Annotated in this window: 37 protein-coding genes; 16 read left to right on the top strand and 21 right to left on the bottom strand. The window is 70.9% G+C overall.

Annotated elements, in window-relative coordinates; genetic code table 11:
• On the top strand, positions 1 to 361 hold a 361-nt coding region (locus JAO81_RS29150), incomplete at its 5' end, for an endonuclease/exonuclease/phosphatase family protein (protein ID WP_199550945.1).
• Here the strand turns inward: JAO81_RS29150 and JAO81_RS29145 are convergent.
• Positions 351 to 893 carry a hypothetical protein gene (locus JAO81_RS29145; protein WP_199550944.1) on the bottom strand — a complete coding sequence of 181 codons (543 nt, stop codon included), beginning with the start codon at positions 891 to 893 and terminating at the stop codon, positions 351 to 353. The two genes, JAO81_RS29150 and JAO81_RS29145, sit on opposite strands and share 11 nt — an antisense overlap.
• A 167-nt stretch (positions 894 to 1060) precedes the next feature.
• Here JAO81_RS29145 and JAO81_RS29140 point away from each other — a divergent pair, with 167 nt between their 5' ends.
• Together JAO81_RS29140 and JAO81_RS43755 are read left to right on the top strand one after the other, a co-directional pair.
• Complete coding sequence (locus JAO81_RS29140; RefSeq protein ID WP_199550943.1) at positions 1061 to 2221, top strand: BTAD domain-containing putative transcriptional regulator; 1161 nt, start codon at positions 1061 to 1063, stop codon at positions 2219 to 2221.
• 72 nt (positions 2222 to 2293) lie between these two features.
• Entirely contained in the window at positions 2294 to 3928 is a 1635-nt protein-coding gene (locus JAO81_RS43755; RefSeq protein WP_199550942.1) for a tetratricopeptide repeat protein, read from the top strand.
• A 17-nt stretch (positions 3929 to 3945) separates the two neighbouring features.
• Here the strand turns inward: JAO81_RS43755 and JAO81_RS29130 are convergent, their stop codons facing one another.
• Together JAO81_RS29130 and JAO81_RS29125 are read right to left on the bottom strand one after the other, a co-directional pair.
• Positions 3946 to 5187, bottom strand: a complete 1242-nt coding sequence (locus tag JAO81_RS29130; protein WP_199550941.1) for a DegT/DnrJ/EryC1/StrS family aminotransferase — start codon at positions 5185 to 5187, stop codon at positions 3946 to 3948.
• A 125-nt stretch (positions 5188 to 5312) separates the two neighbouring features.
• Entirely contained in the window at positions 5313 to 6401 is a 1089-nt protein-coding gene (locus JAO81_RS29125) for a GNAT family N-acetyltransferase (protein WP_199550940.1), read from the bottom strand.
• A gap of 462 nt (positions 6402 to 6863) precedes the next feature.
• Between JAO81_RS29125 and JAO81_RS29120 the strand changes: the two genes are divergently transcribed.
• Positions 6864 to 8510 carry a TlrC/CarA/OleB/SrmB family ABC-F type ribosomal protection protein gene (locus JAO81_RS29120; protein WP_199550939.1) on the top strand — a complete coding sequence of 549 codons (1647 nt, stop codon included), beginning with the start codon at positions 6864 to 6866 and terminating at the stop codon, positions 8508 to 8510.
• A 98-nt stretch (positions 8511 to 8608) separates the two neighbouring features.
• Here the strand turns inward: JAO81_RS29120 and JAO81_RS29115 are convergent, their stop codons facing one another.
• Both JAO81_RS29115 and JAO81_RS29110 read right to left on the bottom strand, forming a co-directional pair.
• Positions 8609 to 9031 carry a protein phosphatase gene (locus JAO81_RS29115; protein WP_199550938.1) on the bottom strand — a complete coding sequence of 141 codons (423 nt, stop codon included), beginning with the start codon at positions 9029 to 9031 and terminating at the stop codon, positions 8609 to 8611.
• 205 nt (positions 9032 to 9236) lie between these two features.
• The gene (locus JAO81_RS29110; protein ID WP_199550937.1) at positions 9237 to 11822 is read right to left on the bottom strand and encodes a D-alanyl-D-alanine carboxypeptidase; all 2586 of its coding nucleotides are present in this window, start codon (positions 11820 to 11822) and stop codon (positions 9237 to 9239) included.
• Positions 11823 to 12083: 261 nt separating this feature from the next.
• Here JAO81_RS29110 and JAO81_RS29105 point away from each other — a divergent pair, with 261 nt between their 5' ends.
• The 3 genes from JAO81_RS29105 to JAO81_RS29095 all read left to right on the top strand — a co-directional run bounded on the left by JAO81_RS29105 (position 12084) and on the right by JAO81_RS29095 (position 14514).
• On the top strand, positions 12084 to 12839 hold the full coding sequence (locus JAO81_RS29105) for a GPP34 family phosphoprotein (protein ID WP_199550936.1): 756 nt from the start codon (positions 12084 to 12086) through the stop codon (positions 12837 to 12839).
• Between the two features lie 332 nt (positions 12840 to 13171).
• Positions 13172 to 14029: a helix-turn-helix transcriptional regulator gene (locus JAO81_RS29100; RefSeq protein WP_199550935.1), complete on the top strand. Its 858-nt coding sequence runs from the start codon at positions 13172 to 13174 to the stop codon at positions 14027 to 14029.
• A gap of 275 nt (positions 14030 to 14304) precedes the next feature.
• The gene (locus tag JAO81_RS29095; protein WP_165334870.1) at positions 14305 to 14514 is read left to right on the top strand and encodes a DUF397 domain-containing protein; all 210 of its coding nucleotides are present in this window, start codon (positions 14305 to 14307) and stop codon (positions 14512 to 14514) included.
• Between the two features lie 172 nt (positions 14515 to 14686).
• Here JAO81_RS29095 and JAO81_RS29090 read toward each other — a convergent pair whose 3' ends face one another.
• The gene (locus JAO81_RS29090) at positions 14687 to 15529 is read right to left on the bottom strand and encodes a hypothetical protein (RefSeq protein ID WP_199550934.1); all 843 of its coding nucleotides are present in this window, start codon (positions 15527 to 15529) and stop codon (positions 14687 to 14689) included.
• An 80-nt stretch (positions 15530 to 15609) separates the two neighbouring features.
• Here JAO81_RS29090 and JAO81_RS29085 point away from each other — a divergent pair, with 80 nt between their 5' ends.
• From JAO81_RS29085 to JAO81_RS29075, 3 genes are all read left to right on the top strand, one after another.
• Positions 15610 to 16392 carry an SDR family oxidoreductase gene (locus JAO81_RS29085; RefSeq protein WP_199550933.1) on the top strand — a complete coding sequence of 261 codons (783 nt, stop codon included), beginning with the start codon at positions 15610 to 15612 and terminating at the stop codon, positions 16390 to 16392.
• A gap of 227 nt (positions 16393 to 16619) precedes the next feature.
• Positions 16620 to 18248, top strand: a complete 1629-nt coding sequence (locus JAO81_RS29080) for a sodium:solute symporter family protein (protein WP_199550932.1) — start codon at positions 16620 to 16622, stop codon at positions 18246 to 18248.
• Between the two features lie 131 nt (positions 18249 to 18379).
• Entirely contained in the window at positions 18380 to 18952 is a 573-nt protein-coding gene (locus tag JAO81_RS29075; protein WP_199550931.1) for a hypothetical protein, read from the top strand.
• A 105-nt stretch (positions 18953 to 19057) separates the two neighbouring features.
• Here the strand turns inward: JAO81_RS29075 and JAO81_RS29070 are convergent, their stop codons facing one another.
• Positions 19058 to 20170, bottom strand: coding sequence for an ADP-ribosylglycohydrolase family protein (locus JAO81_RS29070; RefSeq protein ID WP_307813821.1), 1113 nt, complete (start codon positions 20168 to 20170; stop codon positions 19058 to 19060).
• A gap of 149 nt (positions 20171 to 20319) precedes the next feature.
• On the opposite strand from JAO81_RS29070, the gene JAO81_RS29065 reads away from it, so the two are divergent.
• The gene (locus tag JAO81_RS29065; RefSeq protein ID WP_199550930.1) at positions 20320 to 21378 is read left to right on the top strand and encodes a tyrosine-protein phosphatase; all 1059 of its coding nucleotides are present in this window, start codon (positions 20320 to 20322) and stop codon (positions 21376 to 21378) included.
• Positions 21379 to 21388: 10 nt separating this feature from the next.
• Here the strand turns inward: JAO81_RS29065 and JAO81_RS29060 are convergent, their stop codons facing one another.
• Entirely contained in the window at positions 21389 to 22276 is an 888-nt protein-coding gene (locus JAO81_RS29060) for a LysR family transcriptional regulator (protein WP_199550929.1), read from the bottom strand.
• Positions 22277 to 22411: 135 nt separating this feature from the next.
• On the opposite strand from JAO81_RS29060, the gene JAO81_RS29055 reads away from it, so the two are divergent.
• The gene (locus tag JAO81_RS29055) at positions 22412 to 22921 is read left to right on the top strand and encodes a nuclear transport factor 2 family protein (RefSeq protein WP_199550928.1); all 510 of its coding nucleotides are present in this window, start codon (positions 22412 to 22414) and stop codon (positions 22919 to 22921) included.
• 74 nt (positions 22922 to 22995) lie between these two features.
• Here the strand turns inward: JAO81_RS29055 and JAO81_RS29050 are convergent, their stop codons facing one another.
• The 4 genes from JAO81_RS29050 to JAO81_RS29035 form a co-directional block, all read right to left on the bottom strand.
• Positions 22996 to 23316 (bottom strand): hypothetical protein, encoded by a 321-nt coding sequence (locus tag JAO81_RS29050; RefSeq protein ID WP_199550927.1) that lies wholly within the window; start codon positions 23314 to 23316, stop codon positions 22996 to 22998.
• A gap of 90 nt (positions 23317 to 23406) precedes the next feature.
• A complete protein-coding gene (locus JAO81_RS29045; RefSeq protein ID WP_307813818.1) occupies positions 23407 to 25509 on the bottom strand; it encodes a LamG domain-containing protein in 2103 nt (700 codons plus the stop codon).
• Positions 25510 to 25649: 140 nt separating this feature from the next.
• Positions 25650 to 28241, bottom strand: coding sequence for a bifunctional FO biosynthesis protein CofGH (locus tag JAO81_RS29040; RefSeq protein ID WP_199550925.1), 2592 nt, complete (start codon positions 28239 to 28241; stop codon positions 25650 to 25652).
• Between the two features lie 174 nt (positions 28242 to 28415).
• Positions 28416 to 29273 carry an LLM class F420-dependent oxidoreductase gene (locus JAO81_RS29035; RefSeq protein ID WP_199550924.1) on the bottom strand — a complete coding sequence of 286 codons (858 nt, stop codon included), beginning with the start codon at positions 29271 to 29273 and terminating at the stop codon, positions 28416 to 28418.
• A gap of 256 nt (positions 29274 to 29529) precedes the next feature.
• Here JAO81_RS29035 and JAO81_RS29030 point away from each other — a divergent pair, with 256 nt between their 5' ends.
• Positions 29530 to 31104 carry a CehA/McbA family metallohydrolase gene (locus JAO81_RS29030; protein WP_199550923.1) on the top strand — a complete coding sequence of 525 codons (1575 nt, stop codon included), beginning with the start codon at positions 29530 to 29532 and terminating at the stop codon, positions 31102 to 31104.
• A gap of 128 nt (positions 31105 to 31232) precedes the next feature.
• Here the strand turns inward: JAO81_RS29030 and JAO81_RS29025 are convergent, their stop codons facing one another.
• Both JAO81_RS29025 and JAO81_RS29020 read right to left on the bottom strand, forming a co-directional pair.
• Entirely contained in the window at positions 31233 to 32390 is a 1158-nt protein-coding gene (locus JAO81_RS29025; protein WP_199550922.1) for a mannosyltransferase family protein, read from the bottom strand.
• A 48-nt stretch (positions 32391 to 32438) separates the two neighbouring features.
• Entirely contained in the window at positions 32439 to 33719 is a 1281-nt protein-coding gene (locus JAO81_RS29020; RefSeq protein ID WP_199550921.1) for an MFS transporter, read from the bottom strand.
• A gap of 70 nt (positions 33720 to 33789) precedes the next feature.
• Between JAO81_RS29020 and JAO81_RS29015 the strand changes: the two genes are divergently transcribed.
• Positions 33790 to 34752, top strand: coding sequence for a helix-turn-helix domain-containing protein (locus tag JAO81_RS29015; RefSeq protein ID WP_233416066.1), 963 nt, complete (start codon positions 33790 to 33792; stop codon positions 34750 to 34752).
• A gap of 60 nt (positions 34753 to 34812) precedes the next feature.
• Here the strand turns inward: JAO81_RS29015 and JAO81_RS29010 are convergent, their stop codons facing one another.
• The 7 genes from JAO81_RS29010 to JAO81_RS28980 all read right to left on the bottom strand — a co-directional run bounded on the left by JAO81_RS29010 (position 34813) and on the right by JAO81_RS28980 (position 44462).
• Positions 34813 to 36363: an APC family permease gene (locus JAO81_RS29010; RefSeq protein WP_199550920.1), complete on the bottom strand. Its 1551-nt coding sequence runs from the start codon at positions 36361 to 36363 to the stop codon at positions 34813 to 34815.
• A gap of 211 nt (positions 36364 to 36574) precedes the next feature.
• A complete protein-coding gene (locus JAO81_RS29005; protein ID WP_199550919.1) occupies positions 36575 to 38032 on the bottom strand; it encodes an aldehyde dehydrogenase family protein in 1458 nt (485 codons plus the stop codon).
• On the bottom strand, positions 38029 to 39768 hold the full coding sequence (locus JAO81_RS29000) for an amidohydrolase family protein (RefSeq protein WP_199550918.1): 1740 nt from the start codon (positions 39766 to 39768) through the stop codon (positions 38029 to 38031). The genes JAO81_RS29005 and JAO81_RS29000 overlap by 4 nt, the downstream gene beginning before the upstream one ends.
• A gap of 246 nt (positions 39769 to 40014) precedes the next feature.
• Positions 40015 to 41136 (bottom strand): LLM class flavin-dependent oxidoreductase, encoded by a 1122-nt coding sequence (locus JAO81_RS28995; protein WP_199550917.1) that lies wholly within the window; start codon positions 41134 to 41136, stop codon positions 40015 to 40017.
• A gap of 285 nt (positions 41137 to 41421) precedes the next feature.
• Positions 41422 to 42204, bottom strand: a complete 783-nt coding sequence (locus JAO81_RS28990) for an SDR family NAD(P)-dependent oxidoreductase (RefSeq protein WP_199550916.1) — start codon at positions 42202 to 42204, stop codon at positions 41422 to 41424.
• Between the two features lie 204 nt (positions 42205 to 42408).
• Positions 42409 to 43350, bottom strand: a complete 942-nt coding sequence (locus tag JAO81_RS28985; RefSeq protein WP_199550915.1) for an LLM class F420-dependent oxidoreductase — start codon at positions 43348 to 43350, stop codon at positions 42409 to 42411.
• Positions 43351 to 43466: 116 nt separating this feature from the next.
• Complete coding sequence (locus JAO81_RS28980) at positions 43467 to 44462, bottom strand: helix-turn-helix transcriptional regulator (protein WP_199550914.1); 996 nt, start codon at positions 44460 to 44462, stop codon at positions 43467 to 43469.
• 134 nt (positions 44463 to 44596) lie between these two features.
• On the opposite strand from JAO81_RS28980, the gene JAO81_RS28975 reads away from it, so the two are divergent.
• Both JAO81_RS28975 and JAO81_RS28970 read left to right on the top strand, forming a co-directional pair.
• The gene (locus tag JAO81_RS28975; protein ID WP_199550913.1) at positions 44597 to 45508 is read left to right on the top strand and encodes an alpha/beta hydrolase; all 912 of its coding nucleotides are present in this window, start codon (positions 44597 to 44599) and stop codon (positions 45506 to 45508) included.
• The gene (locus JAO81_RS28970; protein ID WP_199550912.1) at positions 45505 to 46305 is read left to right on the top strand and encodes a DUF1579 family protein; all 801 of its coding nucleotides are present in this window, start codon (positions 45505 to 45507) and stop codon (positions 46303 to 46305) included. Before JAO81_RS28975 ends, JAO81_RS28970 begins: the two co-directional genes overlap by 4 nt.
• Positions 46306 to 46352: the final 47 nt, after the last annotated feature.

The following is a 46352-nucleotide window of genomic DNA, read 5'->3' as shown; positions in this document are numbered from 1 at the left end:
GGTGTACGTGGCGCACCTGGGCGCGGTCCGGGTGATGCCCCGGGGCGGCTTCTGGACCGCCTCGCGCGACGCCGGTGCGGCCAAGCTCGCCGAGGCCGTCGCGGCCGAGAGGAGCGAACGGGTCGTGGTGCTCGGCGACATGAACGGCACCACGGACGACCGCGCGCTCGCGGGCCTCACCTCCCGGCTCGACTCGGCCCAGACCGAGGCGGGCGACGGCCTCGGCCTCAGCTGGCCTGCCTCGTTCCCGATGGCACGGATCGACCAGATCCTGCTCAAGGGCGTGGCGGCGCGGAGCTCCTGGGTCCTGCCGGAGACGGGCAGCGACCATCTGCCGGTGGGGGCCTGGATCAGCTGGTGAGGTCCCGCCCCTCGCGTCGCAGCTCGTACGCCGTCCCCTCCAGCCACAGCCGGCCCGCCGAGTCCGCGTAGCAGCCGTCCCGTTCGGGCCGGCCGCGCAGGAGGGCGACGGCCGGGGACGTGAGGTGGAGGGTGCGGCCGGTGGCCGTGATGCCGGGCAGGTCCGCCAGGCGGGCGGCCCAGGAGCGTGGCACCTTCACCACGTATGTGACGTCCGTGCCCGTGGCCTGTTCCAGGGCGTAGAGGACGTCGCCGTAGCGGGCGTGGGAGAGCACCGCGCGCAGGGCCGACTCCAGGCTCCACAGTCCCGCGTCCACCTGGTCGCACGCGAAGATGCGGCCGGGGCGCGAGCGCGCGTACGCGAACCACGTGCCCGTACGGGACGGCAGGGCGTAGCCGATCGGGTAGCCGCCCGGCAGTCCGTCCCGTACGCAGACGTAGAGGGCGCCGGTCGCGTCGCCGGCGTCCTGGGTGAGGAAGAGGCCGCGTTCGGACAGGGGGTCCGTCAAAGAGGTGCCGCCGGTGAGCGCCAACTGGCTCCGCCCTCCCCCTGGAGGGGCCGGGGCGCGGCGCCCGTTTCCCCCGGTGCGGCCGCCGCGCTTGCAAACCGTCGCGGAAGGCGTTGCAATGCCGATGAAATTCTGATGATGCGGCCCGCCCGGTGCGGCTCGCATGACGCGCGACGGGACGGGGGTGGCTCGTGGGTCTGCGTCTTGCGGTGCTCGGACCCGTGCGGGCCGGTCGCGGCGCCGTGCCCGTGAGTCTGGGGCCCGCGCGGCAGCAGGCCGTCTTCGTGGCGCTGGCGCTGCGGGCGGGCCGGGTCGTCAGCCGTGAGCAGCTCCTGGACGGTGTGTGGGGCGAGCGGCCGCCGCCGACCGGTGTGAAGGTGCTGCCCAGTTATGTGTACGGGCTGCGCAAGGGGCTCGATCCGCCCGGGACCCGGCCCGGGGAGTCGCTGATACGGGGCGAGGCGGGCGGCTACCGGCTGGCGGAGCGGCAACTGATCCTGGACAGCGACGAGTTGGAGCTTCACGCCCGCGAAGCCCGCGAAGCCCGTGACACCGCGAGCCCTGCCGACGCCCTCGCCCGCCTCGACCGCGCGCTGACCCTCGTCCACGGCGACCCGCTCGCCGGCCTTCCGGGTCCGTTCGCCGAGACCGAGCGCACCCGGCTGCGGCTGAGGATCCAGGCGATACGCGTGCAGCGGCTCGAATGCCTCCTGGGGGCAGGGAAGTTCGCCGAGGTCCTCGATCAGCTCACCGGGCTCGCCGCCGACCCCTGCGACGAGCCGCTCGCCGCCCTGCGCGTCCGCGCCCTGCACGGCGCCGGCCGGCGGGCCGAGGCACTGAAGGCGTTCGAGGAGATACGCAGACGGCTGCGGGACGAGCTCGGCGTCGATCCCGGCACCGAGCTGCGGCGGGCCCATGAGGCTGTGCTGCGGCAAAGCGGAGCGCGGGAGACGCCCGCCTCCGCCAAGGCTCCCCCTGCCTCCGTCAAGGCTCCCCCCGTCAACACCCTCCCCGGCGACGGCGGCCACCTCATCGGCCGTGACACCGAACTCACCGCGCTCACCGCCCCGTCCGCCCCCGGCGGCGTCTCGGTGACAACCGTCCACGGCCCGGCGGGTGTCGGCAACAGCGCCCTGGTCGTGCGGGCCGCGCGGGAACTGAGCGGCCGCTACCCCGACGGCTGCCTGTTCGTGGATCTGCGCGGACACAGCACCCAGCGGCGCCAGACCCCCGAGCAGGCGCTGCAGCGGCTGCTCAGATCGCTCGGCGCCGCGAAGGGCGAACTCCCCAGTGATCTGGAGGAGTTGACCGCGGCATGGCGCGCCGCGACGAGTGGGATTGGGGGGAGTTGACCGCGCCAGGACGCGCCGGACGCCGAACGGGTACGCCCCCTGCCCCCGGCGGGCGCCGCCAGCGGGGTCCTGGTGGCCGGGCGCCGCCGGCTCGCGGAGCTCGACGCCGAGCGGCGGGTCGAACTGGAGCCCCTCGACCGTATGCAGGCCGTCTCGCTGCTCACGCACCTCATCGGCGCGGAGCGGGCCGCCGAGGAGCCCGCGGCGGCCGAGCGGCTCGCCCGGCTCTGCGACGGGCTGCCGCTCGCGCTGCGGATCGCCGGCTCACGGCTGCAGAACCGCACCGCGTGGAGCGTGGAGTACCTGGTCGGGCGGATGGCCGGGGACGAGCGGCTGCTCGGGGAGCTGAGCGTCGGGGACCGCAGTGTGGAGGCGGCATTCCGGCTCTCCTACGACCAGCTCGGAGCGGAACAGCGGCGCGGTTTCCGGGCGTTGGGGCTCGCTCCGACGGTGGAGTTCGATGTGCGCACGGCCGCGGTGATGCTCGGCTCGCCCCCTTACGACAGCGAAGATCTCCTGGAGAGTCTGGTCGACGCGAGCCTCGTGCAGCAGCCGCGCCCCGGCCGCTACCGGCTGCATGATCTCGTACGGGTGCATGCGCGCCGGGTCGCCCGGACGGCGCCGGACGAGGCCGCCGGGGTGCGGACGCGGGCGCTGCGGCTGCATCTTGCGGCCGCGCGGACGGCGAGCGACTGGGGGGCGGCCGGGTTTCCCAGCGGGCCTTCGCATGAAGACGAGGACCCCGGGCACGCCCCTTTCGATGGCCGCTTCGACGACTGGCGCGAGGCCGAGAGCTGGCTGGACTCCTTCGGCGGTGACCTGCCCGATGTCGTCGGACATGCCGTCGCGTTCGGGGAGTACGGCCTGGCGTGCTGGATCGCGGAGGCGTACACCGACTACTTCGTACGGCAAGGGCGCTACCACGAGAGCCAGACCGCGCTCGAGCTGGCGCTCCCCCACGCCGACCGGTCCGGCGACCCGCGGATGCCGCTCGCCCTGCGCGCCTGCCTCGGCTACACCGCCATCCACCAGCGCCGCTACACCGAGGCCCGGGCGCTGTGCACGGAGGCGCTCGCTCGCGCCCGCCGGCCGGGCTTCCCCGGCGAGGAGGCCCGCGCGCGGACCGGCCTCGGCGCCACCGCGCTGAGCGTCGGCGGGGGCGCACGGGCGCTCGTCCATGTCACCGAGGCGGCGGCGCTGTGCCGGGTCCGGCAGGACCACTGGCTCGGTTCGATGGCGCTGCTGATCCAGGGCCTCTCGCACCAGTTCGAAGGGCGCGGCGAGGCGGCGCTCACCAGCTTCGCCGAGGCCCGCCGCCACGCCGAGGCCGACGGCCGCCCGCGCATGCTCGGCCGCATCCTCAGCTCCAGCGCCGACATCCACCTGCGCCAGGGCCGGTACGCCGAGGCCGCCCGGCTCCTGACGGAGGCGGTGCGTCTGGCGGAACAGGGCGGCGAGGTGTTCCTGGGCGCCCGGAGCCTGACCCGGCTCGGCACGGCGGTGCACGGACAGGGCGACCCCGAAGCGGCAATCCCGCTGCACCGACAGGCCTTGCGCCAACTGCAGTTGCTCTCCCCGCTGACCGAACCGAGTTACGCCTGGCTCGAGATGGACATCCGCACCCGTCTCGGCGGTGCGTTCATGGCCACGGGCCGCATCGCCGAAGCCCGGCGGCAGTACGACGGGGTGGTGCGGGCGCGGGGGTGAGAGGACCGCCCCCTCCCCTACGAAGCCCGCTCGTCCGGTGACACCCCCAGAGTGTGCGGGTGGCCGTCCGACGGGGGTGGGGTGAAGCGGGACGGTTGGGCGCCCTCTCGGTGCAGGGCTCGGATGATGCGGGCCGACTGCAGCGGGTCCGCCGGCAGGACGTGGGCCGCGAACCAGCGCGCGGCCGCGGGCGACGGGGACGGGTCGGTGAACTCCATGCCCGCGTAGTCGTCCAGGGGCGGGTCGTAGAGATAGCCCACCACGAGGCCGTGGCCGACCAGCCGGTCGACCAGGACGTCGCGGTCGCGAACCAGGAGCGGGGCCCGGAACAGCGCGACCGGACCGTCGTGGGCGAGGCGTTCGCGCAGCGCCGGGGAGGCCCAGGTGGTGCCGGTCAGCTCGGTGACGCCCGCGCGGCGCCGGGCCAGGTTCCCGTCCAGGGCGGCGAGCCGCAGCGCCAACTGGCCGCGCACCAGCGGCCCGTGGCGCTGTCGCCAGCTGTGCAGATCGACGCGTAACCAGGAGTCGTACGCGGGCAGGTTCGGCGCCCGGGTCCCGGACACGGCAAGGCGGGGGGCCTCGAGCGGCATCCGGTAGCCCTCGCGCTCCAGGAGGCCGAGGCGTTGGGCCGCCCGCCAGACCGGACGCACCAGGTGCAGGGTGCGCACGGCCGAGCGGGCCAGCGGGAGCAGCGCCGTCGCCACGTCCGCGCGCAGTCGCGCGGGCAGCAGCAAGTCGTCCCGCAGCCGCTCCAGTTCACGCCGGGTGCGCACGTCGCCGACCGCGAGGAAACCGCCCGCCTTGCCCGCCACGTGCTTGCCGAGGCTGAACGCGCCCGCCGTACCGAAGGTGCCGACCGCCTGGCCCTCGACATGGGTGCCGATGGCATGCGCGGCGTCCTCGAAGAGCGGGATCCCCAACTCCTCGCACCGTCCCCGCAGTTCACGGACGCGGTCCGGCATCCCGTACAGATTCGTCGTCAGGACCGCGTCCACGCTCCGCCAGAGCGACTCCGGCACGGCGTCGGGGTCGATGTTCCCGTCCGCCGCCGAAACCGGCGCCTGCACGGGACGCAGTCCGGCCGCGAGCACCACGAACAGGATCACGTCGTCGTTCACCGGCGACATCAGCACCCGGGCGCCCGGCCGGCACCAGCGGCGCAGCGCCAGATAGAGCGCGAGCCGGGCCGAGGGCGTGAACAGGCACTCCCGCCCGATACGCCGCGTCATCGCGGCGGCGAGTCTCGCTCCGTACGGCATGGGCCACTTCCTTCCGTACAACCTGCTGCGTATACGGGGTCGTGCAGCCGCGCTCGGGGGCAGAGGGCCGGCGAGGGCAGAGGGCCAGCGGAGCAGAGGGGCAGAGGGGCAGAGGGGCAGAGGGCTCAGCTTGCGCCGCGGCCCGTCCTGAGCGAGCCCGCCGCTTTCAGGAGGCGGTCCGCCGGCTCGCGCAGCCGGGGGTGGGCGTTGACCGTGTTGCGCAGGCCGCGGACCGGGCGGCGCCACGTCCGAAGAGCGGCGGCGACGGGGTGGGGGCGGGTCGCGAAGCCTTCGGCGACGCGCAGTTCGCGGGTCTTCAGCCAGTCCTTGTACGTCTTGTCGCCGCGCCCGAAGTCCATGAGCCGCACCCCCTGGCGGCCCGCCGACTCGGCCATCCGCAGATGCATCATCAAGCCCGGTGAGTAGTAGTGCAGTTCGGGGTCGTACGTCGTGAACCAGGCCGCGAACACAGTGCGCGACGTCGGCCCGAAGTGCACCGCGACCGGCCGCTCCCCCGCGTAGAGGACGGACATGACACCCGTGAAGTGCTCCTCGCGCACCGCGAAGAGGTCCTCGACGAGGGCCACGATCCAGGGTTTGGCGAAACGGTCCATCCGGCCCGTCCTGCGGTACTGCGCCGACTTCCAGTCCATCAGCTGCCGCAGCATGGCCGGATCGCGCTCGTCGTACACGAAGCGCAGCTCACCGTGGTCGCGCGCGAGCCGCCGCTCCTTCTTCAGGGTGGTCTTGGCGAGGCCTGGGTAGGTGGCGCGCAGCCACTCGGCATACGTGCCGTCGCCGGCCTCGAGGTCGACGACGGGCGAGGCGAAGGTGCCGGTGACGAAGGGGGCGAACGGCTGCTGTCCGGCGACGAGATGGTCGAACTCGAAGACGGCGAGCCCGCAGGCGCGCAGCAGCTGCCGGGTGTTCCAGGTGATGCCGGGCCGGTGGACGAGGGCCTGGCTGTCGGAGAGCCCGAGCCCGATGGCCCGGCCGACCCCCAGAGCGCCGCGTTCGTACGGCAGGAAGCCGACGGCCTCGTTCTTCTGGCGCAGCACCGCGACCCGGGCGGAGGGTCGGTGGCGGCCGACACCGGCGGCGAACTCCGGTGCCAGGAAGGGGTTCGCGTAGAGCGGCGACTCGTCCATCGCCTGGTGCCAGGCCTTGCGGAGCTCGTCGTTCAGCTCCTGCGGTCTGTGGATCGATATGTCCACGCGGTCCGCCCTCCACGGGTGAGACCGGGGGCGGGCCCATGGACATGCTGAGCAGCGGCGGCCGCCCCCCAGTTCCCCCGGCCCCTGCCGGGCTCAAACGTCGCGAAACCGCATGCAGCCTGTCAAGGCTCTTCAACGCAATGGTTTGCTCATGAATGGGCAACGCCGGGCGAAAGCGACAGGTAGGGCGGGTGCGAGGGGGTGGAGCGGGCGCGAGGGGTCAGGGTGGGCGGGCCACCCGATCAAGCCTTGGGCGAACCAAACAAGCCCTTGAACGAGACGAGACGAACCGTCTTGTCAAATCGGAAACCGTCCCGTACCTTCATACGCATGGGTTCCCTGTGATCACCGCCGACGCCGCCGCGTAGAGCCTCGCTCCGCGGCCGGCGTGCCGTGCCGTCATCCCACCCGCCGCGAGCAGAGGTCATCCCCTCGCGGTCCGATCCCGAAGGGGGCCCGCGCATGCGTGCGCCAACAGCCCAGCTCTCCGTCCACGACGTCACCCACCGCTACGAGACCGGCACCCGGCCCGTCCTCGACAAGGTCACGTTCACCGTCAAGCCCGGCGAGAAGGTCGGCATCATCGGTGACAACGGGTCCGGGAAGTCGACCCTGCTCAAGCTGCTCGCCGGCGAACTCGCCCCCACCACGGGCGAGCTGACCGTCACCGCTCCCGGCGGTGCCGGCTATCTGGCACAGAGCCTGGACCTGCCGCCCGAGGCCACCGTGCGGGACGCCGTCGACATGGCGCTCGCCGACATCCGGGCCATGGAAAGGGAGTTGAGGACCGCCGAGGAGGCCCTCGAAGGTCTCCAGGGGCCGGAACTCGACACCGCACTCCACTCGTACGCCGAGATCCTCACCCGCTTCGAGGCGCGCGACGGATACCAGGCGGACGCCCGCGTCGACCTCGCCCTGCACGGCCTCGGCCTGCCGGGACTCGCACGCGAGCGCCCCCTCGGCACCCTGTCCGGCGGTGAACGCTCCCGGCTCGCACTCGGCGCGACCCTGGCCGCCGAACCGGAGCTGCTGCTGCTCGACGAACCCACCAACGACCTCGACGACCGCGCCCTCACCTGGCTGGAAGACCATCTGCGCCGCCGGCGCGGCACGGTCGTCGCGGTCACCCACGACCGGGTGTTCCTGGAGAACCTGACCAGCACGATCCTGGAGGTCGATGAGGCGAACGTGACCCGCTACGGGGACGGCTACCGCGGCTACGTCACGGCGAAGGCCGCCGAACGCCGCCGCCGTATCCAGGAGTACGAGCACTGGCGCGACGAACTCGCCCGCAACCGGAAGCTCGCCGAGTCCAACGTCGCGCGCCTGGACGCCATCCCGCGCAAGGTCCCGCTCGCGGTCTTCGGACACGGCGGGTTCCGGGCGCGGGGACGCGGGCACGGCGCGATGGTACGGATCCGCAACGCCAAGGAGCGGGTGGCACGGCTGTCGGCGGCTCCGGCCCAACTGCCGCCGGACCGGCTGCGGTTGACTGCCGACATCACGCGTGCGGGCGGCCCGCCGGCCGAGGCGGCGGCCGAGCTGACCGCTATCCGCGTACCGGACCGTCTCGACCTGCCGTATCTGCGTCTGGGGCCGGCCGAGCGGCTGCTGATCACGGGGCCGAACGGGGCGGGCAAGTCCACCCTGCTGGCCGTCCTGGCGACTGAGCTCGCACCGTCGTCCGGCACCGTCCGCGTGCCCGGCCGGGTCGGTCATCTGCGCCAGCAGGAGACCCCGTGGCCCGCCGGGATGCCGCTCCTTCGGGCGTTCGCGTACGGCCGCAGCGGAACGGTCGACGAGCACCGTGAACTGTTCCTGTCCCTGGGCCTGTTCAAGCCGTCCGATCTGCGGCTGCGCGTCGGCGAACTCTCGTACGGCCAGCGGCGCCGTATCGAACTGGCCCGCCTGATCACCGAGGAGGTCGACCTGCTGCTGCTCGACGAACCGACCAACCACCTCTCCCCCGCTCTCGTCGAGGAGCTGGAGGAGGCCCTGGACTCCTACGAGGGCGCGCTGATCGTGGTCACGCACGACCGGCGGATGCGGGACCGGTTCGTGGGCCGCCGCCTGGAACTCGCGGACGGCAGCCCGGCGCTCAACCGGTGAACGGCAGTGCGCGGCCGGGCGCGGCGCTCAGCCGGTGAACGGCAGTGCGCGGCCGGGCGCGGCACTCAGCCGGTGAACGGCAGTGCGCGCCACGGCACTCACCCGCCGAACCGCTGGACGTACCGCTTCTGCCAGGGCGTCTCCACGGCCCGGCGGTCATAGTTCCGGCGTACGAAGGCCACGGCCTCGTGCGCCGGGACGCCGTCGAGCACGGCGATGCAGGCGAGCGCGGTGCCGGTCCGTCCCCGGCCGCCACCGCACGCGAGCTCGACGCGTTCACCGTCCGCGCGCTCCCACGCCGTACGCAGCTTCGCGGGCGCGTCCGTGGCGGGCAGCCAGAAGTCCGGCCACTTCAACCAGTCGTGCGCCCAGGCGACTTGGGGCCCCGGCTTGCCGAGCAGATAGAGGCCGTACGTGGGCTCGAGCCCGTCGGGCATCGGATGGCGCAGCCCCCGGCCGCGGATCAGTCGCCCCGAAGGCAAGGTCAGCACCCCGGGCGTACCGGGCTCCCAAGATTCCATGACGCCACGCTAGAGGCTGCCTCTTGACCTTGTCCCTGGGCCGGACGGCAGGGCCCGGCGGTGACGGTGCGCACAGAGCCGGCCCGGACGACGAGGCCTGCGACGTGGCGTACCCGTCCGTTGAGTGAGAGGGGGACCATTTGTCCCGCAGCGCGCCCGAATTGCCCGGGTCGCTCAGCACGAATGGTCCCCCTCTCGGGGTGCCTCAGAAGAGGCGCGTCAGCTTTGCGCCGAAGCTCGGTTCCTTCAGGTCGGACTGGAGCGCTACCGGTACGCTCACCGCCTCGCCCTTGCCGTCGCCGACCGTGAGGACGCCCACCTGGGTGCCGGCCTTCGCCGCGTTCGGGATCTTCTTGCCCTGGTCCTCGACGAGGTCGAGCTCGACCGTGAGCCCGGACCAGCCGACCGCCTTGACATCCTTGGTCGCCACGACCGGGGTCGTGCCGCCGAAGCCGTCGTCCACCTGTCCGACGACGTCGCCCTTCTTGACGATCGTCTTCGAGGTCAGCGCGGCCTCGGCGGCCTCCATCAGCTTGCGGCTGTTGGCGTTCACCTCGTCGATGTTCGCCCCCGTGTGCTTGGCGAACTGCGCGAGTGCCGCGCCGATCACGATCTGCTCCTTGCCGTCGACCGTCTTCTTCGAGGAGAAGAGCAGATTGCCGCCGGCCGCGGTGGTGGTACCCGTCTTGATGCCGACGGCGACCGTCGGGACCAGGCTGTTGAAGTTGTACCAAGTCGTGCCGTCACGGCCGTTGCTCGTGTCTCCGCGACCGTTGGCCGGCTTGTACGACGGCTGCCTGACGATCTCCTTGAACACCGGGATCTCCATCGCGGCCCGGCCCAGCTTCACCAGGTCCTCGGCGGTCGACACGGTCGTCTTGTCGAGACCGGAGGCGTCGGTGAACGTGGTGTTCTTCATGCCGAGTTTCTTGGCGGTGTCGTTCATCTTCTGCACGAACGCCTTCTCGTCACCGCCGGAGTCCCAGCGCGCGAGCAACTTTGCGACGTTGTTCGCGGACGGCAACATCAAGGACTGGATGGCCTCGTACTCGGAGAGCTTCTCGCCCTCCTTGACGTCGACCACGGACTCCTTCTCGGCCTGCCCGGAGACCCAGTGCTCCTCGGCCTTCTTGTCGACGGGGATGGTCACGCCCTTGCCGTCACCCTTGATCGGGTGCTCCTTCAGAACCACGTACGCCGTCATGACCTTGGCGATCGACGCGATCGGCACCGGCTTCTGCTTCCCGTACGTACCGAAGGAGCCGATGCCCTCGACATCGAGAGCGGCCTGGCCCTGGTCCGGCCACGGGATCTGCGGCTTGTCACCCTCGAACGTGACCGTCTCCTGCGCGGTGAGGCTCAACTTAGGGGTGGGCAGCGGACGTACGGCCTGTGCGACCGCAAAGACGACCGCGAGCAGAAGGACCAGCGGGGTCCAGATCTTGATCCGTCGCCCGACCGTGCGCATCGGGGTCTCCGGCGGCGGCGGACGGTTGGTCAGCTCGGCGAGCAGATCGAGCGGCGCCTTGGGCGGCAGCGGCTGCTGCGCGGTCCGCTCGGGACCGGCGTTCACCGCGGAGGGCGCGCTCGCGGCGGCGGGCTCGGAGGCGGCGGGCGCCGGGGCGGCCCCGGGGTCCGGCGCGCGGGTCGGGTCGGCCTTGGGCGCGGCGGGGCGCTCGTGCCCCCGGGCGGGCGCGTCGAGCGGCTTCAGCGCGATGAACTTGCTGGTGCGCTCGGCGGGGGCCTCGGGCCGGACGTCCTTGCCGGGCTCCGCGTCCGCCTCGGCGTCGGGCTTGGCGTCGGGCTTGGCGTCGGGCTTGGCGTCCGTCTTGGCGTCGGCGGGCTCGGGCTTCGCGTCGGCGGGCTTCGCGTCGGCGGGCTTCGCGTCGGCGGGCTTCGCGTCGGCGGGTGCGTCGCTCTTGGCGTCCGGCCGTACGGTCCGGACCACCCCCGTCGGCAGGCCCCCCGCCGGCGGCAGGGCCTTGACCACGGCGGCCGCCTGGTCGAGGGGCGGTCCGGCGCCCGCACCCGAGTCCTCGGCGTCCGCACCCGAGTCCTCGGCGTCGGCCTCGCGCTTGTCGTCGGCGTCGGCGTCGGAACCTTCCGGCTCGGACTCGGGCTCGGGCTCGGGCTCGTTCGCAGCTTCGGGCTCGGCATCAGTGTCGGCGGCGGCTTCCGGCTCAGGCTCAGCCTGGGCCTGGGCCTGGGTCTCGGCTTCCGGCTCAGCCTCGTCGGCCCCGTCGGCCTCGTCCCGCTCAGCCCCGGTTACGTCACCGTCCTCGACCTCGACCTCGACCTCGGCGACCTCAGCACCCTCCGCCGCGTCGCCCTCTCCCGAGGACTCCGAGGACTCCGCAGACTCCCCGGGCTCCCCGGAGTCCCCGGCCACCCAAGCCGCCACAGCAGCCCGCAGTCGCGCGTCCTCCGCGCCACCGCCGGCCTCGTCGCCGGTCTCGCCACCCTCGGCGTCACCCGGCGCGCCCTGACCATCCTCGGCCTCCGCGGCCGTACCGGCCTCGGGCTCGACCTCAGGCGCACGCTCCGGCTCGCTCTCGGCCCGAGCCTCGGCCTCAGGCTCCGGCTCCGGCTCCGGCTCCCGCTCCGACCCAGCAGCCCCCAGCCCCAGCCCCAGCCCCGCCGTGGAGAACACCGCGGTCGCCTGGTCGGTTCGAGGTTCGCTCTCCCGGGACACGGCAAGGCGCGGATCCACCGCACGTTCCCCCGACGCGGCCGAACCGTTCACGTCCGAAGAATTCCGCTGCTGCGCCCTGTCCGGGGTCTCGCCCGCCACCGATGTCTCCCTTAGCTCCGACCTGAACGACCCGTACAGCCTGATGGGTCCGTGCCACTCACCGCTTCGCATGCCCGTCAGGGCACCCCGCCGTCCGGACCCCGGTGTCCGAACCATGTACCAGTGTCCTGTCTGCGGGGTTGGCCCCCTGGCTAGACGAGAACGACATACCTACTGGTTCCCGTACAAAGCCCCCACGCGCTCTCGACAGATGAATGTGAGAGGGGTCACCCTGTCATTCATCCACGCGGGGAGGCATGGATGGGCAGGAGCCGCAGAACTATTCCGGAGGAGCTTCTGCTGCTCGCTCTGGACCCGGCCACGGGTACCACAGCGCAGCCGCAGTCGCTCGACCTAGGTCTCGCCGGAGCACAGCTAGTAGAGCTGGCGCTGGCCGGACGGATAGCCCCAGACGGGGATCGTATCGCCGTGGTGTCCCCACGGCCGACCGGAGATCCGACACTGGATTGCGCACTGGAGTTGCTGCGAAGGCGTGGCGCTCCGGTCCGTGCGGTCCACTGGATCGGCGGGCCCCGACTGGGGCTGCGCCAGACGTATCTCTCGCATCTCGAACGGTGCGGCATGGTGCATGCCGTGGCGGGACAGATGTGCGGGGTGCTGCCGACGACGCGCTACCAAGCGACCGAGACGGCGATCAGCCGGGAGATCAGGGCCCGACTGGATTCGGCGATCCGCACCGGCGTACCGCCGGACCCGCGGACCGCGGCGCTTGCCGCACTGGCCCACGCGGTCGGACTCGGCAAGCACCTGTATCCGGGGAACGAGGGGCGTTCATCGCGCTCCCGGCTCCGCGACCTGATCAGGCATGACCCGATGGGCGGCCTCGTGGCACACGCCGTGATGGACGTCCAGAACGGGGTGGCGGCGCAACCTCGCCGCTCTCCGGCACCGGGCCGGCCACAACAGCAGCAGCCACAGGTCAGGTCCACCACGGACGGAGGACGTATGCCGTCACAGCCGCGCCGCGGTTCCATGGCGCGCGTCGTGGCGCACTAGTTCCCTCCGCACCACGCGTCACCGGCGCCACGTGTCACGGGCAATGCCGTCAGCACCACCCGCACCACCGCCGCACCGATGTCCCCAAGACCCGGTTCGGGAGCCGCAGTCGATCGCGCGGGGTGGTGGCCGAGATCCGTCGGCCACCACCCCGCGCGGTCGTGTTTGGCCTGGTTGCGGCGGGGTCCGGGGCCTTTGAGATGGTCCATTTCCCAGCGCGGGACGCCCTGTTGGTGGCAATCTGCTGAACAAGCAGATACGGAGCGGATATACGCACGATCGGAGCGGGTATCCGTTCGAACAGACCGCTTGCCGGAGAGGTGGCACATTCCGTGGCGTCCAACGTCAATCCCACAGTCAGGCGACGCCGCTTGGGCCAGGAGCTGCGCCGGCTGCGCGAGCTCAAGGGCATGACGGCCGAGGAGGTCGCCGAGCGTCTGCTCGTCTCGCAGTCGAAGATCTCGCGGCTCGAGAACGGCCGCCGTTCCATCTCCCAGCGCGACGTCCGTGACCTGTGCGGGGTCTACGAGGTGGAGGACCACCGGATCGTCGACTCGCTGATGCAGATGGCCAAGGACAGCCGCCAGCAGGGCTGGTGGCATGCGTTCGGCGACATCCCGTACTCCGTCTACATCGGGCTCGAGACGGACGCCGCCTCGCTCAGGGTGTACGACCCCCAGGTGGTGCCCGGTCTGCTGCAGACCCGCGGCTATGCGGAGGCGCTGATCACCGGGGCGCTGCCGGAGACCCCGCAGGGCGATATCGACAAGCGCGTCCAGGTGCGCGTGCGCCGCCAGGAGCGGATCCAGGCCATGGAGAACCCGTTGCGGCTGTGGACCGTGCTCGACGAGGCGGCCCTGAGGCGGGTCGTCGGCAACAAGCAGCTCATGATCGAGCAGCTGGAACATCTCGTGGAAATGTCCCATCTGCCGCATGTCACCGTGCAGGTGATCCCTTTCGACATGGGCGCACACCCCGGCGTGAACGGTCAGTACGCGATTCTGGAATTCCCGGACACGGCCGATTCCAGCGTGGTCTACATCGAGGGCGTCACCAGTGATCTTTACCTGGAGAAGGCAAATGACGTCCACAAATACAGCGTGATGTACGAACATCTCCGGGCGCAGGCCCTGAATGTGGAGCAGACCCGGCAATTCATCACAGAGATCGCCAAGGAGTACGCCCGCTAGGCACGCCGGACACCGTACGTCCCTTGGCGCACAAGGGTCCCGGAGCGCATGAAATCGGCCACCGCGGGAAGGCGACGGCAAGGTACACCCTCGCCACGTCGGCCGTGAAGAGTCGAATGGAATATGCCATCCGGTCGAGTGAATGGCCGCGTCATATACCGATGTTGGCGAGTAGCGTCGATCACGTCGAGGACTTGGTCCCGGCACCGACCGTCACCGGCCCCAGGGGCCTGGGACGGTGACACTGCACTCATCAACAGCAAAGCGGAGCGAAAATGGCAATCCAGCAAGGCGCTACTAATGCGTGGACCAAGTCTTCGTATTCCACCGGAAACGGCGCGTGCGTCGAGGTCAGGTCCCCCGCCCTGCGCGAAGTCGCGGTGCGTGACTCCAAGGTCACCGAAGGGCCCGCCATCGCGTTCGGGCCCGACACCTGGACGGCGTTCGTCGGCCAGGTCAGCCGAGGGGCCTTCGACCTCGGTTGAGCACGGGCGTGAGGAACAACAACTGCACACGCACCACCGAAGAGCCCTCTCGACTGGCCCGCCGTCCTAGCCGAGGGGGCTCGGCTTTTCCCGGACCCGGCCCCGGACCCGAACCCGGACCCGGACCCCGACCTGGCCCCGGACCCGGTCACGCGGCCGGTGCACGCGGACTTCAGTCCCGCAGCTGATCCACGTAGGTGTCCGTCCCCGGCACCGTCGGGATGAACGGGGCCACCAACTCCACCCGCCCGAGACCCGATGCGGCGACCTCCTCGTCGCGCCGGGCGAAGTGACCCTCCCAGCGCTCACGGGGATCCGTACCGAGGAACCACAGCAGGGTCAGCCGGGTGTCGACCCCCTCGACCTGCTTCACATACGTCATCTTGTCGCCGGGCAGCGGCGTCGGCCGGAAGATGACCACCATCGCGGCGGGCGAGTCCATCAGCTTCGTCGGCAGATGCTTCGAGCGCAGCCACTCGAGCAACTCGGCCCGCTGCTCCGGCCCTTCGGCGTCGATCACCTCGACGACGAGCCCCTGGTACGGGTGGTCGAGCGCGTGGTAGTCGCGCGGTCCCGCCGCCCCGTCCCGGTAGACGGTCGCTTCGTGGTCCTGGAACGCCGTGAAGACATGCGTACGGTCCTGGTAGACCCGGCCGTCCCGGTTGAGGCGCTTATTGATGCCGACGGTCCACTTCATGTGGTCGTCGTAACGGCCTTCGGTGACCCAGTACGTGGAGATGTAGCAGCCGGCCGTGACGGGCTGGGCGACCGCCGACTTCTCCGGGTAGCGCAGGAGTTGCAGCTCGCGGGTCGCCACCCAGCGCTTGCCCGCGTACATCCAGGGCATCGCCATCGCGCCGGCGTAGTAGTGGTCGTCCTCGTACCAGCGGTTGTACGCGTACTCGTGGCCCGGGTGCGGCTCCACCATCGTGATCAGCGCATGCCCGGGACGCACTCCGTACGGGCCGACCGAGGCCAGCTCCGCATAGGTCTCGCTGCGGGTCTCTTCACCCATGACGTTCCCCTTCCTTCCTCCGCTGGACGCCCCTACTCTGACGGGCCGTCAGGAAATCCACCAGACTCGTGGAGGCACCCGTGCTGCTCCAGGGAAAGACCGTGATCGTCTCCGGGGTCGGCGCCGGGCTCGGCCAGCAGGTGGCCGCCGCCGTGGTGCGCGACGGGGGCAATGCCGTGCTCGGGGCGCGCACCGAGGCCAACCTCGCGAAGTCGGCGGCCGAGATCGACCCCGACGGCAAGCACACCGCGTACAAGGCGACGGACATCACCGACGAGCGGCAGTGCGAGGCGCTCGCCGCGCTCGCGGTGGAGAAGTTCGGACGGCTCGACGCCGTGATCCATGTGGCCGCCTGGGACAGCTACTTCGGCGGGCTCCAGGACGCGGACTTCGAGACCTGGACGGGCGTCATCAACACGAACCTGCTCGGCACGCTGCGGATGACGCGCGCCTGCCTGCCGGCGCTCAAGGAGCGCGGCGGCTCGGTGGTCATCGTCGGCACGCAGTCGTCGATCGCCTCGCCCACCCAGGTCAAGCAGGCGGCGTACGCGGCCTCCAAGGGCGCGCTGACCTCGACGATGTACTCGCTCGCCCGGGAGATCGGGCCGGACCGGATCCGGGTCAACACCGTGCTCCCCGGCTGGATGTGGGGGCCGCCCGTCGAGGCGTGGGTGCAGTTCACCGCCGTTACGGAGGGCGCGCCCGAGGACGAGGTCAAGAAGCGGCTCACGTCGCGGATGGCGCTGCCCGATCTGGCGACGGACGGGGATGTCGCGGACGCATGCGTGTTCTTCGCCTCGGACCGGGCTCGCGCGATCCCCGGTCAGCAACTCGTGGTGAACGCAGGGGAGATCATGCGCTAGCACCCCATATCTTCGCAGCTCGTAGGCGGTACGGGAGCCGACTCCCGTACCGCCTGCGTGCGTTCTGAGACCTCACCCAGAAGGTCACGTACGTGAACGACAGTCCTCAACTGGAACGATTTTACTGTCCCTTGACCTTCCGTCCAGTTGTCGGGGCCCCTTGCGCGAACCCACCATGAGCGGGCTGCGGCTACCGACTGACCCGACGGACCCCTGGAGGGGGACACATGAACAGTCTCGACTGGGTCGTACTCGGTGCCTACTTCTTCGTGATGGTGGGCATCGGACTCTGGTCGAAGAAGCGCGTCGAGAACATCGCCGACTTCTTCACCGCCCGTGGCCGCATCCCGTGGTGGCTGTCCGGGATCTCGCACCACATGTCCGGCTACAGCGCGATCATGTTCGTGACCTTCGCCGCCGTCGCGTACAACGACGGTGTCACCGTCTACTTCTGGTGGCCGCTGACCATCGGACTCGGCGTCGGCGTCGGCGCGTTCCTCTTCGCTCCCCGCTGGAACCGGCTGCGCGCCAAGCACGGCGTGAACTCCCCGCTCGCCTATCTCGCGGTCCGTTACAACCTGCCGACGCAACAGGTCCTCGCGTACTCCGGAGCGCTGCTCAAGGTCGTCGACATCGCCGCCAAGTGGGTCGCGATCGCCGTACTGCTCCAGGGTTTCGCGGACATCCCGCTCGGCTGGGGCATCGCGATCACCGGTGTCTGCACCATGTTCTACATGGCCTTCGGCGGACTGTGGGCCGATGTCCTCACCGACTTCGGGCAGTTCATCATCCAGGCGATCGCCGGCTTCGCGATGCTCTTCGCGGTCCTCGCCCATCTCGGCGGCTTCAGCTCGCTGTTCACCTTCTGGGGCGATCTGCCCGAGGGCCACTCCGACCCGGTCAACGGCTCCATCACCACCGGTCTGATCATGGCGTTCCTCGTCGTCAAGACCTTCGAGTACAACGGCGGCATGTGGAACCTGGCCCAGCGCTACATGGCCGCGCCCAGCGGTTCGCGGGCCAAGAAGTCGGCCCTGCTGTCCAGCGCGTTGTGGCTGGTCTGGCCGTTCATCCTCTTCGTCCCGATGATCGCCGCGCCGCTGATCGTGCCCGGTCTCGAAGGCGGTGAGGGCGCGTACATCGCGCTCGCCAAGGAGCTGCTGCCCACCGGCATCATCGGTCTCGTCCTCGCCGGGTTCTTCTCCCACACGATGGCGATGGTCGCCTCCGACTCCAACGTCATCACCGCGGTCATCACCCGTGACCTCGCGCCGGTGCTCGTGAAGAAGGTCCGCTACTTCACCCAGGCCCAGCAGCTGCTCTTCGCCCGGATCACCACGGTCGCCTTCGTCACCGTCTCGATGTCGATCGCCCTGACCGCGGATCCGAAGGGCTTCATCCTGACGGTCGTCGTCTCGATCGTCGCGGCCACGATGGGTCCGATCTCGATCCCGCTGATGCTGGGTCTGCTGCCCTGGTTCAAGCGCACCGGACCGACGGCGGCGCTGGTGTCGTGGGCGGGCGGTCTGGCCGTGTGGGCGTGGCTGTACTGGGGAGTCGAGGACGCCAGCCAGACGATCACCGTCTCCAGCCCGCTGGTCACCTCGCTCGTCCTGTACGTGGTGATCGGCCTGATCAAGCCGGAGGGCACCCCGGACCGCGAGGCGATCGTGGACTCCCTGGACGACGACCCGAGCGATGCGGAACGGGAGGAGCTGGAGCGGAAGTTCCTCGCCGACCCGGTCCTGATCCCGGGCCAGTCCACGGTGCCGCCGGCCTCCGCGGGCTCCGCGGCCTCTTCTTCCTCCTCTTCCTCCTCCTCTTCCTCTTCCGACCGGTCGGGGACGCCGAGCTAGTCCTGTCGCCGTGTCCGCAGGGCGCCGCTCGTGGGGATCTCCCGCGGGCGGCGCGTTGCGTTGCATCGCGGGCCGTCCGGTGACAGTCATGGAGCCGCAACCACTCCCCCACGCAAGAAGGCGGCCCTCCCATGTCCAGACGCTCCCTCGCCCTGCGCACTCTCCTCGCCGGCTGCTCGGCCGCGCTCGCCCTGACGGCGCTGCCCGGACCGGCGCAGGCAGCTCCCGTCGACGAGAAGGACCTGAGCCGGCGCTTCGAGCAGCTCCTCTGCCCGCCCGCGGAGGAGCTCGCGAGCAAGCCCGTCGACGCGCAGCGGCTCAAGGCTCTCGACTCCTGGCAGTCGATGCAGCCGTACGACTGGAGGGGCGGGATCTCCGCGTACCGGGAGACCCGCAACAGGCTCTGGCCGCAGAACGGGGGCGACCTCAACGAGTCGAACCGAGCCGCGATCTGCGCCGACCCCGTGGCCTTCGGGGAGGCCGTGCGCAACGCCGTCCTCGACCGGAAGGGCGACCTCAAGGACGGCTGCGCCACCTCGGAGGGAGTGCAGCGCTTCTGGGAGTACAAGACGGCGGCGCTGGGGGCCGTCGAGGACGAGGACTGGGCCGCTCTCGACCGGCTGATGCCGAACTGGGGCGACCCGGTCGAGTTCGTCAGGTACTACCACCTGACGCCGTGCACGGAGCTCGTCGGGCGGATGTGACGGATCCTGCCGTACGGCCGCGCCGGTTGGGAACTTGCCGGCCTCGCGGGTGGCTCAGCCTCGCGGGCAGCTCAGCCGCGCGGGCAGCTCAGCCGCGCGGGCAGTTCAGCCGCGCGGGTAGCGCGCCAGCCAGCCCGGTGAGGAGATGCCCGGTCCGTGCAATGCCGCGGACTGGGTCATCTCCATCGCGAAGTCGTCGGAGAGCTCCAACAGGGCGGCGCGGCCTTCGAGTTCGGTGAGCCAGGCAGGCGGCAGCGCCGTCTCGCCGTGCATCGAGCCGAGCAGGGCGCCGGTCAGGGCGGCCACCGCGGACGAGTCACCGCCGTGGTTGACGGCCAGGCGCAGGCCGTGGCGGATGTCCTCGCAGACCAGAGAGCAGTAGACGGCCGCGCCGAGCGAGGCCTCCGCCGTACGGCCGGCCGCGAGGGCGTCCACCCGGCCGGCGCTGGGCATTCCCTGCCGTACCGCACCGAGCGCCTGCTGCAGCGCGTCCGTGACCGGCTGGTGCCCGGGCCGGGCGGCCAGCAGCGCGAGGGTGCGCTGGACGGCGGCGTCCAGGGAGTCCCCCCGGGCGAGAGTGTGGACCAGGACGGCGCACGCCCCTGCGCTCAGATACGCGGTGGGGTGGCCGTGCGTCTGGGCCGCGCATTCGACGGCCAGCTGCAGGACCAGTTGCGGCTCCCACCCGACGAGCAGCCCGAACGGCGCGGAGCGCGTGGCGGCCGAAGGGCCGCGCTCCGTCGGGTTCTTGGGCTCCTGGAGCGTGCCGATCTGGTCGTCACCGAATCCCACGAGCAGCGCACGGTCCGGATCCCGGCGCGCGTACAGCCACTCCTCGCGCGCGAGCCAGCCGTCGTCCTTGCGCCGCTCGTCCGGGCCCCATTCGTGCTGGGTGACCGCCCAGCGTCGGTACGCGCGGTGCAGATCGGTCGGCGGATGCCAGGCGCCGGTGTCGCGCCGTACATGCGCCCGTATCAGCCCGTCGACGGTGAACAGCGTCAGCTGCGTCGCGGACGTGACGGCGCCACGACGGCCGTACGCGGAGGCCAGATCCGCCAGACCGTCCACTCCATGCGCCGTACGCACCTGGTCGAGAGCGAGCGCGGAGACGGGAGCTCCGAGGGCGTCGCCGAGCGCGGCCCCGAGCAGCGTGCCGCGCACCCGGCTGCGGAAGTCCTGCTGCTCGACGCGCCCCCACACGGCAGTCACGGCACTCACCGCTGCTCTCCCCTCCCTCACCGTCCGCAGCACTGTAATCGAACGGCCGGTTTCGGATCAGGCCCCGGACCGATGGGGATTCTCACCCTTCAACCCCCTTCCGACCGGCGTTCACCAGCCGTTTCCGCGGGGCCCGCAGCATCCGCGACATGAAGATCTCCTCCGTGCTCGCCGCGGCCGTCGCCCTGACCCTCACCGGCCTGACCGCGGCCCCCGCAGCCACCGCACACGACCAGGGCGTCCGCCACGCCACGATCCCCTTCACGCAGGCCACCGTCACGGCCGCCCAGGACGGCTCGTACGTCATCGAGTGGAAGGCGCCGGGTGTACGGCAGGTCGCCGTCGAGGCGAACGGGCGCACCGTCGCCCGCGGCGGCTCCTCGGGCAAGGTCACGGTGCGCGGGCTGCCCGCGGCCGACCGCCAGTGGTTCACGCTCGACGCCGACCGGGGGCGCTCCCTGCGCCTGGCCGACCGTCTGATCTCCTTGGCGGGCACGGTCAATTTCCGTGACGCGGGCGGCTATCGCACCGCCGACGGCCACTGGGTCAAGATGGGCGAGATCTACCGCTCGGACTCGCTGACCAAGCCCACAGGAGACGACCTGGCGAAGCCCCCCCGCCTCGGCATCCGCACGGTCTCCGCCCTGCGGATGGAGCAGGAGCGCAGCGACGCCCCGGACAAGGTGCCGGGCGGCGCGACGTACACCGTGGCCGATGTGTTCGCCGGCTCCGGCTCCTTCACCTCGATGCCGAAGTCCCCCGACGAGGCCGAGCGGATGATGGTCGACGCGGAGAGGACGATGGTCTCGGGCTCCGGCGCCAAGGCCGCGTACACGAAGGTCTTCGACGGCTTCACGGACCGCTCCGGCGGTGCCGTCCTCTTCCACTGCACCGCCGGCAAGGACCGCACGGGCTGGTCGAACGCGGCCCTGCTGACCGCCCTGGGCGTCCCGCGCGACACGGTCATGGCCGACTACCTGGCCAGCAACACCTACCGCGCCGAGGCCAACGACGAGATCCTCTCCCACCTCCCGCCCACCCAGGCCGCGATCTACAAGCCCCTCCTCGACGTCCGCCCGGAGTACCTCAACTCGGGCTTCGACGAGATCACGAGGGCATACGGCTCGTTCGGCAGCTACCTGAAGGACGCGACGAACGTGAGCGGGCACGAACTGCGGGAGCTGAAGCGGGAGTTGCTGGTGGGCTGACCCGGCGTCCCTACGCCACCACCCGCCCCGCCGCCTCCGCGAACGCCCTGACGCGGGCCGATTCCGTGCCCGTGGGCCACACCAGGCCCCACCTCACCGGGTCCGCGCCGTCCAGCGGGATGTAGGCGACATCCGGGCGTGTGAAGTAGCGGCGGGTGTGGGCGCCGACCAAGGCCGTGCCCGCTCCCGCGCCCACCAAGGTGAGGAGTTCGTTGAAGGTGGCGGCTGTGGGGCCGAGTTCGATGGGGGTGCCCGCAGGGGTGCGGGGTGGGGACAGGTCGTCGCGCAAGGTGGGCGGCAGGGACGTGGGGTGCTGGAGGAGGGTGACGCGGGAGAGGTCCTCGGCCGGGACGCCATCGCGGCGGGTGAACGGGTGGTCCGCCGGGACCGCGAGCATGCGGGCCTCCGTCACCAGGACGGGTCCCGTGACCAGGCCCTCGTCGTCCATGGGGTGGCGGGTGAGCGCCAGGTCGGCCTCGCCCGCCCGCAGCCACGGCACGACATCCGTGAGCTGGGCCTCGCGGACGCGGACCTCGCAGTCCGGGTGCTGTGCGCGGAAGGTCTGGGCGATGCCCACCGCGAGTTGACCCGCCGCGGGCCCCACGAAGGCCACGGTGAGGACGCCCGTCAGGCCGCGGCCCGCGGCGACGGCGCGTTCGACGGAAGCGGTGATCTGTTCCCAGGCGGGTCGTACGGAGGCGGCCAACTCCGCGCCCGTCGGGGTGAGTCGGACACGGCGGCTCGTGCGGTCGAAGAGACGGACTCCGATACGGCGTTCCAGTTTGGCGATCGTCTGGCTGACGCGGGCCGTCGAGACGTGCAGCCGCTCGGCCGTGCGGCCGAAGTGCAGTTCCTCGGCGAGCGTGAGGAAGGCCTCCAGCTCGTGCCGCTCCAGCATGCCGACCCCCATCGTTGACTCACGCTTAACGATCGTTGCACAGACGCTCATTGATGGGCCGGGCGGCCCTCAGCAGGATCAGGGGTGTCCGGGAACGCCGGAGTCACCGCCTCACCTGCGAAGGAGCACCTCGCCATGTTCGTCACCACCACCGCCGCCCTCACCGCCCCGGCACACGACACCGCCGCCGTCGTCGCCGAGCTGCGCGACCGTGCCGAGATCCTGGACGCGCTGTACCGGTTCGGGCTCGGGCAGGACCTCAAGGACAAGGACCTGTTCGCCTCGGCCTTCGCCGAGGACGCCGAGCTCGACTTCCGCCCTGCCGCCGCGAAGTGGGGCGGCGCGCCGCCGGTGATGGCCGGGCGGGACACCATCGTCACGACCATCCTCGGACTGTTCACCGGCCGCGTGGACACCACCCACCAGATCACCAACCCCCGGATCGCGATCGACGGCGCCACGGCCCGGCTCACCGCCCTGGTCGAGGCCCAGCACCTGCTGACCGCGGACCACTCCACGTATGCGCTGCTCAAGAACCCCTACGACGTGGAACTGGAGCGCGCGCAGGACGGGCGCTGGGCGATCCGGCGGCTCGTCATCCACAACACCTGGTTCCAGGGCGAGCCGACGGCCATCTTTGGCTGAGCTCCGTGGGGGCGCTCCCGGCTTCCGGCCGGTTTACACCCCCACGCGTCCACGACAGGGTGAAGACGGGTGATCTACGAATGGCCGAACTGCCGCTGATCGGCAGGCCCGGCGAGCGGGCCTCGTACACCCAGGACGAGTGCAACCTGCTCGGGCAGCCGGCTGATAATCCAGCGTGTGACCGGGCCCGGCTTCGAGCAGGCGATGCGGTCACTGTCTTCGAGCCACTGGGGCTCCAGGACACCGCGCAAATGCGGGAACGGACCGTCGCGGTACGGGCCGGCTTCACGGGTGACGGGACCGGGGTCGGCGTGGGCGGGCCGGCACGCGAACGACGTGATGAACATCGACATCGTCGCGGACGGCACCCGCCTCACAATGGCCGTCGAGATCAAGATGGTCAGCCCACCACCTGACACTGACGTCGAGCGCCCCCCGACCCTCAGGGCCGACGGGCGCCCGCTGCCGCACCAGACGGAGAATGTTCAGTCCAGATAGGGGTCGGTGCCGAACCCCAGTCCTATGACGTCGTCATCGTCGAGAGCACCCGAGTAAACGTGCAGCTCGTCGACCGATCCGAGCAGGTGCTCGCCCCAGCCCTGCTCCGTCTGGCCGCGTCCCACCGTCAACGGGGAGCTGCTTGTCCAGAAGTTGTCCAGGGTCGCTGTGGCGTCGGAGTTGGTGATGCCATTCACGAAGAGCTTCATCCGGTCGCTGGCGTCGTCATAGACGACGGCCAGCCGATGGCCGCGTGAGCTGGGATCGGCCACGACCTGCCCGACCACGGTCTCCGCGGCATCCGGAGTGTCGGTGTGACGCACGACCAACTGCCAGGCATGGGCGGACGGCTGGTACCGCACCTTGAACGCATCACCGTAAATGCCGCCCTGCGAGAGCACCGTCATGCTCCGCTCCGGCGCCTTGTCGGTCAGCTGCACCACCACACCGATGCTGAAGCTGTCACCGGTGTCCACTATCTCCTTCTGCGTGGCGGCGAAACCGGACTTGCCGTCCAGATCAAGATGTCCCTGCCCCACCAGTGCATCCGGCATGGGAGTGCACTCCGGGTCGATGTCCGGGATGCAGACCTCGGAGGGTCCGCGGTAGAGGGCGGCACCCTCACCAAGTGTCAGGGCCTCGCCTCCGTGCAGGTCAGGGCTGTGCCCGTCGCTCTCGGTCTCCAGCGACCAGTGTCCACGTTCGATGGGCTTGCGACGTGCGGACTCAGCGATCTCGCCGGGCACGACGACACGATCGTGCGCCCTCACATCGCCGATCTCCCCTTCCCAGCGGTCGCGGTAGCCGTTCTTGCCTCGAGCACGCCCAATCTGGAAGGTGCCGGTGGTGGCGGACCCCTCAGCCTTCACGCCATCGCCGACCACCTTGCCGTTGACGTACAACTGGGCCGTCTCGGTCTCGCTGTCGTAGAGACCGAGCACATGGGCCCACTCACCGGTTTCGGGGGCGCCGCCGGTGGCGCGTGCACTTCCGAAGCCGAAGGACCAGACAGGCTTTCCACCCGACGGGCGCAGGCCCAGCGTGAAGGCCGGACCTTGCGTCGCATCCTGCGACGCGACCGTCATCACACGGTCCGTGCGTGCGGGACGCACCCACCCGCTTACCGCGAAGGTCCTGGCCGTGTCGATCACCTTGAGATCAGGCGTGAGGAAGCCGTGGCCGCTGCCGTCGAGAAGCGCGGTGGAGGTGAGACCGGTTCCTTCGGGTGCGGCCGCTCCGAACGAAACCCCGCTCCCTGCACGGGCCTCCGGCCCGGCCCCGGCTGCCGCTTGCTTCGAGCCCGGCGCATCGGCCAGCGTCCACTGTGCGATCGGTGCGCGGCCCCGCAGCACCCAGAAGTCGTAGTACACGGTGGGGCTCAGTCGCCCCGACCTGTCCACGGCCTGCACGCTGAGTGACTCGGGGCCACTGTCCAGGGGCAGGAATCGCAGGGTGGCCGGAGCACCCGGCTCGGGCGCCTCAGCGGTGCCGTAAGGCCCACCGATGAACCCGTACTTGTAGGCGACGACATCCTCCGACGGGGAGTCCATGGTGAAGGTCCCGTACACGCCCACGCCGTCGCTCTTCTTCAGGTCATCGCTCGTCGACTCGGGAAAGTCGTCCGACCGGATCACCGCAGGCTCCGGGCTCTCGTTGTCGTACACGAACTCACACGCGGCACCCGCCCCCTCATCGCTCCACGGCGATAGGGCCTGCCCGTCGTTCGCACGCACCCGCCAGGACACTACGGTGTCGGCCGGAACATCGGCCGGCAACTGCCAGCGCTGCACAGTGCCCGACGTGCCCGAGGTGACCGGGGTGTAAGTCCGGCGCTGCTCATCACCGTCGGAACCGGTCCACCATGCCTCGAACTCGGCCGATACAGAGTTGCCCGAAGCCGGATTGTCGTCCTCCGCCGAGTCATACAGCTTTGCCGTCAGGACCGGCACCCGCCCCACGTAGGAACGAGCCTCCCCCGACCCGCAGTCCCGGAATTCCGTCTGCAAGTCCGTTGTGAGCGGCTGCAGCGGTGGCACGTTGGGCTCAGCGGCCACTGCCGTACTCGGCACCCCCAGTACCGCGGCCGCCACCAAGCTGCTCAGCACCGCTCCCGGTCTCCGGCGCACGCGCTTTCTGTGCATGAGGTCCCCTCCCCTTCGATCTTGCGGATCTCACAAGATCGAAGGGGAGGCTAGCAGCGGCCACTGACAAGCCCTGAGTCGATTCCGCCTCAGTCCAACACCGGCAACAACTCCGGCAAATGCCCATCCGAAGCCTCCGCCGCCCGCACCCGCTCCTCGGGCACCTCCCCGTACAGGGTCGTGCGGGGGCGGGACGGGCGGTCCGCCTCGGAGGCGATGGCGATCAGGTCCTTGACCGAGCGGTACGAGCCGTAGGACGAGCCGGCCATCCGCGAGATGGTCTCCTCCATCAGCGTGCCGCCCAGGTCATTGGCCCCGGAGCGCAGCATCTCCGCCGCGCCCTCGGTGCCGAGCTTGACCCAGCTGGTCTGGATGTTGGGGATGTACGGGTGCAGGAGCAGCCGGGCCATCGCCGTCACCGCCCGGTTGTCGCGGTCCGTCGGGCCGGGGCGTGCGATGCCCGCCAGGTACACCGGGGCGTTGGTGTGGATGAACGGCAGGGTCACGAACTCCGTGAAGCCGCCGGTCTCCTGCTGGATCCCCGCGAGCGTACGCAAGTGCCCCAGCCAGTGCCGCGGCTGGTCCACATGCCCGTACATCATCGTGGACGAGGAGCGGATGCCCAGCTCATGGGCGGTCTTGATGACCTCGATCCAGGTGGCCGCGGGCAGCTTGCCCTTGGTGAGGACCCAGCGGACCTCGTCGTCGAGGATCTCGGCCGCCGTGCCCGGGATGGAGTCCAGGCCGGCCTCGCGGGCCGCGGTGAGCCATTCGCGTATCGAAAGCCCGGTGCGGGTGGCCCCGTTGACGACCTCCATCGGCGAGAAGGCGTGGACGTGCATCCCGGGGACGCGCTTCTTCACGGCGCGCGCGATGTCGAAGTAGGCCGTGCCCGGCAGATCCGGGTGGATGCCGCCCTGCATGCAGACCTCGGCCGCGCCCACGTCCCCGGCCGGGCCGGCGCGCTCCGCGACCTGGTCCAGGGAGAGCGTGTACGCGTCGGCGTCCGTGCGGCGCTGGGCGAAGGCGCAGAAGCGGCAGCCGGTGTAGCAGACGTTGGTGAAGTTGATGTTGCGCGTGACGATGTACGTGACGTCGTCGCCGACCATCGACTTGCGGACGTCGTCCGCGATACGGGTGAGTGCGTCCAGAGCCGGTCCGTCCGCGTGCAGCAGGGCCAGCGCCTCGGAGTCCGTCAGGCGGGTCGGGTCGTCGGCGGCCACCGCGAGCGCCGCCCGCACATCGCCGTCGATACGGGACGGCACCATCCCGGGCGCCGCCGCCTCCTTGAGCGCCTCCCAGTCGCCGTACACCTCGTCGAAGTCCTCGCGCCGGTCGCCGGTGCGGCCCTCGGTGTCGAGGGCGGGGCGCAGATGGGTGCGCCCGGCCGAGGTGAACCCCTCGTCGGGCCCCTGCCAGGGCCGGCCCACGCCCGGCGCGTCCGGCACCGCGAGCCCGGTCGCCGGGTCGGACAGCGCCCGTACGTGGGGAAGGACCCGCGGGTCCAGCCACGGCTCGCCCCGGGTCACGAACTCCGGGTACACGCACAGGCGTTCACGCAGCTCGAAGCCCGCCTCGGCCGAGCGCGCGGTCAGTTCCTCCAGCTTGGGCCAGGGCTTCTCCGGGTTCACATGGTCGATGGTGACCGGCGAGACCCCGCCCCAGTCGTCGATGCCCGCGCCGATCAGCCGCTCGTACTCCCCCGCGATCAGGTTCGGCGGCGCCTGCAGATTGCCCGAGGGGCCCATGATGTGCCGCGCGACGGCGACCGTCGCGACCAGTTCGTCCAGCTCGGCGTCCGGCATCCCGCGCATCGCCGTGTCCGGCTTGGCGCGGAAGTTCTGGATGATCAGCTCCTGGACGCCGTGGTACGAGCGGGCCACGCGCCGCAGCGCGAACAGCGAGTCCGCGCGCTCCTCGTACGTCTCCCCGATCCCGATGAGCAGCCCGCTGGTGAACGGCACGGAGGACCTGCCCGCGTCCTCCAGCACCCGCAGCCGCACCGCCGGTTCCTTGTCGGGCGAGCCGTGGTGCGGCATCCCCGGCTCGGACCACAGGCGGGTCGCGGTCGTCTCCAGCATCATGCCCATGGAGGGCGCGACCGGCTTGAGGCGCTGGAAGTCGGTCCAGGTCATGACCCCGGGGTTGAGGTGCGGCAGCAGACCCGTCTCCTCCAGGATCCGGATCGAGATGGCCCGTACGTACGCGATGGTGTCGTCATAGCCGTGCGCGTCGAGCCACTCGCGCGCCTCGGGCCAGCGGTCCTCCGGCTTGTCGCCGAGGGTGATCAGGGCTTCCTTGCAGCCCAGTTCGGCCCCGCGCCGGGCGACGTCCAGGACCTCGTCCGGGGACATGAACATCCCGTGCCCGTCCCGGCGCAGCTTGCCCGGAACGGTCACAAAGGTGCAGTAGTGGCATTTGTCCCGGCACAGGCGGGTGAGCGGGATGAACACGCTCTTCGAGTACGTGATGACCCCGGCCCGCCCCGCGGCCTCGAGCCCCGCGTCCCGCACGCGCGCCGCCGAGGCGGTGAGATCGGCCAGATCCTCGCCGCGCGCCTGCAGCAGCACGGCCGCCTCGGTGACGTCGAGCGCCACACCGTCGCGCGCACGCCTGAGCGCGCGGCGCATCGCATTCGCCGTGGGGCCTGCGGACTCGTCTGCCGGCTGCTGATCAGTCATGGATCGAGCATACGAGCGTACGCCGACAACGGGTCGAGCGCCGTTGATCACAAAGACCCCTCCCCTTCACAGGTACCGTCCGATTCACAGGTACCGCGCGATTCACAAGTACCGTCCGATTCACACGTACCGCACGATTCACACGTACCGCACGATTCACAAGTACCGTCCGATTCACAGGTACCGCCCGAACTCGTCGAGGACCTTCAGGACCTCGGCCTCCCCGCGCGCCGGCAACTGCAGGATCACCTCGTCCACGCCCAACGCCGCGTAGTGCTCCAGCTTTCCGGCCTCGGGCACGACCGCCGTCACCGCCACATACAGGTCCTCGGGCGTCCGGCCCGCCTCCGCCCAGACACCACGCAGCTCCCCCAGCCGCGCGCCGAGGCCGCTGCCCCCGACCGGCATCCAGCCGTCCGCGAAGTCCGCGATCTCCCCGTAGAGCCGGGGCCCGGGCGCACCCCCGATCAGCGTCCGGGGCCCGGTGAGCGGCGGCCCGTCCTTGCGGGCGCGGGGTGCGCGCAGCGGCTTCGGATGCACCTGGCTCGCCTGTACGCGCCCGAACTCGCCCTCGTACGCGGTCGGTTCCCCGGACCACAGCGCCCGCATCAGCGCCATCCGGTCCCGTACGAGAGCGCGTCGCGTCGGCCAGTGGACCCCGTGGTCCGCGGCCTCCTCACGGTTCCAGCCATAACCGATGCCGAGTGTGAGGCGGCCCGCGCTCAGGTGGTCCAGGGTGGCGATCTGCTTGGCGAGGTCGACCGGATCGTGCTGGGCGACGAGCGTGATGTTCGTGCCGAGCCCGAGCCGGGACGTGACGGCGGCGGCCTGGGCGAGCGCCACGAAGGGGCTCAGCATCCGGGCGCACTCGGGGGGCATCTCGCCGCCGGGGTAGGGCGATTCCCGCGAGACGGGGATATGCGTGTGCTCGGGCAGATACAGTCCCGCGAACCCGCGCTGCTCCAACTCCTGTGCGAGCCGCACCGGGGAGATCGTCTCGTCCGTCATGTACAGGGTCGCCGAAATGCGCATGGGGCTTGATATCTCCGGCGGGCGGTCAAGTCCATATGCGGAAGGTGCTTGGTACGTCACCTCGGCCGGACGGTCCCCTCCCGCCCGGGGGCCGAAGCCCTTCTCAGGCTATCGGCGCCCACTGACAACCCGCCCCGGCCGCACCCCCTGCGGCCATCGTTCGCCCATCCCACAACCCCCGCCCCTTGCCCTGGAGTTCACCCCTGGCTACGAAGGTCACACCACGCACCACTTGCGACCATCAAGGAGCCAGGGCATGTGCGAGGCACACGAGACAGGGAACTGCACGGAGCACGCGTCCGGTCACGGCGGTGAACACCTCATGGGCAGACGCGCGTTGCTGGTGACGGGCACCGCGACCGCGCTTACGTTGGGCACCGTGACCTTCGCGAGCGCCGAGGAGCGCGACCCCTCCGACAAAGCCGATAAGGCTGATAAGGCCGGCGAGGAGACCAAGGTGGTGCGCGGCACGCTGCCCACCGGGTCCCCCGACTTCGTCTATCTGCCCGTCCAGGTGCCGGGCGGGGTGCGCGAGATCCACGTCGCGTACACCTACGAGAAGCTGCCCGTCCCCGCGGGCACCGCGGGCAACGCACTCGACATCGGCATCTTCGACGAGCGCGGCACCGAGCTCGGCGGACGCGGTTTCCGCGGCTGGTCGGGCGGTGCGCGCACCGAGTTCTTCATCCGTTCCGACGACGCGACACCCGGCTACATCCCCGGGCGCATCCGCCCCGGCACGTGGAACATCGCCCTTGGCCCGTACACGGTCGCGCCGCAGGGACTCCCGTACGAGGTGACGATCACGCTCAAGTACGGGGAGCAGGCGCCGACCCCCATGCCCGTCTATCCGCCCGGGCGCGCGAAGGGGCGGGGCCGTGCCTGGTACCGGGGCGACTGCCATCTGCACTCCTGGTACTCCGACGGGAAGCGCACGCTCGCCGAGATCGCCGCCGCCGCCCGCGCGGCGGGTCTCGACTTCATCAACTCCTCCGAGCACAACACCCATGCTGCGCACGCCCATTGGGCTCCGGAGGCCGGCGACGACCTCCTCATCCTCACCGGTGAGGAGATCACCACCCGCAACGGCCACATCGTGGCGCTCGGCATGGACCCGGGCACGTTCGTGGACTGGCGCTACCGCGCCCGTGACAACCGGTTCGGCCACTACGCGCGCGAAGTCCGGCGGGCGGGCGGTCTGGTCGTCCCGGCCCATCCGCACGCCACGTGCATCGGCTGCAACTGGAAGTTCGGCTTCGGCGAGGCGGACGCGGTGGAGGTGTGGAACGGCCCGTTCACCCCCGACGACGAGGTGTCCCTGCAGTCCTGGGACAACACCCTGCAGGCGAACCGCGGCACCTGGACCCCGGCGATGGGCAGCAGCGACGCCCACACCCCGGCGGACCGTATCGGCACCCCCCAGACCGTCGTGCTCGCCGACGATCTGACCCGGGAGGCGATCCTGGCGGGCATCAAGGCGGGCCGCAGCTATATCGTCGAATCGGCCGCGGTGTCCTTGGACTTCTCCGCCGCGGGCGGCCGCGGCAAGCACGCCGGCATCGGCGGACGTCTCGCCGTGGACCGCGACGATCCGGTCACCGTCCGTCTGGAGGCGAAGGGCGTTCCGGGCTGCACCCTGCGTTTCGTGACGGATCAGGGCACGCTGTTCACGAGCGCGACGGTCCCCGAGTCGGGCACGCTGACGGCCGAGTGGCGGACCACGGCTTCGTACGCCTCGTACGTACGGGCCGAAGTGCGCCGCGCGCCCCAGGTGCCGCAACTGCCGGGACCGCTGGCCGCGTTCACCAATCCGATTTTCCTCGGGCGCTAGGAGCGGGACTCCCCGGGCGCCGGAACCCGTCCCGAGCCGCGGACCGGCCGCTCAGGCGGCTGTTCGGAGCCGTTGCCCGGACCGGCCGCTCAGAGCGGCTGCTCGGAGCAGTTGCCCGGACCGGCCGCTCAGAGCGGCTTTCCGGCGAACACCACGAGATACGCCCCGTACGCCACGGACACGACGGCGAGCACCGTCACCGTGGCGTACGCGGCCGTCCGCCGGGCGCGGCACAGCGCGGCCGCCGCGGGCAGCAGCAAGGGGAAGGCGGGCAGCAGCATGCGGGCCTTGCAGCCCCAGTTGCCCGTCTGTCCGACGGCCAGGGCCAGCAGGACCGCCGTGTACACGACCAGCACAAGCGGCAGGCTGCCCGGCTGCCTGAGCGCTCCCCGTACGAGCGGCACGAACGCCACGACGGCCGCCGCCACCACGAGCATCGCCCCGTAGAACAGCGGCTCTTCGCGGGTCAGCAGCAGATGGGCGGCGAAGCGCAGCGTGCCGTACCCGAAGTCGAAGTGCGACCCCCATTTCGCCTGGATGTCCAGATAGCCGAGCGGCCGCCCGGTGCGGGCCCCCGCCCAGGCCACATGCGCGAGCCAGCCGAGCGGCGCGATCAGCGCGCCCGCCCAGGCGCGGCGGTCGCGGCGGGCGAGCACGGCCGCGACGACCACCGCGGCGACGACGGCGAGCCCGCTGGGCCGGGTCAGTCCCGCGGCGACAGCGAGGCCGCCGGCGAGCGGATACCGCTCACGCAGCAGGGCGTGCAGCGCCCAGGCGCACAGCGCGACGAACAGCGCCTCGGTGTAGGCCGTGGTCAGGACGACCGCGTGCGGCAGCAGCGCCCAGAGGACCACCACGCCGGTCGCCGTCCGCGGCCCGGCGACCATGCGGACCACGGAGTGGATCCCCCATGCGGCCACGCACCCCGCGACCGCGGAGATCAGCAGCGCGGTGTCGACGGGCGAGAGCGGGAGCACCGCCGAGCCCGCCCGGATCAGCGCGGGATAGAGCGGAAAGAAGGCGAGATCGCTGTACGTGAGCCCGCTCCCGGTCACGTACCAGGTGCGGTATCCGTGCGCCGCGATCGACAGGTAGTGCACGGAGTCCCAGGAGGCACCGAGCGCGGCCGGGGGCCGCCGGCGGGCGCCGCCCCCCGCCACGACCGTCACCAGCAGTCCGGTCAGCCGGGCCGCCGCGTACCAGCCGACGGCATGGGCGGCGGAGGTCCAGGCGGGCCGGTGCCGGTCGAGCGGCTTGGGCGCGGCCTTCACCAGGGTCGTGGACATGTGCGCCTCCTGTCACACCGGGCGGGGTGATCGGGGCCCGGTAGGAGGTCACGATGGTCCAGGGTGCGACGGCGACCGGCGGGGACACACGGGCGGGTGGGAGGAGCGGCGCACGTTCGGCCGACGGTCGAGTACGCCTCGGGTACGGGGCGCGCACACCGGGGCGAGCAGCGCGAGGGCCGCCGTGAGCAGGAACGCGGCGCGCAGACCGTGGAGTTCGGCGAAGGCGCCGAGCAGCGCGGGTCCGGCGATCGTGCCGAGTCCGAGGAAGAACACGGTGACGGTGAAACCGGCGGCGGGCCGCTCGGGGAAGACGCGGTAGCTCCATACGGCGAGCAGTCCGGATCCGGCCATGAAGCAGGGGCCGTACAGCAGGGCCGACAGCGCGACCGCGGGCAGTGCGCCGGGCGCGAGGCCGAGCAGCGCGACCGCGGCGGCGATCCCGAGGAACAGCCCGGCGTGCACCCGGCGCAGCCCGAAGCGGGCGATGGCGTGCCCCGTCAGCGCGCCCGCCATCCCGGCCGCGCCCATCAGGGACCAGAACAGCGGGGCGGTGGCCGTGCCGGTGTCCGCGGATCCGGAGATCAGCTCGACGGCGAAGGACCAGTACACGGCGCCGACCACGCCGTACACGACGGCGGTGAGCAGCAGCGGCAGAGCGCTGCGCCGGTACGTCACACGGCCGGTGCCGCGCACCGCCTCGTGCGCGGCCGAACCTCCGGGCAGCACCCGGGCGTTGTGGACGGCCGAACCGCCGGGCAGCACCCGGGCGTTGTGGACGGTCGAGGCCAGGGCGGCGAGCGCGAAGGCCAGCCAGGCGTACCGCCAGCCCGTCCCGTGGGCGAGCAGCGCCAGCGGGCCCGCGAGCACGACCGCGAAAGCAGTGCCGCTGGAGATGGCGCCCATGACGTGCTCGCGCCGCCCTGCGGGCACCATCCGGTCGACCGCGTCCGAGTAGGGCGCCCAGGCCCAGCCCGAGCTCGTGCCCGCCAGGACCAGGCCGGCGATCAGGAGCCCGGGCCCGCGGGCGAGCGCCACACAGCCCATGCCCACGGTGGCGCAGAGCCCGCCGACGACGACGAGCGGGCGCGGTCCGAACCGGCCGACGAGGGCGCCGACCGTCAGGAGCGCGGCCAGATAGCCGACGTAGGTGGCGCTGCCGATCAGGCCGAGCAGGGAGACGGAGAGTCCGAACTCGGCGCGCAGTTCGGGCAGGAAGAGCCCGTATCCGTACCGGGCGAAACCGAAGGTCACCCCGATCGCGGAGATCCCCGCGACCGCGAGGCGCTGCCCCGGTCCGTCGAGTGAGGTGCGTGATGTCCAAGCCATGTATCCACCGTCGGGCCCGGGACTTCCCCACACCATTGGCGAAAACGTCAGGCTCCTCTAGATTTACGCCATGGCTTTGCGCGTGGTCGTGACACTGCTCGAGGAGACCTCCCTGTTCGAGCTGGCGGTGCCGTGCGCCGTCTTCGCCGGCGAGGGATACGAGCTGACGCTGTGCAGCACCGCACCCGGCGGCCTCCAGCACGCGCCGGGCGGCCTGAGCCTGGCGGCCGAGCACGGTCTCGAAGCGCTGCGCGAGGCGGATCTGATCGTGGTCCCGGCCTGCATGATGGACGGCTACGAGCCCCCGGCCGCCCTGCTCGACGCCCTGCGCGCGGCACACGGGCGCGGTGCGCGGATCGCCTCGCTCTGCTCGGGCGCGTTCGTGCTCGCCGCGGCCGGTCTGCTCGACGGGCGCCGGGCGGCCACGCACTGGATGTACGCCGAGGAGCTGCGCCGCCGCCATCCCGCCGTCCAGGTCGACGACCGTTCCCTGTACGTGGACGACGGCGCGGTCCTCACCAGCGCGGGCACGGCCGCCGCCATCGATCTGTGTCTGCACATCGTGCGCGGCGACTACGGCACGGCAGCGGCGGCGGAGGTCAGCCGCCGGATGGTGGTCGCGCCGCACCGCGAGGGCGACCAGACCCAGTACGCGCCACCGCGCCCCGCTCCCCAGGCGTCCGCCCAGGGCCTCGGCCCGGTCCTCGACTGGGCGCTCGCCCGCCTCCACCAGCCCCTGACCATCGGCGAACTGGCCTCGCGGGCGGGCATGAGCACCCGGACGTTCGGCCGCCACTTCGCCACGGAGCTGGGCGTCACGCCCCTGAAGTGGCTCAACCAGCAGCGTCTGGCCCGGGCCCGCGAGCTCCTGGAGACCACCGATCTCGGCGTGGACACGGTCGCCGACCGCAGCGGCCTCGGCAGCGCGGACAGCCTCCGCCAGCACTTCCACCGGTCCCTGGCGACGACTCCGGCGGCCTACCGGCGCACGTTCCGGGCCGCTGCGGCCCAGGGCGCAGCGGCCGGAACCTGATCAGTCCCGGCCAGCCCCGATCAGCCCGGATCAGTCCTGACCAGCCCTGACCAGCCCGGATCAGTCCTCGACGACCAGCGCCGGCGTCTCCTTCGTCAGGACCTCGCCGCGGAAGAACGCCGGGCTGCGCCAGGACGTGACCAGCATGATGACCAGGCCCAGGAGCAGCAGGCCCACGCCGATGACGAACACCGAGCCGACGCCGAGGACCGAGGAGCCGCTGCCGTAGGCCGGGTCCCACATGTCGTAGAGGGTCTGGGCGAACACGGCGGTCAGCATCAGGGCGCCGAGACCCGGCAGGACACCCTTGACCAGAAGGTCGCGGGGCGAGCGGCGCAGCTCGCGGCGGAAGAACCAGACGCAGGCGAAGGCCGTGATCGAGTAGTAGAAGCAGATCATGAGGCCGAGCGCGTAGATGGTGTCGACCAGGACGTTCTCGCTGAGCACGGTCATCACGCTGTAGAAGACACCGGTGGCGGCGCCGGCCGCGACCGTGGCCCGGCCCGGGGTCTGGAAGCGCGGGTGGACCTTCGCGAACGCGGCGGGCAGTGCCTCGTACGTCGACATCGCGAGGACCGTGCGGGCGACGGGGATGAACGTCGTCTGCAGGCTCGCGGCCGCCGACGCGAGGACGGCGACGAAGAGCAGGATGCCCAGGCCCGAGCCCATGATCGGCTCGGCGAGGGTGGCGAAGACGTTGTCCGCGGTGTCCGGGTTGCCGAGGCCCGTGCCCTTGTCGCCGACGCCCGCGTACATCTGGGTCGCGATGGCGACGAGCAGATACGAGGCGACGATCACGACCATGGCGAGCATCGCGGCGCGGCCCGGGGTGCGGGCGCTGCCGGTGGATTCCTCGTTGATGGACAGACAGGCGTCCCAGCCCCAGTAGATGAAGATCGACAGGGACAGGCCCGCGGTGAAGGCGGCGAAGGAGTCGACGGCGAAGGGGTTCATCCAGGACCAGGAGAAGTCCAGGGAGCCCGCGATCTCACCGGACTTGGCGACGGCCATCACGGCGAACAGCACGATCACGGCGAGCTGCAGCCCGACGAGGGTGTACTGGAGCCACTTGGTAGCGGTCATGCCGCGGTAGCTGATGGCCGTGGCCAGGGCGATGAAGACCAGCGTGGTGAGGATGTGGACGGCCTTGTTGTCGTCCAGTGCGGCCACGTCCGCGCTGCCGGTCGCCTCGCCCGCGAGCAGCCAGAAGAACGACGTGGCCACACCCGCCAGATTGGACAGGACCACCACGGTGGCGATGAGCAGACCCCAGCCGCACATCCAGCCGACGCGCGGCCCGAAGGCCTTCACGGACCAGGTGAAGGAGGTGCCGCAGTCAGGGACCGCCCGGTTCAGCTCGCGGTAGGCGAACGCGACGAGCAGCATCGGCAGGAACCCGGCGAGGAAGATCGCGGGCATCTGCACGCCGACCTCGCCGACGGTCGGGCCGAGGGTGGCCGTCAGGCAGTAGACGGGCGCGACGGTCGAGACGCCGATGACGGCTCCGCCGACCAGGCCGACCGAGTTACCGCCGAGGCCCTTGCCTCGTACGCCGCCCTGCGAGGGGGCGGCCGTGTCTCCGGCCTGGGGCCGGGCATCCACCTGGGTCATGACCAGGACGTTAAGCCCTGCGGTTTCCATGCCCCCGGACCCGTGGAGTGCAGTTCACGAGCTTGCGGAAGGCTGAATTCCGGGGGTTTCCGGGGTGCGGAAACCGCAGGGCTGCCCGGTTTGTACGGGTTCAGAATTTTCCTTGTACGGGTTCAGATTTTCCTGTGCCGCCAGTTCCCAGGCCGTCGTGCGAGCTTGGGCCGACGTGCGGCTACGTCGTCCACACCACCGACTGCAGCTCGCTGTACGCCGCCAGCGCGTACGACCCGCAGTCCCGGCCCACGCCGGACTGCTTGAAGCCGCCGAAGGGCGCCTCCATGTTGCGGCCGATGGTGTTGATGCCGACGCCACCGGACCTGAGCCGGCGGCCGACGCGGAAGGCGCGGGCCACGTCGCCGGACCACACGTACGAAAGGAGTCCGTAGTCGCTGTCGTTCGCGAGCCGGACCGCCTCCTCCTCGTCGTCGAAGGGGACGACCACGACGACAGGTCCGAAGATCTCCTCGCGGACGATCCGCATGTCGTTGGTGCAGTCCGCGAAGAGCGTCGGGGCCACGTAGAAGCCGCGGTCCATCGCCGGCCGCTCGCCGCCCGCCACGACCCGGGCGCCCTCCTTCTTGCCCAGCTCGATGAAGGACTCCACACGGTCGCGGTGCGCGGCGGAGATCACCGGTCCGACGACCGTGCCCTGCACGGCCGGGTCGCCCACCTTCATGAAGCCGATGTACTGCGTGAGCTTCTCGAGGAGCTGCTCGTAGATCGAGCGATGGGCGAGCACACGCGTCGGGGCCGTGCAGATCTGCCCGCTGTAGAAGGCGTACGTGGTGCCGATGCCCATCATCGCCGCGTCCAGGTCCGCGTCCTCGAAGACGATCGCGGCGCCCTTGCCGCCGAGCTCCATGAGCTGGCGCTTCATGGTGCGGCCGCAGACCTCGCCGATCGCCTGGCCGACTCCCGTGGATCCGGTGAAGCTGACCATGTCGACGTCCGGGGAGTCGACGGCCGCCTGGCCGACCTCGACGGACGTACCGGAGACCACGTTCACGACACCGGCCGGCGCCCCCGCCGCCTCCAGGGCCTCGGCCATCCTGTAGACGGACAGCGGGTCCTGCGGGGCGGGCTTCACGACGACCGTGTTGCCCATCGCGAGCGCCGGCGCCACCTTGCCCGCGGGGTTCGCCCAGGGATTGTTGTACGAGGTGATGCAGGTGACGACGCCGACGGGCTGGCGCACTTCGAGCGCACCGAACGCGCCCGCCTTGCCCATCGGCCCGGCTTCGTTGATCTGCGGCGGCAGGGCGTGCTCGGTCGGCTCGAGCGCCCCCTTCGCGTACCGCTTGAAGCGCGCCGTACCGACGGCGACCTGCATCCCGCGCGCGGTCCCTGTCGTGGCACCGGTCTCGGCACGGGCGAGGTCGGCGTACTCCCCCGCATGCGCCTGGATATGGTCCGCGGCCTTCTGCAGTACGGCCGCCCGCTCCTCGGGCGACGTACGCGACCACGTCTCGAAGGCCTCACGTGCCTTCGCAGCCGCCTCGTACACCTGCGAGCGTGACGCCTCAGGGGCAAGCCCGACGACCTCCTCGGTCGCCGGGTTGATCACTTCGTAGTGGCCGCCCTCGGGCTCCACCCACTCGCCGCCTATGAACAGGCGCTGCGCATCGCTCACTTGGTCGACACCGTCCTCGTGTCCTGGCCGGAACGCAGCACCTTGCCGGGAACGGCCCCGGTCACCACGTCCTCACGGATGGCCTCGACACCGTTGACCCAGACGGCGTTGATGCCGAGGGCCTTGGAGTCGAGACGGGGGCTGTCGCCGGGCAGGTCGTGCACGAGCGTGGCCTTGCCGGCGTCGATCTTCTCGGGGTCGAACAGGACCAGATCGGCGAAGTAGCCCTCCTGGATCCGGCCGCGGTCGATCAGACCGAACAGCTGCGCCGGGTCGTCGGTGAGCATCTTGACCGCCTTCTCCAGGCTGGTCAGCTTGCGGCCGCGCAGACAGTCACCGAGGAAGCGGGTGGTGTACGGGGCTCCGCACATACGGTCCAGATGGGCGCCGGCGTCCGAGCCGCCGAGCATGATGTCCTCGTGCTCCCAGGCCTGCTTGCGCAGCTCCCAGGAGTCCGGGTCGTTGTCGGTGGGCATGGGCCAAAGGACCGTACGCATCTCGTCGTTGGCGCAGATCTCGACCAGGCACTGGAAGGCGTCCTGGCCGCGTTCGGCGGCGATGTCGTTGACGATGCGGCCGGTGAGGCCCTCGTTCTCCTTGGAGTACGTGTCGCCGATGACGTACCGGCCGAAGTTGGCGAGCCGCCGGAAGACGCCCGCCTCCTTGGAGTCGGCGCGCTTCAGCATCTCGGCCCGTACGCCGGGATCGCGCAGCTTCTCGATGCGCTCGGGGACCGGCAGCGCGAGGACCTCGCCCCAGCCGGGGATGAGGTTGAGGGCGCAGAAGGTGCCGAGCGACATGTTCATGGGCGCGAGGATCGGCATGGTGAGCGCCACGATCCGGCCGCCGGCCTTGCGGGCGCGCTCGGAGGGCACCAGCTGGCGCGGGACGCGCTCGGGGACGGAGGCGTCGATGGTCAGGACGTTCCAGTTGAGCGGCCGGCCCGCGGCCGCCGTCATGTCCACGAACAGATCGATCTCTTCATCGCTGAACTGGTCGAGACAGCCCGCGACGATCGCCTCGAGCTGGGTGCCCTCGTGCTCACCGACGGCCCGCGACAGCGCGATCAGCTCCTCCCGCTTCGCGTGCCGCGAGGCGACCGGCTTCCCGTTGCCGTCGGAGTGCGTGGAGGACTGTGTGGTGGACAGACCCCACGCGCCCTCGTCCATCGCGGTGTGCAGCAGGTCCAGCATCTGCTGCATCTGCTCCTCGGTAGGCTGTCCGCCGACCGCGTCCTCGCCCATCACGTACCGGCGTATCGCGCAATGCCCCACCATGAAACCGGCGTTGACCGCTATGCGGCCGTCGAGCGCGTTCAAGTAGTCGCCGAAGCCGGACCAGTTCCAGGGCGCGCCCTCTTCGAGCGCGACCAGGGACATGCCCTCGACCTTGGACATCATCCGGCGTGTGTAGTCCGCGTCGTCGGGGCGCGCGGGGTTGAGCGGCGCGAGCGTGAAGCCGCAGTTGCCGCCGGCGACGGTGGTGACGCCATGGTTGAGGGACGGGGTCGCGTAGGGGTCCCAGAAGAGCTGCGCGTCGTAGTGGGTGTGCGGGTCGACGAAACCGGGCGAGAGGATCTTGCCGGTGGCGTCCTCGACGGTCCGCGCCTCTTCGGTGATCGTCCCGGGCTCGGCGAGCACGGCGATCCGGCCGTCCCGGATCCCCACGTCCAGTGCGCGTGCGGGGGCGCCGGTGCCGTCGACTACGGTCGCGCCCTTGATCAGGTGGTCGAGCATGACGGTTCCCTTCGGGTGCGGTGCGTTCGTTCCGTACGTACGTGGGGTCCAGCTGCGAGAGATCGTGACTGTGTCCCGGCCGGGCCCCGCCCGGTGTGGCCGCCACCGTGCGGGAACCCGGCCGGGTTCGTACGGGACGGTGCGGTCCGGGAAGACACACCACCCCGCTCGGCCGGCAGGTGTCAGGCCGCCTGCCGGAACCTTGTGGCAGGTATCAGGCCACCTGCCGGAACCTTGTGGCAGGTGTCAGGCCGCCTGCCGGAACCTTGTGGTCCGGTGCACCGGATCGGTGTCGATCTTCGGGATGACGTGCTCGCCGACGAGCTTCAGCGTGGTGAGCACGTCCTCCTTGGGCACCCCGACCGGAATGCCGAAGCTGAGCTGATCGGCCCCGGCCTGCTCCCAGCGCTTGCACTGCCGGAGCACCTCGTCCGGATCGCCGCAGACCAACAGCTCTTCCTGGATGAGGAGTTCGACGATCTCCTCGTTGAACTCGGGCAGCATCTCCGGCCAGACGGGCAGCCCTTCGGGCTTGGGGAAGGTGTCGTGGTAGTAGAAGACGAGCGACTGCAGCCGGTTGAGTCCGCCGTTGATGGCGATCTGGACCGCCTTCTCGTGCGTCTCGGCGCAGATGGCCGTGGTCGTCACCATCACGTTGTCGTTGACGAAGTCACCGACCGGTTCGGCCTCGGTGATGGCGCCCTTGTACTGCTCGAGGACCCACTCCATGTCCTGCACGCGCTGCACGCTGAAGCCGAGGACCCCGAGCCCCTTCTTCGCCGCCATCGCGTACGAGGTGGGCGAGCCGGCCGCGTACCACATGGCCGGATGCGACTTCCCGTACGGCTTGGGGAAGACCTTGCGCGGCGGCAGCGACCAGTGCTTGCCCTGGAACCCCTCGTACTCCTCCTGGAGGAACATCTTGGGGAACTCCGCGATGGTCTCCTCCCACATCTCCTTGGTGGCGTTCATGTCGTCGATGCCGGGCAGGAAGCCGAGGATCTCGTGGCTGCCGGCGCCGCGTCCGGTGCCGAACTCGAAGCGCCCCCGGGAGAGATGGTCGAGCATGGCCACCTTCTCGGCGACCTTCACCGGGTGGTTGACCGCGGCAAGGGGGTTGAAGATGCCGGAGCCGAGGTGGATGCGCTCGGTGGCGTGGGCGAGATAGCCGAGGAAGACCTCGTTGGCGGAGAGGTGCGAGTACTGCTCGAGGAAGTGGTGCTCCGAGGCCCAGGCGTACTTGAAGCCGGACTTGTCCGCCTGGATGACGTACTCGGTCTCGTCCATCAGGGCGTGGTGTTCGGCCTGCGGGTCGACGGCTCGTCGGGTGTCGGGCACGTAGCCCTGTACGAATATCCCGAATTCCACGGAGGTTCACCGTCCTTCGTCGGTCTGTCCTGTGTCGGTCGGCCCTCATCGTTCTCTGACGTGTCGCGCTCTCTGACGCGCCACGTTCCCTGGCGCGCCACGTTCCCTGACGCGCCACGTTCCCTGGCGCGCCACGTTCTCCGACGTGTCGCGCTCGCCGACGCGATCCGCTTTCTGACGCATCGTCAGATCGGACGCTTCGAACTGTTCCACCACCTGACGGGGCCGTCAATACTGACGGCCCGTCAGGAACGTTCGCACTGCCGGGCCGGCCCCTCCCCGGTCTCAGATCACGCTCACACCCGCGAGCCAGCCCCCGTCGATCACGAACGGCTGCCCGGTGATGTACGAGGAGTCGGGCCCGCTCAGGAACAGCGCCAGATCCGCCACCTCCTTGGCCTTCCCGATCCGCCCCATCGGCACGAGCTTCCCGTACAGCTCGTCGAGGGCGGCGCTCATCTCCTCGGCGTCGACGTCGGGGTCGAGCTGGGACGGGTTGGCCATGGGGGTGTCGATCGAACCCGGGCAGACCGCGTTGACGCGGATCTTCATGCCCGCCAGCTCCAGGGCGGCGACCCGGGTGAGCCCCACGATGGCGTGCTTCGTCGCGGCGTACGTGCCGACGGCACCCATGCCGGTCAGCCCCGTGTAGGACGCGGTGTTCACGATCGTGCCGCCGCCGGCCTCACCGATCACGGGCGCGACGGTCTTGATCCCGAGGAAGGCGCCCACCTGGTTGACCTGGACGACCGTCATGAACTCCTCGAGCGGGGTGTCGACGAGGGCGTTGAAGCGCAGGATCCCCGCGTTGTTGATCAGCCCGTCGATCTTCCCGAAGGCCCCCTTGGCGGCCGCGACGGCGGCCTGCCACTGGCCCTCCTGGCTCACGTCGAGATGCACGTATATCGCGCTGTCACCGATCTCCTTGGCGACCGCCTCGCCCTGCTCGTCGAGCACATCCGCGAGCACGACCCGGGCACCCTCGGCCGCAAACAGCCGAGCCTCCTGCTCACCTTGACCGCGCGCGGCCCCACTGATGAGTACGACACGTCCATCGAGCTTGCCCATGAGACTCTCCTTGATCGGTTTGGAGCGATAGGGGGACCGATTGTTCAGCGAGCCGTCCCGTTTGCCCGATTTCGGCGAGACGATCGGTCCCTCTATCGGAGGGAATGCGAGGGAGGGAGGGGGTTGTCAGTGGGGGGCGATAGCCTGAGAAGGGCTTCGGCCCCCGGGAGGGCGGGGACTGTCCGGGGGTGGGTGAGGGGGGAGTCAGTCGTTCAGGAGTGGGGCGACCTCGGTGCCGAACGCGGTCATCTGGTCCGTGAGTTCGGTGCGGCTGCGGTTGCGGAAGCGGACCTGGATCTGCTGGACGCCCATCGTCTTGAACTCCCGCAGCGACTCGGCGAGCGCCTCCGCCTTGCCGGTGAGCGTCCACTTTCCGGTGTCCCAGTCGGGCTCGCCGACGTACATCGGCTCGGCGATGGTGCCGATGACGATCGGCTCCTCGACTCCGGCCGCCTCGCGCAGCTGCTTCAACTTGGCGATCTGGGCCGGGAGTTTGGCCCGCGGATCGCCCTGCGGCAGCCAGCCGTCACCCTTGGTCGCGGCCCTGCGCACCGCCGCCGGTGAGGATCCGCCCACCCAGATCGGCACCCGCTCCTGCGCCGGGCGGGGGCGCTGCCCCAGTCCGCTGAACTGGTAGCGCTCACCGTGGTGTTCGGGGAACTCCTCCTGGCCGAGCGCGGCCTTCAGGGCGTCGACGGTCTCGTCCAGCACGCGGCCGCGTCCGGCGAAGTCCACGCCGATCGCGTCGAATTCCTCCTCCACGTGGCCCGCACCGACCCCGAGGACCAGGCGGCCGCCGGAGAGGTGGTCGAGGGTCGCGTACGCCTTGGCCGTGACGAGCGGATGGCGCAGGCCGACGACGCCGACATGGGTGAGCAGCTGCACGCGCTCGGTCACACCGGCCAGGAAGGAGAGGGTCGCGACCGGGTCGTACCAGGTGGTGCCCATCGCGTCGGCGAGGCGGCGCGGGATGGCGACATGGTCGCAGTTGGCGATGTAGGCGAACCCGGAGCGGTCGGCGGTGCGCGCGATCTCGACGAGATCCTCGACGCGCGCGTCCGGCTCCCAGGCCTCGGCGAAGATGGTGCTCTGCGACTGGATGGGCAGCTGCATCCCGTACACCAGCCGCCCCTGCTCGTACGTCATGCCGGGCTCCCCTTATCTGACGAACCGTCACGTCCAGGTACGGGGACATCGTGGTACCTGACGATGCATCAGACAAGGGGGGCGGCGTGGCGCCTCGGCGGATCACCGTATGAGGCTCAGCCTTCCCCTCTCAGCGCGCCGGACTCGCCGAGGAGATAACCGAGTTCGGCCCGGCTGGCGCTGCCGAACTGCTCCGAGGCCCGCTTGATGTGATGGGACACCGTACGGCTGCTGATGCCGAGGCGCGCGGCGATACCCGCGTCCGTGTGGCCCTGGACCATCAGCCGCAGAACGGCCCGCCGGCGTTCGTCCGCCAGCTGGACCGGCCTGCCGTGCGGAGAGCCGAAGTCCACGGGCTCGGCCCGGCTCCAGGCGTTCTCGAAGACGCTGACCAGGAAGCCGACGATGCCGGGGTGGTCGACGACCAGGGCGTTGTCGTACTCGTCGTAGCGGCGGTCGGGGATGACGGCGGTGGTGCGGTCGTAGATGAGGCAGCGGTCGAACATCTCGTCGAGGGTGCGGAATTCGCCGCCCGCAGCGGAGACCTTCTCCATGTAGGCGAGCGTCGGGCCGTGTGAGCGGACCGAGTGCTGGTAGAGAACGCGATTCGTGCCGCCGGCCTCAAGACGGGCGATCGCCCTGTCCAGCGATCGCGCGAGCGTGCCCGGACGGCGGGCTCCGCCCGGCTGAGCGGCCAGCGCCTCTCCCTCGCAGGCCGCGCCCATCTTCTGCAGCGCCGCGTTGATCACGTCATTGCCCTGCAACAGCCGCACCGGAGCCACCGCCCGCTGCTGCTCGTCCCGGTACAGCTCCTCCGCCCACGCGAAGGCGTCCTCGATCGAGAGCAGCCGCTGCTGCCCGTCGCGGACCGCCCGCTCGACCGGACGGGCCAGTTCCCTGGCCGCGACGTCGGGCGGCACCGGCGCGAACACCCCCGGCTCCCCTGGGCGCGGCCGCAGCAGCCCCAGCCCCAGGAGGCAGTCGGGCACCTCCCCCGCGGTCGAGCCGAGCGTGATGGCCTCGCGATAGCGGCGTCGGCCCAGGTCGCAGAGTTCCACCGGTTCGGCGTCCGGCCCGTCGACTCCTTGGTGATCATCCCGTTCCCGACACATCTGTCCCCCTTGCGAGTTCCCGCAGTGCATGAACAGCCATGCCGGCACCCGCCCCCCGTGGCCATGTCCGCGGACATCATCACCAAGAGCGCGGCAGGGACTTCAGTCCGTATCGATATCCGAGAAGGAAAATGATGACGTACCGAGAGAAAGTGACCTTCACGGCGGGCGAAGTGCGGCTCACGGGCAACCTCTTCCTGCCCGAGCGGCCCACGGACACCGCCGCGCCCCTGCCCGCCGTGGTGGTCGCCGGGACCTGGACCAGCGTGAAGGAGCTGATGGCCGACCGTTACGCGGAGCGGCTCGCCGCCCGCGGATACGCCGCGCTCTCCTTCGACTTCACCGGATACGGCGAGTCCGAGGGCAGCCCGCGCGACTTCGAGTCGCCGGCCCTGAAGGCCGCCGACATCCACCACGCCGTGACGTTCCTGGCCGGGCACGAGGCGGTGGACGCGGAGCGCATCGGGGCGCTCGGCATCTGCGCCGCCGCGATGTACATGTCGGCGAACGCCGCGGACGACCCGCGCGTGAAGTCCCTTGCCCTGGTGGCCCCTTGGCTGCACGACGCGAAGATCTGCGAGGTGGCGTACGGCGGCGCCGACGAGGTCGCCGCGAAGATCGCGGCGGGCGAGGCGGCCCGCGAGAAGTACGAGGCGACCGGCGAGGTCGACTACGTCCCCGTCGTCAGCCCTGACGATCCGCGGGCTCCGATGCCGTACGAGATCGACTTCTATCTCAACCCGGAGCGCGGCGGGATCCCCGCCTGGCCGAACCGTTTCGCCGTGATGGCCTGGAAGGGCTGGCTGACTCTCGACTCGCTCTCGTACGCGCCGCGCATCACTCAGCCGACTCTCGTTGTGCACAGCGAGGACGCGGCGATCCCGGACGGGGCGCGCGGTTTCCACGCGGGGCTCGCCGGGCCGAAGGAGATCCGCTGGACCGAGGGCACCCAGTTCGACTTCTACGACCAGGAGCCGCAGGTCACCCTCTGCGCGGACGCGACCGCCGCGCACTTCGCGGCCACCTTGCCGGGAGCCTCGGCATGAGCGGGCGCCTCGGCATGAGCGGGCGCCTCAGCGTGAGCGGGCGCCTCGGCGTGAGCGGGCGCCTCGGCGTGAGCGGGCGCCTCGGCGTGAGCGGTGACGACCGGCGCGCACGGGCAGAGGGCGGCAGGAGCACCAGCAGAGGGAGGCGGGCCGCCCTGGTCGCGGCCGCCCTGGCCGTGACGCTCGGCCTGACCGGCACGCTCGGCGCCTCCGCCGCACCGGGCGCCTCCGCCGCCTCTGGAACCTCCGCCGCACCGAGCGCCACCCCCACCACCGACGATCCGTTCGCTCCCGGCCCCCAGCACCGGCGCCTCGACCCGCTGGTCGGGACCTGGAAGGCCACGAAGTACAACTGGCTGCTCGGCAAGGACGGTGAGGTCGTCGTCTCGCACGACTTCAGGGTCAAGGTCCGCTGGATCGAGAAGACCGGCGGCCGTTTCATGGAGGAGCGCACCGAGGGCACGCTGGCCGGCCGCCCGTACTTCCGCACGGGCGTCCTCGGCTACTCGAACATCGACAAGCGCTTCGAGTGGACCACGTTCGACAGCGTCACCCCGACCGCGATGACCTACCGGGGCGCCCCCGACACCGGCGGCTCCCACGAGATATCGATTCCCGGGGAGTTCACCGACCCGGGCATCCTCGGCCCCGAGTTCCAGGGCAGGTCCATCCCGATGCGCACCGTGATCAGGATCGAGTCGGCAAACCGCCACACGCTCGACATGTACTTCACACCGCCGGGCCAGGAGGAACGCCTGGTCGACCGCGTCGAGTACCGCCGCGTGGGCAAGGGCTGACCACCGCCGGGAGGGGGCACGACGCGGGCGGGGCGCGGCCCGCGGCC

Source organism: Streptomyces sp. N35, from assembly GCF_016464295.1.
Taxonomy (GTDB): Bacteria; Actinomycetota; Actinomycetes; order Streptomycetales; family Streptomycetaceae; genus Streptomyces.
The sequence above is the reverse complement of the archived record's forward strand: the minus strand, read 5'-3'. Positions and strand labels throughout refer to the sequence as shown.

Bases quoted from the DNA above. Each gene is read 5' to 3' on its own strand.
- JAO81_RS28975 (WP_199550913.1), top strand. From the start codon at position 44,597: ATGACGTACCGAGAGAAAGTGACCTTCACGGCGGGCGAAGTGCGGCTC.
- JAO81_RS29095 (WP_165334870.1), top strand. From the start codon at position 14,305: ATGGCAATCCAGCAAGGCGCTACTAATGCGTGGACCAAGTCTTCGTAT.
- JAO81_RS29055 (WP_199550928.1), top strand. From the start codon at position 22,412: ATGTTCGTCACCACCACCGCCGCCCTCACCGCCCCGGCACACGACACC.
- JAO81_RS28985 (WP_199550915.1), bottom strand. From the start codon at position 43,350: ATGACGTACGAGCAGGGGCGGCTGGTGTACGGGATGCAGCTGCCCATC.
- JAO81_RS29075 (WP_199550931.1), top strand. From the start codon at position 18,380: ATGTCCAGACGCTCCCTCGCCCTGCGCACTCTCCTCGCCGGCTGCTCG.
- JAO81_RS29105 (WP_199550936.1), top strand. From the start codon at position 12,084: ATGGGCAGGAGCCGCAGAACTATTCCGGAGGAGCTTCTGCTGCTCGCT.
- JAO81_RS29065 (WP_199550930.1), top strand. From the start codon at position 20,320: ATGAAGATCTCCTCCGTGCTCGCCGCGGCCGTCGCCCTGACCCTCACC.
- JAO81_RS29010 (WP_199550920.1), bottom strand. From the start codon at position 36,363: ATGACCCAGGTGGATGCCCGGCCCCAGGCCGGAGACACGGCCGCCCCC.
- JAO81_RS28990 (WP_199550916.1), bottom strand. From the start codon at position 42,204: ATGGGCAAGCTCGATGGACGTGTCGTACTCATCAGTGGGGCCGCGCGC.
- JAO81_RS29130 (WP_199550941.1), bottom strand. From the start codon at position 5,187: ATGCCGTACGGAGCGAGACTCGCCGCCGCGATGACGCGGCGTATCGGG.
- JAO81_RS29090 (WP_199550934.1), bottom strand. From the start codon at position 15,529: ATGGGTGAAGAGACCCGCAGCGAGACCTATGCGGAGCTGGCCTCGGTC.
- JAO81_RS29015 (WP_233416066.1), top strand. From the start codon at position 33,790: ATGGCTTTGCGCGTGGTCGTGACACTGCTCGAGGAGACCTCCCTGTTC.
- JAO81_RS29040 (WP_199550925.1), bottom strand. From the start codon at position 28,241: ATGACTGATCAGCAGCCGGCAGACGAGTCCGCAGGCCCCACGGCGAAT.
- JAO81_RS28980 (WP_199550914.1), bottom strand. From the start codon at position 44,462: ATGTGTCGGGAACGGGATGATCACCAAGGAGTCGACGGGCCGGACGCC.
- JAO81_RS29115 (WP_199550938.1), bottom strand. From the start codon at position 9,031: ATGGAATCTTGGGAGCCCGGTACGCCCGGGGTGCTGACCTTGCCTTCG.
- JAO81_RS29035 (WP_199550924.1), bottom strand. From the start codon at position 29,273: ATGCGCATTTCGGCGACCCTGTACATGACGGACGAGACGATCTCCCCG.
- JAO81_RS29080 (WP_199550932.1), top strand. From the start codon at position 16,620: ATGAACAGTCTCGACTGGGTCGTACTCGGTGCCTACTTCTTCGTGATG.
- JAO81_RS29060 (WP_199550929.1), bottom strand. From the start codon at position 22,276: ATGCTGGAGCGGCACGAGCTGGAGGCCTTCCTCACGCTCGCCGAGGAA.
- JAO81_RS29020 (WP_199550921.1), bottom strand. From the start codon at position 33,719: ATGGCTTGGACATCACGCACCTCACTCGACGGACCGGGGCAGCGCCTC.
- JAO81_RS29030 (WP_199550923.1), top strand. From the start codon at position 29,530: ATGTGCGAGGCACACGAGACAGGGAACTGCACGGAGCACGCGTCCGGT.
- JAO81_RS29025 (WP_199550922.1), bottom strand. From the start codon at position 32,390: ATGTCCACGACCCTGGTGAAGGCCGCGCCCAAGCCGCTCGACCGGCAC.
- JAO81_RS29120 (WP_199550939.1), top strand. From the start codon at position 6,864: ATGCGTGCGCCAACAGCCCAGCTCTCCGTCCACGACGTCACCCACCGC.
- JAO81_RS29000 (WP_199550918.1), bottom strand. From the start codon at position 39,768: ATGCTCGACCACCTGATCAAGGGCGCGACCGTAGTCGACGGCACCGGC.
- JAO81_RS28970 (WP_199550912.1), top strand. From the start codon at position 45,505: ATGAGCGGGCGCCTCGGCATGAGCGGGCGCCTCAGCGTGAGCGGGCGC.